This window comes from Sphingomonas sp. UYAg733 (assembly GCF_054057355.1).
Genome location: NZ_JBSRZE010000001.1, coordinates 559682 through 614726, shown reverse-complemented (window position 1 = coordinate 614726; position 55045 = coordinate 559682). Strand labels below are relative to the sequence as shown.

Here is a 55045-nt window from a genome sequence, read left to right as displayed (position 1 = left end):
GACCCCGAGGGAGACGGGGCTGACTTCCAGAAGGTCGCGGGTCCGCACGCAACGTCAACCGGCATCACGAGCTGGATGCTATGGTCCGGCCCGACCACGGGCACTCCGCTCGAAAAGCGTAAGCCGCACGATCGGCTCACCGCCCTTTTCATCACGGTTGGAGCGGAAAATCTCGTTGCGTTCGAATCCGCCGCTAGGAAACTGACCGCCACTCGCGATAGCAAAGTCCAGCTGAGTTGGTATCGCAGCGGGGATGATGCTTCGACTGGTCAGTATATGCTGCTGATTCACGGTGTTTCACCGAGTCCGAAAATCGAGCCATCAGAAACTCTGAAGCAGTTGTATGGGGCAGGCGCTGATGAACTTACCAAGGAGATCACGACGGTGCGGATGGAAGGTTGGCGCTATGCGCCAAGCCTGTCGCTGATTCCCGGCTTGCCGCTCACGCGATGACCTAAGAGCATATCTCTGATCCGCCACGTTCTGGCCGCCAGCCACGGCAAACGTCGGCTTGTCTTTCGGAAAGCCTATCTCGTGCACGAAGAATCCAAGGGTATCGGAGCCGAACCCCACGCGTAGGTCACCCGGTGGCGATGATCGGGCTGGTGCTGGCTTGTCCGCGCGTTGGCCACGGAGGCCCATGCCTCGATGGCGGTGCTCGCCAGCACCGAACCCGCCGCCAGCAACTGGGCCGCAATGCGGTTGTTCATTTGGACCAGGGCACCGACCAGGAGCGGCGCGAGTGCTGCCCCGAGCCGGGCCATTCCACCTGCCCATTCAATGCCCGTGGCTCGAGCGCGAGGGACAAGCCTCGGCCACGAACGTGATGGCGGCGCTGAACATGCCTTGCAGATGATGTGCCGCAGCATAATCCCACAGCGTCACAGGCAAGAGCGCGGTATGAAACGCGAGACCGGCCAGCGCCCCAGCAGCGAGTGCATTGCTGCCAAGGACCAGAGGCTCGCCGCACGCGTTCAGCGCGAAAGGGATTCCCTGGCGATCGGCGAACCCGGCAACGGCAACCCCGAACAGAAGGCCAAAATCGGCCCGCGCCCGACCGTCTTCGAGCCATCGGCATCGAATCCGACGCATTGAACCCAATGGCATTGGGCCTGAATGCTGAAGCGCTGCATCGGGCTTCTGAATATCGCCGGCGTCGCCTGATCCGACCGGAAGATGGACGCTGCGAAGAGCGAGCCGCACCTATTGGAGCGCGAGTAATCTGAATGGCTTTGTCGCCCGACCACTGCTCCATCAGCCAACAGAACGCCGTCAGATTTGCAGTGGCGGCCGAGCCGAGTTACTCGCAGCTCGCCGCGCAATCATTGCCTCGAGCACTTTCACCAACTGTGTTCGATCCAGCTCGGTAGTGTTGATTTCCAGCAGGCCGCGAATGCATTCGGCGTAGATCGGCCACATGCGGGCGCGCAGGTCGCGGCCGGTCGTGGTGATGACGATGAGGTGGCCCCGTCCGTCATCGGCACATTGACGACGCTCAATTGCTCCCTGGACCTTCATTCGGTCGATCAACCGCGAGATGTTCGATTGCGCGATCAGCAAACACCGCTCTAGTTCAAAAGGGCGCAGGCCCCCGTCGCCGGCGCGTTCAAGAGCCCAAAGCGCGTCATACCAGGCGTAAGGCGGCAGGCCCTGTTCGCGAAAGCCACGCTCGATAAGCGCCATCGTCGTTTGCTGAGCGCGGTTGAGTGCAATCCAAGCCTCTACGGCGCTTTTGCTGGGTTCGTCTCGCATGCCAGGTATCCTAGCATCAGATGCCTTGCATTCAATGCACTCGCATCTATATAGATGCGAACGCATGTATATTAGGAGTCATATTGTGACAGCCCAGACCTCCCGCCTTCTCTATGTCGAGGCTTCGCCGCGCTCGTCGGGGTCAGCGTCGCGGCGTTTAGGCCAGGCTTTTGTCCGGCGTCTGGAAGAACGCGATTCGGGGATCCACATCGACCGCCTAGACCTGTGGAACACGGATTTGCCGGAGTTCGATGGCGCAGTGATCGCAGCCAAATACGCAAAGCTGGCGGGCCGGGCGATGACCACAGGTGAATCGGAAGCCTGGTCGCTGATCGCGGCGATGGTCGAGCGCGTATCCAGTGCCGACCGTATCGTGATCGCCACGCCCATGTGGAATTTCGGCATCCCGTACAAGCTCAAGCATTGGATCGATCTGATCACCCAGCCAGGCTTCACCTTCACCTTCGATCCCAAGACAGGATATTCGCCGCTACTGAATCCGCGGCCGACGCTGATCCTGCTTTCGAGCGCAGGCGACTATCGCAGCGGCGCGAGCTGGAACCGGCCTGATCTCGCGACACCCTATCTGAAAGCGGCGCTGAGCTTTATCGGCCTGTCGGATCCCGCTTTCGTGCCGATTGGCCCGACGGTCGGCGACCCGGCGATGGTCGGCGAGGGCGACGCGCGCGCGCAAGGCGATCTTGCCGCGCTGTCCCTCGCATTCTGAGCGTCGATTGATGACGGCTCGCCTCGCCTGGACCTTTCTGCTGCTGTCCGGCGTCATCGACGTCGGTTGGGCAATCGCAATGAAAAAGGCGCAGGGCTTTTCCAATCCCACCTGGTCGTTCGTGTCGTTTCTGCTGCTCGGAGCGTTCGTGTATTTGTTGACGAAAGCACTGGCCGTTCTCCCGTTGGGAACGGCCTATGCGGCGTGGACCGGCATTGGCGCCCTGGGCAGCGTGATAGCGGGCGTGCTCTGGTTCAACGAGCCGGTCAGTCTCATTCGCCTAGCTTCAGTTGCATTGATTGTGACTGGTGTGGCCGGATTGAAAGTCGCATCTGCGTAGACCCACCGAGCGACCCTTCGCCACCAGCATCTTTGTCGGAGTGTCGGTATTAGTGATCACTCGAATCGTGAATCAAGCCGGTCAAACGTATCGTTGCCTAGTGGCAGCGAAGGTCAGGGCCATTGATCTGAGAGGGATGATCTGACCCAGACCCCGTGATAAGACTGGTACGAGCTGCATTGGCTGACGAAGGGGCAGCTGGCTCGGCTTGAGCCATTCGTTCCCAAGAGGCATGGCAAGCCGAGGGTTGGTGATCGTTGCGAGTTCATCCGGAGGACTGAGCCGGCCATTCGAGAGGAAGTATCGGTGAAAGTAGGCGCGCATATAGCCCAACGCGACAGATCGGGGATCCGTGGAACGAGGACCGGAATATGAAGTCGTGCGGTTGTAAGCTACGGTACGCGCACGCCCCGATCGGCAGAATGCGACACACCGCGTCAGAGACGCTTGATAGGCACTGTCACGACAGCCCTTTCGTGACCCTCGTGCTCTCCGGAGGATATGTTGAGGCCGGAGACGAAGGCCGCCGCCGCGTTGGTCCGGGCGACGTGCTTGTCCATCGTCCTTTCGAGTCTCATCTTGATCGCTTTGGTGCATCCGGGGCCGACGTCTTCATCCTGCCCCTGCCCGATGACCTGATCGATGGTGATATCGTTGGAGGCGTGACGACGAACCCGGATGCGGTTGTCCGTGTCGCCGAACGGGATATCAACGCGGCGGTTCGCCTCCTGCTTTCTGACATCCGGCCGGGAGGTGATGGGGAACGGGATTGGCCCGATGAGCTCGCGTCTAGCCTCGCCAGTCTTAAACTCTTCTCCCTGAGCGATTGGGCAGCCTGCGCCGGCCTGCGGCCCGAGACGATCAGTCGAGGATTTCGACAGGCATACGGCTCTTCGCCAAAGGCGTTTCGAGCGACTGCGCGCGCGCGCGCCGCGCTATCCGCGATCCGTGCGCGACCTGAAAAGCTGTCGTCGCTGGCAGCTGAGCTGGGTTTCGCGGATCAAGCGCATATGTCCCGCGCCGTGGTCGCCCTCACCGGGCACCCTCCTAGCGAATGGCGGCCGGTCGCAACGTGATGTCAACTGAATACAAGACGGCTCCTTCGCCGGGCTGTAGCCGTCGCATCGAACCATTTGCTCTGGATCCAATGCACACTTTCCCAAACGGTCGCATCGTCCTGCCCGCTGAGCACGCGGCCATTCGACCTCCTGACGAAGTCGGATTCGGTCCCGACGCCGGCATTGCGTCCACGCAGTCTGGAAAGCGCTGCGCGACCCTTCGGAGGGCGACTTCGTGAGCCCAGGCGCCCAAGCCCGGAGACGCTCAGCGCTTGTGTCCTTGGCGGCCGCCATACTCGCCTGGTCTTGCGCGACAACGGCTTCAGGTGCGCAGATCCTGGGCTTGGCTATCGATCCAAAGGCGCGCTTGGTCGATGGAGAAGTCGTACCTCCGCCGGCGCCCCCTGCTGACTACGTGGTCTTTCTGGATGCCGCGGACCCGATCCGCGAGCTCGGTCGCGTCGTGACGCCGACGAGCTTCATGGGTCCCCCGTCTTCGGTCGTAATCCCCAGGAGCGGCCGCTTCGCCGTCACTAGCGCCACCGCACAGGTCGATCCAAAGGACCCGGCGAAGTTCGCGTCCTTTAGCCGCGTATCGCTGATAGCGTTGAGGCCTCGGCCCCGACTTGTAACGACACTGGACCTTGGCTCGCCACCTTCGTCGTTGGCCCTCAGCGCGGACGGGATGCTTCTCGTCGCGGTGCAAGGTGACAGAGACACCGCCACCGTGCTGCGCGTAGACGACACGTCCATGCGGATAGTGCAGAAAGTGACTTTTCCTGTGGGATCCCGGCCCCTCGCTGCGGCTTTTCTCCCAGGCGGGCGCCGTCTGCTGGTCACTTTTTCAGGTTCGAACGTGATCGGTATCTTCGACGTTGAGGGCGATGTGATCAAGACGCCAGCGGTGCGGGAGATGACGGCGGGGGTCCATCCAACGGCGGTGTCGATATGCGGCACGAGCGGCTACGCCGTGGTTGCCAACTACGGCGCGGTGTCCGGTGATCGGGACACCGTCAGCCTGATAGATCTTTCCCCCTCCAATCCTCGGGTGGTGGACACGATTTCGGTCGGCGCGTCGCCGGAAGGCGTTGCTTGTTCCGCCGACGGGCGTTTTGCGGCTGCGGCGGTTCAGAATATGAGCACGGTCGCCTCTTCGAACCCCTACTATTCGACTGATAGCATAGTCGTGTTGCTGAGGCGCGACGGGGATCGACTCACGCGGATCTCCGAACGGCGCATTGGCGGTTGGGCGCAAGGCGTCGGCTTTCTGGATGACGGTCGCCTGTTCGCAGAAAGCATCATGGATGGGACGGTCCACCTCTTTCGCATCGAGGGGACTGAACTCCGTGAGACCAAGCCACTGTTCGTGGCGACCGACGGCGGGCCCACTGGCTATGGCCTCTCCGGCCGATGACCCGCTGGTCGGCCTAACCGCGCGAACTAGGTCGAACGCCACCTGCATTGCCGGATTCCCGAAGACCCTTCATCGCCTTGGCTATCCGGCGCTCCCGCGTGTCAGCCGACGCCGATTTCAGGACATGAAGAACAAGCGCGTATTGCGCGCTCTTGGACAGGTTGTCGTAGGCTTCTCGAGCCTGCCCATCCCCTTCGAGCGCAGCGGCGATGTCAGCGGGCATCGGAGCCTCTACCTGTGAGGCATAGGCGGAGGCCCAGCGACCGTCCTCCTGGGCAGCCCGGACTGCAGCCAGGCCGGCCTCGCTCATCCGGCCCGCCGCGATCAGCGCTTCGGCTCGTCTGACGTTCAGCAGCGACCAGGGCGTCTTCGGTCGCCGCGGAGAATACCGCTGGAGGAAGGAGCGTGTGTCGCGCGCCTTACGGTGACTGTCGATCCATCCGAAGCAGAGCGCGACATCGAGGGCGTCGCCAATGGTCACGCCGTCCGCCTCGAAGCCCTTGCGGGCGATGACCAGCCAGGCTTCCGAGGCATGGCGATGATTATCCGCCAGCCAGCCCTGCCATTGCCCTGCATCGGCGAAGATCAGTTCGGCGTCGTCGGATTTTGCCGTCACGTCAGGCCCGCCCGGACGTCGCGGTAGTGCTGGTTCACCATCAACCCGACGACGTTGCCGAACGGATCGACGACCGAGCCAGCGACGAAGCCATCGCCGAATGCGCGGATCGATTCATGCATCACCGCTCCCTTGCCGAGGAAGCCGGCCATTGCAGCTTCGACATCGTCGACGCACCAGTAGACGACGGCGCCCGCAGCTCCGGAGGTGTTTCCATGATCGCCGAGTTCGACCAGAAACCGGCGATCGACGATGCCCAACTCTACGCTGTCATCGCCGAAGCGAAATTCGATATAGCCGGGCCGTTTGAAGTAGGGCTCGACGCCCAGGATCTCCGCGTACCATGCGCCGGCGGCGTCCAGATCCTCCGCGCTGAGACGCACGGTGGCGACCCCTCTCAGGGCGGTCGGTATTGACGTGGGCAGAGTGTCGCTCATCGGAGTTCCTGTCTTCATGGAGAATGTTTGGGGACGCGGCGGCGTCTTAGAGCCGGTCCTGGAGCGTCAGGGTCAGGCTCCGCTCCGTGCCGCCACGCATTACCCGAAGCAAGATTCTATCCCCTTGCGGGCGCGTCCGCAGCATCGCGCGGACGTCGGACAGTGCCTCGGCGACCGCAGACCGCCCGTCGATCGCAGTGACGATGTCGCTGGGCTCGATGCCCGCGGTCTGGGCCGGTCCGCCGGGCGCTACGTAGGCAACGACGAAGCCGGTCGGCCCGGCGTTCAGCCAAAGTCCCGACCGGTCGAACGTTCCGACGTCGGCTGGGGGCGGTGTGATGGGTTTCAGGTACATGACCTGCCTCGAGTAGTCGAAGCTGGTGACGAAGCGCTTCAACAGGCCGCTGCCTATGTTTCCGCCGAAATTCGCGTCGCTGAACGAACCTGCCGCGGCGCGGGACAGTCCGAGTACCGGGCGCTCGACGACGATCGGTCCGATGCTCAGCGACGGCGAGCGGACGACCTGGGACATCGACGGGCCGCCAACGCCCCAGCCAGTCATGGCGGTGATGCTTCCCGGAAACTTCGCTGTGAGGTTGTGGGCCCGCACGAAAGGGCTCGTCACATCGACCTCGTTGCGGGAGCCGGTATCGATGTCGAACAGAATCGGAATGTCGCCGAGACGGCCTTCGACCTGCGGAAGGTGGTCATAGAAGACGAAGGGGATCGCGACACCCGCGTCCGAAGCGTCGAAGGCGCTGAACGGCGTGAAAGTCAGTGTCTTCGTCGCATAGTCGATGCGCACCGCCAGCCGGCGGAACAGTTCAAAGCCGATCATTCCGTCGACGCGTATCCCCTCCACGGCGGGATCGTATATATCCATCGTGATGGCCGTCTGTTCACGCATCCGGATGGGGCCGATCGCGATCTCACGCACGTGGGCATATCCGCTGGTTGTGGTCTTCTCGCCCGCGCCGGCGGAAGCGGCGGCTCCGGCTGGCCGCAGCCCGGCCTCAGCAACGACGCGCGACGACAGGATGGTGTGGCCACCAGTGTCCACGATGAAGGTGTAGGGTCCGCGTCCCTCGACCTTCGCCTCCACGTAGATGTGATTGTTGAGGAGCCGGAACGGCAAGACGACTTTGCTCTCATTCCCGTCAATCGTCACCCCCACGGGCGGTTCCGTGGGGCGCGAGTAGGCCGACAAGGGTCGCGCCGGTCGTCGCGAAACGGACAACAGCCGCATCGTCGCGTAGTTGGCTTCGCCGGTTCCTCCGTCCACGATCAGACGGGTCGCCCGCAGCACTCCTTCGCGGCGCTCGTAGTCTCGATATTGAGTGCGGGTATCGAAGAACATCTGACGTTCGGCGATCTGGACGAGCCGCCCGGTCTCCCTATCGAACCAGGCGTCGAACCCCGAGCCACCCCGCGGCGTCACCCTGAGCCGATGGACGCTACGACCCTCGATCGTGTCCAAGCCCAGATACGAAACCGCCGCCCCACCCCGGTCCTCTCGCCACCAGGTGTTGGCGTTCCTGTAGGCTTCGTTGATGGCGAGCCGGACGCGGTCTCCGCCGGCTTGCGAGGTATTCGCTCCGGAGATGTCACGCATCCATGGCATCGTCCCGTCGAAGCCGTTCGCCACCCTGATCGCGCCCAAATCGCTTTCCGTCACGAAGGCGCCGCTGTTGGTATCCAGCCGCGTCACGACCGTTCCCTCCAAGCCCTGGCCCGAATAGGCGTAGGTGATTGTTTCGGTCGCGGCACCGGCGCGCGGGCCTGTCGCCGCGCGGTGGGCCCTTAACACGGCGGCGACGACATCGGGGGCGGCGGAGGCGGATCCGAAACCGAAGACAGACAAGAAGATTAGTGAAAGGACAGCGATCCGCCGCATGCAACATTCCTGAAACCGAGAAAGCCCGGGTCTAGCGCAGAGGCATGGTGACTGCTTGGACCCAGTTGACGCCGACCAGGCTCGCGCAGGGAACGATCGTCCTTTTTGCCTAACGCCAACGCGCGCTGAGCATTTCTCTGCCATGGAGAGATCGCTAGAAAGGCGACCCGATGAACTGCGGGAAGGCCTTCCGGTCTTCATGTGTATGTGAGAGCTAAAGGGGAAAAGCGATGTACGGGTTGATTGGTAAGATGCTGGTGATGCCCGGCAAACGAATGATCTAGTGGCTCTATTGACCGAGACTGACGGTGGCATGCCCGGGTGTCGCAGCTACATCGTGGCGCGGGACCTCGCCGACGACGATGCAATTTGGGTCACCGAAGTCTGGGATAGCCACGAGAGGCATGGTGCGTCCCTGCAATTGCCGGAGGTTCAGGTGTTGATCGCGCGGGCGCGGCCGATAATCGCGGGGTTTGGCGAACGCTTCGAGACGGACCCGGTCGGGGGCATTGGGCTGGGCTGATACGCGGGCCCGCCGGAGCTTCTGGGTTGCCCGACTGATTGCCGTCTGATTTAAACCGTACGCCGCGGCCTTATCCCCTTGTTTCTCGGATCGTTAGCGGCCAGCCGCTGCGATTAGTCGCATGGACGCAATCGCCCCGCCGGCATATTCGCTGGCGCGATGCACCCAGCGGACACCTTTCCGCGCAAGCGCATCGCGCTGCAAAAAACATATATTAAAAGCATATATTAGAGGTGTTGTTCAGATGAAGATCGCTGTCCTGTCGGACATACACGGAAACCTCGCTGCGCTCGACGCCGTCCTTGCCGATATCGCTCGGCGTGGCATCGACGATGTCGTCAACTTGGGCGACATCCTATCTGGGGGGCTGGAGCCAATGGAGACAGCGAATCGCCTGATTCCGATGAATCTACCTACCATCCGAGGAAATCACGAGCGGCAGATGCTGACCGTGCAGTCGGGGCAAACTGGCTTATCCGACGCGCATGCGTTGGCGACTCTTCGGCCCGATCATCTGACTTGGGTGCGGGCTCTGCCAGAAACACTTCGGCTCTCCGATGATGTACTGATGGTGCACGGCACGCCGGACAGCGATCTGGAATATTTCCTGGAGACCGTGACGCCGGAAGGACTAAGGCCGGCAACCGAGGCCGAGGTCGAGGAACGAGCGGGGAGCGTGGCGGCGGCGGTTATCCTTTGCGGGCACACTCATATCGCGCGGATTTTTCGTCGCCGCGACGGCCGGCTGATTATCAACCCCGGTAGCGTCGGCCTTCCGGCCTACGATGACGACCGGCCCTATCCCCACGTGGCGGAGAGCGGCTCGCCACACGCCCGATACGCGATCGTGGAGAATGTAGGCGGGGCGTGGGCCGCGGAGTTGATCCAGGTGACCTACGACTGGGAGGCAGCCGCGCGCCGGGCCGAAGTGAATGGCCGCCTCGATTGGGCGCGCGCCCTTCGGACCGGCAAAGTCTAATTGCCAACCAGGCACTCGCCGAGCTGTTCATCGCGCGTGGACCGCCAGCGAACGTCCGGTCCGATAATGGACCTGAGTTTATCGCGACGGCGGTCCAGAAGTGGTTGGCGCAGATCGGCGTGACGACGCTGTACATCGCACCAGGATCCCCATGGGAGAACGTCTACAATGGATCCTTCAACGGGTCGCTGCGCGACGAACTGCTTAGCGGTGAGATCTTCTACAGCCTCACCGAGCCCGCGTGCTGATCGAAGCCTAGCGGCGGCACTACAACACCATCCGTCCGCATAGCTCGTTGGGATACCGCCCTCCGGCACCGGAAGCTGCTCCATCGGCGACAATGCAATAACAATCAACACGGACCACTCAGTGGGGGCCGGTCACATCTGCCAATCAAATCCTGTTGCGGTTCAGAGATATTTTAGCAGCACGCTAGCCAGACGATCGGGAGCTAACCGTGGAATGTCGTGGGCGCAATCAAACGTGAACGTCGCCCAATGCTCGTTTCGTTCCAAGTTTTTGGAAATCTCTGTGAAGGGACTGCCCTCCCATCCGGACGCGGCAATGAATGCCTTCTCTGGCACGCCGTACCAAGCTCCGCTCAACTTTATCGCCTGGAGGAAAGTGGCCATCGGATGAGGGCGGCATCGCTGGTCGAGATGGGGAGGGGGAGCACACGTCATCCCGTCGGCGGCTACACCGGCGATGAAAAGATCGCGATATCGCGGGCCTGCCAGCTGCCAGACTGATTCGCCGTCTTGGGGCACATAGGCATCGGCGTAGACAAGCGCTTTGACGAGTGAAGGCTCTCGGTCGGCTGCGCCAGTGATGATCATCCCACCATATGAGTGGCCAACAAGGACAGCAGCCGTGTCACCATCTCGGAGTGCGCAAGCGACTTCCTCGATGTGGCGTTCCAAATTGATTCCCACCGCCGGATCATCACCCAGACCTCGAAGGGTAATCGCTTGGACATCGTGCCCGAGCGAGGACAAGATGGTGCTTACCGCGGCGTACGCCCAACCCCCATGCCAGCCACCAGGCACCAAGATGTATCTTGCCATCGGTACGCTTCCATACTCTGAGGTGTATCGGCAGCCAGCCGGCTGGTTTTGACCCCGTAAGCTGCCTAGATCACATAATCGAAAAAGCCATGGGAATAGCAGTGGCAAATTCGTTGCAGACGTTAAGTGAATCTGATCGGAGATTAGTCGCTGAATGGGCCGCCGCTTGTGCGGAGCGCGTTGTGTGGTTGTTCGAAGCCGAAAGTCCCAGCGATGGCCGTCCTCGAGCCGCCATTGCTCGGACGCGGGCGTTCGCTCGTGGTGAGCTGAACGCTGCGTTGGAAATACGCCGGCGTTTCGGAGGTGGCGGCGCCGCCCGTGAAGTAAAGTCGCCAGCGGCTGTGGCCGCGGCCACAGCCGCCGGTCAAGCCTCAGCGTGGCAAATGGTGATGGGCTAGGCGGCTACGCTCAAATAGCGGACCCCATCGTGGAGAGACGAGTTCGCATTAGACCGACAACACCCTGCCGACCTTTCCCCGAGCGCGTCACGGCGGATGGCCTTAAACGTAAGCAACTTGAGACTGAGGCCGCTTAAGTCATACGCCCCCGTAATTAGCACTCGTCGTAGCATCTTGTCCTACCATATCGCGAGACGGCCTCCGATCAGAAGAGATAGCGAGATAGCGAAGTTGACCACATTCCCGTCAACTCGCCGCTGCATCCGCCTTGCCGCTCCCTCAAGATTCGATATTTCTCCGCCGAAGAAAGGCGTCGCGGCCGCGCTCATGAAGAAGCCGAGCAACGGAATCAGGCTCAGGAGCATTGCGATGCAGACGCCGAGAGGCGCCGACACGCGACTGCCCCAGAGAAAGACGAGTGCCAGAATGCCGATCGCGGACGTTGTCAGGACTTGAGCGACCACATGAAAACGCGCGTGAGCAGGCCAGTGGGGATTGCCCGCATGACTTCGGTTCAGGTCGGCGAACACCGGAATGAGCGTGAACTGGACAATGCCGACGGTCATTAGGATGTAGCCAAACATTCGGGTCCCCCGTCGCGCCTTCACTCCGAGCCTTGCCTTACTTACGCTAAATGGCAAGGCTTCGTCGAAGGGAGCGCCCGGGGGGGGCGAATTCGGCATCGCCGGGAACCAAGGATTGACTCCCGCACTGGAGCGAACGTCGAATATTTATGGTCGATGGCGGCGGGCGCGTCTCGTCATGACGATCAACCATCGCTTAGCGCGGCGGCAGGTGTCGCTTATGTGATAAAGCTGCAATCGTCTTCAGGGCGCGTATCGCGCATGAGGCCTTGGCATGGGGTGGCTCGCATCGACTACGGGCACAAACTGTTCAGGCTTCGTCACATCGTTTAGGGGTGGCGCATGCCGAATCCGGAGCTGAATGGCCAATTCGCAACCAGTTTTGTCGGTGACTCGCGCGCTGCCAATCAGATGGATAAGCGGCGAGCCCCGACACTAACCCGACGGGCCAACTGCTCATGTTCGCCTGTGTAAATTCAGTGGTTTTTTAGAAGGCTTAATGGTGTCGGAGTAGGAGTGGGCGATGAAACCAGAGTTTACAGTCGATGCAATCCAGCCCGATCTCTGGCGGATGCGCTTGTCAGGTTTTTTCGACGCGGCGGCCGCCGAGCGGCTCAGAATGCACAGTGATGCAGTTCTCGAGGAGCTGACTTGCGCGCCAAACGAACATGTCACTCTCGCGGATCTCACGGGGATGTTGATACAGCCTCAGGATTTGATTCCGACATTTTCCAGTCTCTTCAGCCGCCCGACGCAGCGCAGTCGGCGAATGGCAATCATCCTAGGAACCGCGCTTCAGAGAATTCAGGTCAAGCGACTAATAGGGGACCGCACCGACATTGCCTTTTTTGCGGATGAGACGACCGCAATGACGTGGCTGCGGTCCGACTAGTCCCGATCGTGGGTCGCGCTATAATGTGACGATGGCGGCGAGAAACACGTCCGGCGGGTTTGCTCTACTGCACGACGGCACCGCAATCCTCTCATCGTGATGGGCGGTCGCACCGTTCGGGTGTGAGATAACCGGTGGTACAAACGCTCAGCTCGGCGCACTCAAGCTAGCCGTTTATAAACGAGATACGTCAACCCCTGCGCACTAGTCTTCGACTCACTCAGCAAAAACTGGTGCTGAGTGCTACTTCTCTCAAACAGCCGTGTCCCTGGGCCAACCACCGTTGGGAATACCGTTAGCCTAATTTCATCCAACAATTCTTGTTCGATGAGCCAGCTCACCAGGCTTAAGCTTCCATGGACTCCGATGGTTTTGCCGTTCTTTTGCTTAAGTGCGTTGATCGACGCCTTCACGTCACCAGAGATTACTTCCGTGTTTTGCCAAGAAGGAGCCATGAGCGAGCTGCTTACAACATACTTCGGCGATGGGTTAATGAACTCGCGAAATACATCATGCTTCGCGGTGGGCCAGTAAGAAGCCCATTCGTCATAGGTTTTGCGTCCAAGCAGAACTGCATCCTGCTCATTAATCGTCTCACTCAAAAGGCCAATGACATCGTCGTACATTCCATCCCTGCCGAAACGAAACGGGTCGCTCACGACGCCATTGACGCTCGACAACAGGTAGGACGATAATTTTCTCACGGGGCATTTCCTTATGAATCTTGTCATGCACTCAAGAACTAGTCTTAGTTGCGGGTTCGGATTTGCTCCGATCCAAACGCTAGTTTCAGGTATCGGATAAGGTGATCCACGCTTTCAGCGGCGATCTCTGAACAACCCTTGGCCTTTGCGAGAATGAAAGCGCCCTGGAGAACGGCTTGGGTGTGTAGCGCAAGCGACTTGGCCGTCCAATCGGCTGACATGCCCCGATCCTGTATCACCGCTTCGATATCAGTTTCGACCGTCGTAGCATGACCACTGATGCTGCGGTCGCAGGCATCGCGGATGGCAGGAGCGGTCTCGTAAGTCTCCTGCACCATGGTGCCGACGAGACAGGTAAACTCGGACACGCCGCCTTGCAGCAGCGCCTTGCGAAATTCGAGATATCCAATGACACGGTCGAGCGGGTCGGCGTGTTCGCGATACGGAGCGCGAGCGAATAGCTCTGCGGTCGTCTCCGACCAGTGCTCTACCGCCGCTACGCCGATTGCGTCCTTGGTTTTGAAGTGATGAAAGAACGCACCCTTGGTAGTTCCGGCGGTCGCACAGAGCTCGTCGACCGTGGTGGCGGAATAACCTTTGGCCCGGATCACCGCTACTGCAGCGTCGAGCAGCTTCGTTCTGACGATAGGCTTCGGGGAATGGCTGGGCATCTCACCTCTTCAACAACAACATACCGACTAGTCGGTATGTTGTAAAGCGCAACAGCTTCGATAAAGAATTTTGGTAATGTCGCATTTTCGGTTCCGTCTCTACTCGAACCGCGAGACCGGCGAGCAGGTGCCGTCCTGCCTCGGCCCAGCCAAGTTTGATGAGCGGAACGAAACCGCCAATCCGGACCGCCGATCCGCCAGTCTGGTTCGCTTCGGTAGCGGTTGAAAACGGGGGCGAGCATCATTTTGCGAGCCGCTACCCGGATCCATCCAGCATGTGACGGCGAAGTTTCCAGCGCCCTGCGTGACCATCATCCCCCATCTAGCGCCGGTCCACTCTCGCAGCCCAGGCGGGTCTACACGGGGGGACCTTGGCGATTTGAGGTGCGGGGTTTGTCCCATGTTATCGCGCGTCGCTAAGACGTCACTTTGAGCATGTCGATCAGGGCGCGTAGACCGCCGGAGAGATATCGTCGGCTTGGATAATAGAGGAATAGCCCATCGTCGGGGGCGCACCAATCGTCGAGACAACGGATCAACTTTCCGCTCGCCAGATACGGCATGACTCGATTGTCCCATACGTAGGCAAGGCCGCACCCCTGCAACGCAGCCTCGATCATCAATTCCTGGTCCCCCAGCGTGATCGGGCCATTCACATCGACATCGACCGCTTCCCCCTTCCGTTCGAACTGCCAGTTGTAGATCGCGCCGCTCGGATAGCGATAACGAACGCATTTGTGGTCTTGCAGATCCGCCGGAGTAACCGGCACCGTCCGGTCGAGGAAGTAGTCCGGCGAACCAACGACGGAGAACCGCAGGACCGGCTTGATGCGGACGGCTATCATGTCCTGCGTCAGTCGCTCGCCGAAGCGGATGCCGGCGTCGAAACCATCCTCGACGATATCGACTAGCCTGTCGGTGGCCACGATGTCCAAGTGCAGGCCCGGATTTTGCTTCAGCAGCGGGCCCATGACGTTGCGCAGCACGAAGGGCGCGATGGAACTGGGGATGTTGATCCGGACAGTACCGAACGGCGAGCCGCGGAAGGAGTTAAGACTTTCCAGCGCTTTTCCGATCTGGCCGAACGCAGGGTGCAGCTCGGACTCGAACCGCTCGCCCGCTTCCGTCAGCGAGACGCTGCGCGTGGTTCGGTGAAACAGCCGCACGCCGACGCGTTCTTCCAAGCCGCGAATCGCATGGCTGATTGCTGAAGGCGCGACGCGCCGCTCGACGGCGGCTCGCTTGAAGCTCCTGTGGCGCGCGACCGTGAGAAATATCGACAGTTCGGCAAGTTCGTTTCCCTGCATCGCGAGCGGTCCAATTAGTATTTGTGGCTCACCACCATAATCACAATTCGTCTCCTAATCTTATTTTTCGAACGCGGTTAGAGGGCTGTCACGTGCTCCAGCCGGGTGGACCTTCAAATGAATCTAGTCTTGACCAAGCCACAGCTGAAGACCCTTGAGGGGAAAGCCGCCCTCGTCACGGGCGCAAGTTCGGGCATTGGGCGCTCGACCGCGCTTGAACTGGCTCGTCGCGGTGCCAAGGTGATCGCCAGTGCCCGCCGCCAATCGGAGATCGAGGCGCTCGTTGCAGAGATCGAGGCGGAAGGCCTGGAGGCGACCGCCGTCGTCGCCGACGTCAATGTCGAGCGGAGCGTGATCGACCTCGTGGCGAAAACGATCGCCACCTATGGGCGCATAGACGTGGCGTTCAACAATGCCGGCACCGAAGGCGCCTTCTCCCCTTTCGTCGACCAGACCAACCAAACCTACGACGTCGTCTTCAACGCCAATGTCCGCGGCGTGTTCTGGTCGATGAAGCATCAAGCTAGGGCGATGCTGGCCCAGGGAGGCGGCACGATCATCAACAACGCGTCGATGGGCGGCGTGATCGGCTTTGGCAATGCGGCGCTCTACGTCGCCAGCAAGCACGCGGTGCTCGGCCTGACCAAGACCGCAGCGATCGAGCTGTTCAAGCACGGGATCCGCGTAAACGCCGTCAATCCCGGCATCATCGACACGCCCCTGCAGGACCGCATCTGGCCCAGCGCGGAGGCGAAGACGGATTTCGCCGCATCGACCGTCGCCGGCCGGGCCGGCACATCGGAAGAGATTGCGGCCGTGGTCGCGTTCCTCGCCTCGGATGACGCGGCGTTCGTCTCGGGCCACGGCCTGCTGGTCGATGGCGGGTATTCGATCGCGTGACCGGGCCCGACGCTTCCAGATGCATAAGGAACGGCATCATCGCGGACCTACGTTCGGTGCGATCGAGCGGCTCTCGCGGCCCGATAAGCGCCCGGTCGGGCGCTTCAACGAACAGGACCGCGAGAACCATGTTCGGCGACCTGGTTGCCGCATCGACTCTCGCCTTGTCGCGTACGGCGACCGGCCAGGTAGCTCGCGCGCGCCGCATGATCGGTGCATCGCGCTTGTCGTCAGCTTTGAGCCCTCCCGGGCGAGAGAATCGTAGGGGGCACGTCGGATGGCCACCGGTGCGGCGGATGCCGTAGAACCGAGCCAACCAGCAAACAGAACTGGAGATGAACTGAATGACTGCTCGCTCTTCTGCCGGCGCTCCGGCACACTCTCATCCGACCCAGCTCACGCTCGTCGCGTTTTTACGCGCGAAGAAGGGCTTGGGTGACGAACTGGGTCACCGCCTCTGGCAACTCGTGGAGCCAGCGCGCGCCGAGCAGGGAAACATCAACTACGACCTTCATCGGTTGATCGAGGATCCCGACATGTGGGTGCTTTACGAGAACTGGAGGACGGCGGGCGATCTCGCAGCCCATTTCGAGCTCCCCTACATGAAGAGGTTCGCCGCCGCCCTCCACGAGGTGCTCGATGGTGACATGGACCTGCGCCGTTGTGCGATGGTTACCACGGTCGCCGCTAGGTCCTCATCGCGCGAGGCCTAGCGTTGCGGCATCGCGGCGGGGGGCCAGCCCATGGCGGGCGGGTCTGCCGGCCCCCAGACCGCCTGGAGAAGCGGTGCGGTCATCGGGCGGCCCCTTTTTGCCTATGGCGCTGCGCGCCGGGCCGGCGCCGGATCGTGTGCACGACGCGAAGGTCCGACAGGACGCTGAGGCCCCTGCGGATCGCGCGTCATGGGGGCGCCAAAATTTACCCTGCAAAGGAGGAGCTTGACCATGAAGACGCGCACACTCGGGGCCAGCGGGCTGGATGTCTCGGCCCTCGGCTTGGGCTGTATGGGTCTGAGCTGGGCCTACGGCGCCGCGAGCGACCGAACCGAGGCGATCGCGCTTATACGCGGCGCGGTGGAACTTGGCGTGACACTGTTCGACACGGCCGAAGTCTATGGTCCGGGCACCAATGAGGAATTGGTTGGCGAAGCGCTGGCTCCGCTACGCCACGATGTGGTGATCGCGACGAAGTTCGGCTTCGACCTGGACCCGGATGGCGGCCCGTGGCCGATCGGCCTCAACAGCCGCCCAGACCACATAAGGGCAGTCGCCGAGGCGTCGCTTCGACGGCTCCAGATCGACAGGATCGATCTTTTCTACCAGCACCGAGTGGATCCCTCGGTGCCGATCGAGGACGTTGCCGGGACCGTCGGCGATCTTGTCAAAGCCGGCAAGGTCAAGCATTTCGCGCTGTCGGAGGCGAGTGCCTCGACGATACGTAGGGCCCATGCGGTTCATCCGGTTGCCGTGGTGCAGAGCGAGTACTCGCTGTGGTCGCGCGACCCTGAGGCCGAGGTTTTGCCGACGCTGGAAGAACTGGGGATCGGCTTTGTCCCGTACAGTCCGCTCGGTCGCGGCTTCCTCGCCGGCGCCTTCCGCGCGGACAGCACGTTCGCTCCCGGCGATTTCCGTGTCAGCCTTCCGCGCTTTAGACCGCTAGCTATGCAGAGGAACCTGCGCCTCCTCCATTCGCTCAAAGAGATTGCTTCTGCCAAGGGTGCGACCGTTGCCCAGCTCGCGCTCGCTTGGCTTCTCGCGCAAAAACCTTGGATCGCGCCCATTCCGGGCACCCGCAATGGAGCGCGCCTGAAGGAGAATGTCGACGCGGTCGATCTCCACCTCACGCCCGCGGACCTCCAGTCCATCGAGCGAGCGCTCGACGCCAATGTCATCGACGGACAGCGCTATGGCGACAGCGAAATGAATATGCTCAACCTTTGAATGCTGCGATAGGCGTCTTCACTCGATCGCGGTCCGATAGTCCGGGCGCTATTTGGCGCCCAGACCACACGGAGTTCGTCGGCAAGGCGACGTGACTGGCGGGTCCCGGCTCCCCTCGGCTACCGCAAGAGCGAGCGGGAACGGTGAAGGCGGAAACCCGGCTTAGCCGGGATTTGCTGCGGCCCAGCGGCCGTTCTGGGTGCGGCCACCGAAGCCATACGCGTCCCCATCGGCTGCGTGGACGTAGACGTAGCATTCGTCGTGCAGCGGCCCGAGCAGTTCAGCCATCCCCTCATAGGCGGCCGTCACGAATGCAGTCGTCTCGGCCTTCGTGTTGGTCCCGGCGGTGATTTTGATATCCAGCCAAAAGGCTGACAACCCCGCGTCGCTCGGTGGCGCACCGGCGATGAACCAGCTGTCCGGATCGGCGGGCTCAACGAGCACGGCGGTGACGCTGGGATCCTTTCCCAGCTTCTTCGCTCCGAGGCGGGCAACCAGTTCGGCGATTCTGGGACGGAGCTCGGGGCGAGGTTTCGGCGTCACATAGCGCACAGCGATCATCGGCATAGCTATCTCCATTTGGCTCATATCGTATGTGACTCATGACCCGCCATTTTTTAACGCTATGACATGGACTAGCTATGATAGTGGAATCATATGATGCTTGATCTGGAATCCGTCCGTCTTTTCACGTTGGCTGCCGAATACGGAAACCTCACGCGTGCCGCGGAGGCGGCGGGCACTGTGCAGCCCGTTGTCAGCCAGCGCATCAAGTCGCTCGAGTCACTGCTCGGGAGAAGGCTCCTCGATCGCACGCCGCGCTTCGTGCGCCTGACCGATGCCGGCGCGGATTTCCTGCAACGGGCGCACGCCCTGCTTGCCGCCCATCAGGCTGCGCTGGCGCCATGCGATGGACCACCCCCGCATATCCGGATCGGCATCAGTGACCACGCTATTGGTGGGGGCTTCGACCTGCTCCTCAAGCGAGTGAGCGGTGCCTTGCCGGCCAATTCGACGATAGCGGTCAGTCTCGGTCAATCGGCTGCGATGCGCGCGCAGTATGAGGCGGGTGCAGTGGATTTTGCCATCATCCGGCGTGAGGTCGGGAACGACGGGGAGGTTCTCGGCAAGGATGCTCTGGAATGGTGCGCGCCATCCGGCTGGCGCCGGCCGGAGGGTCCGCTGCCACTGATCATGCTGCCGCCCCCGTGTGGAGTCCGGGCCGTGACGATCAGGACCTTGGAGCGGGCCGGCATCGCATGGCGGGAGGCGTTCGTGGGCGGAAGCTGCCTGACCCTTGTTGCGGCAGTGCGCGCCGGCTTTGGCGTCTCGCCGCTTGGCCGGATGGTTCGCAGGGGTCTGGATTTCAGCGCTATCACACCCGACTTGCCAGCATTGCCGTCCTCGGAGATCGCCATGCTCGCGCGCACGCCGGACACGTACCGAGCCGCCGCGGGGCGCGCGCTCGTCGCCAGCGTCCGCGACATGCTAGGCTAGCCCGCGCGGTTCAGCCGGTATGGCGGGTCCGGAAGGCATCCGGGTTGGCGGGGTCACGGTCAGCGACCTGGATTGGTGCCCACGCCCATTGCCAGACGCTGATGCCTGGCGTGCGGGTGAACTGGATCTTCGCGCGGGTGCCTTCGACGGCAACGCGCGCCCAGGATTCCGCGAGCCGGGCTTTATCCACGCGGTTAGACCGTAGCAGTTCGGCAAGGACGGCGACCGTGTCGTAGCCTTCGAAGGCAACGAAGGAAGGCGCTTCGCCCAGACGTTCGCGAAGAGCGGCCTTTACGCGCTGGCCTAGCGGGGGGAGCCGCTTGGGCAGGTAGCGCAGGAACGGGATCGCGGCGCCGTCCGCGCCCAGCATCCTCGCCCACTCGCCGAACTCCGGTTGCCCGGCGGGTGCACCGATCAACACCTCCGCGAGGCGGTCATCACTCCGCAACGACCTGACGATCGCTGTCGCCGGTTCCGGATAGCCGACCAGAAGAACCAGGGCCGTCGCGCGGTCCTGCACAAGTTTGTCGCATAGCGACTCCTTGCTTAGCGCCAGGTCGAGTTGGGTGACGGTGCCGCCGCGGGGCACAAGGTAGTCGCGCAGAATTCGGGTTCCAGATGCCCAGTAGACACCGGCTTCGGCTGCCACGGCGACACGGCTATGGCCGGCGCCGAGGAGGAACTCTGCGTAGATCTGCCAGCCGTGAGACTGCGCCGGCGCAAGGCGCGCGACCCAGTTCGTCGGCTGGTCGGTGAGCGCATCGAGCACCGCGGAGGAACAGAGAAAAGGCAGCGCGAGAGCGTCGGCCCTTGCGGCGACGGCGCGAGCGACCACGCTGTGATACTCCCCAGCCAGCGCGACGACGCCCAGACCCGCCAGTTCATCGACGGCCGCGACCGCTCTTTGTGGGTCAGCCGCGGTATCCCGAACGATCAGTTCGAGCGGCTTTCCGGCGATTCCGCCGGCGTCGTTGATTTCGCGAGCTGCCAGCTCGAGGCCGGCGAGCAGGTGCCGCCCTGCCTCGACCCAGCCCGGGCGGGTGAGCGGGACGAGAGCGCCGATCCGGACCGCCGATCCGCCGATCCGGTCCGCTTGAGGCAGCGTTGTCGTGGTAGTCATGCGTCGATTCCTCCCGCAGCGTGCTGGCGATCGTTGGTCGAACGATCAGCCAGCCTTCAATAAGGCCTCTGCCCCGACACCAGCCTGGCCAAAGCTGCGCGAACGGCGTTCAGGCAGTTGGTCACGCGTGATCACTCGGCCTGCAGCGGAACAGGGTGCCGCGGGCCGACGTCGCCTCTGGTATCATCGCCGCAATACCGGTCGCGATGAGATTTGCACAACCGCTTACAATGATCGGCAGCGTGTAACTGTGGCTAAAATCGAATAGGTACCCAGCCGCGCTAGGACCGATTAGCGTCCCCAAGGCCACGCTTGTGTAGAGAACGCCGATGATGCCACTGACATGGCGTCCGCCAAAGTAATCCATCACCACGGCCGGTAGCACGGCGACCCAGCCACCATAGAACACGCCATACGTGAATGCGAAGGCGGCGAGTGCCCAGAAGCCGCTGGCGCATACCCAAAGCACGAACGAGAGCCCCATGCCGGCGAACATCGCGGGGAGCGCGGCGCCGCGACCCATCCTATCCATTAGCCCGCCTAGAAAGAAGCGCCCGGCAGTGCTGCCGATGCCAATGACACCCAATAACAGGACGGAGTTTGATTTGGTCACGCCGTGATCGATCGCGTACGGAACAAGATGCACGAACGGCACGAACACGCCGAAGGCGGCGATCAGGCAGGCGATGTAGAGCAAGACGAAGCGCCGCGACCCGACAGCCCCCCTCACGCTCATTCCGTCAGCATCGGCTACCGCGTCTGCCGGCGGGAGTGGATCGCCGTCGGGACCCAGGCTGCGGTTCCCAGGACCGTTTTCAATCAACAGTGCGCTACCGGTCCCCACAACTGCCGCAAGACCGGCAACGATGAGATAGGCTTCGCGCCATCCCACCGTCGCGATGAGATGCGAGGCAAGAGGTGGCATCACGAGAGTGCCGACGCCGATCCCGCTCACCGCCAGGCCGGACGCGAGCCCGCGGTGCCTGGAGAACCATCGCTGAACCGCGCCGACCACCGGGACGTAGGAGAAGCCGACGCCAAGTCCCACGCCCAGGCCATAAGCGGCATACACTTCGGTGATGTTGCGCGCGACGCTTGCCATCGCCAAGCCGAGCGCGGTCAGGAGCATCCCGATCACCGCCAGACGACGCGAGCCCCAACGGTCAGCCATTGGGCCGCTCACTACGCCGAGGCTGAAATAGAGAAAGCCTGCGAGGGAGAAGACGAGAGACACCGAGCCGCGCGACGCCGCGAAATCCCGTTGCAGCGATTCCACGAAGGCGCTGAACGTATACGCGCTCCCGAAGCCCGCGAACGTGACGCCGAACGCGCCTGCGACGACGAACCAGCCGTAGAAGACGCGTGGCTTAGCCAGGGCGAGCTTACCGTTCGTCATCGACATTGGCGTTGTAGCGAAAATCGTGGGTAGGGTTAGCGCCGGGATGACGGTGGTGCCAGGGCGTGACGCTCTGGAACCCCGCGCCAGCGCGAACGAGCGTCGCCTCGCCAAGAGCGGAAGCGATGAGCTGGAACGCGATCGGTAAGCCCGCGTCGTTGAAGCCACCGGGCAAAGTGATCGTCGGGCTGCCGGTCATGTTGAATGGGCAGGTATACCGCTGCAGTTTCGCGATCAGTTCGGGTTGCGTCCCCATTTCGCCGATCATGGCCAACGTTGGCGGCGAGAATGGATGCACCGGCGTCAGCAGCAGATCGACCGTTCTGAACAACCCGGCGACCTCGCCACAGAAGTCCAGGCGCCGCAGCAGCACCTTCTGATAATCGAGGCCGGACAATGCACGCCCCGCTTCGACCACGGAAGCGAGTACGGAGCCATATTCGTCCTTGCGCGAAGGATAGGTGGGTTCGTGCGCCACCGCCGTCTCCACCGCGCAATTTGGAGCCCAGTCGGCGACGATTTGTTTGACATCGGGAACGCGCACCTCGGCGATGACAGCGCCGAGGTTCCGGAAGGTCGCGATGGCTTCCGATAGCACCGTTCGCGTCTTCTCATCAACGTCGTCGCTGTTCCACGCGGCATCGACACCGATCCGCAGGCCCCGAACACTTCTTGCGGCAAAGGCAACATAGTCGGGGACCGGCTCCAGCAACGCGGTCGGATCGAGTGGATCGCTTCCCGCGATGGCGGCCAGCATGATGCCCGCGTCGACGGCACTGCGCGCGATCGTTCCGACATGGTCCAGTGTCGCCGCCAGCTCGAACGCGCCGTGGCGGCTGACGCGCCCCCAGGTCGGCTTCAGCCCTGTCGTACCAGTCGCGGCGGCAGGCCACCGGATGGACCCTCCGGTGTCGGAGGCAAGCGCTCCGTAGCAAAGACCCGCGGCTGTCGCGACACCGGGTCCACTGGACGATATCCCCGGCCAATAAGCGGCGTCCCACGGGTTCGTTGGCGCCGTGACGGATGGATGGTAATCGGAGTAGGCGCCTTCCGTCATCTGAAGTTTGCCGAGCACGATTGCTCCGGCCTCTCGAAGGCGACGCACCGCTGTTGCGTCCTGGGCTGGGCGGAAATCCTTGTAGATCGCCATGCCGGCCGCGGTCGGAACATCCGCGGTCCAGAACAAGTCCTTCACAGCGATGGGAACGCCGTGCAGCGGCCCGCGATAGTTGCCTGCGGCGATCTCCACCTCGGCCGCCTCCGCCGCCGCCATTGCAGCATCTGCCATCACCAGCGCGTAGCTGCGCAGTTCGCCGTCCAACGTGCCGATTCGATCGAGCTGCGCTCGCGTTACCTCCACTGGCGATAGTTCCCCAGTCCGTAGCAGCGCCGCCAACTCGGTGAGCTCGAGATAATGGAGTTCCTCGGTCATCGCGGACGTCATTTGATCTGCCCTGAGAGAACCTTCGCGACGTAGCGGGCGATCGCTTCGCCGACCTCCTCCGGCGCCTCCTCCTGTAGGAAGTGTGCGCCCTTGAGCGTGATCTCCTGCTGATTCGGCCAGCTGCGGCAGAATTCGCGCTGCGCGCCGATCAGGAAGCCGCCAGGCTCCGCGTCGATGAAGAATTTCGGGATCGGATTGGTGGCCATCCACTTTGCGTAGGATTCCACGATCGCCACCACATCGGCAGGCTCACCCGCGATCGGCAATTCGCGCGACCAGGTCAGCATCGGACGGCGCGATTCCCCAGGATTGCGGTAATGCCGCCGATAAACATCGATCGCTTCATCCGGAATGCTCCGCAGCGGCAAGAGATATTCGATGAAGAGGTTCTTCTGGAGAATCATGTCTTCCCCAGCGGGGGAACGCTGTCCCTGAAAGAAGCCGCGCGTCACCTCGGGCCACTCATCCCAGGACGCGAACGGCCGAACGATACCTTCCATGTAGACTATCGCCTTCACGCGCTCGGGATAGCGCTGGGCCCAATGGAAGCCGAGCGCCGAGCCCCAGTCGTGGACTACGAGGATGATGTTTTCTCTGAGGTTCAACGCTTCGAACCAAGCGTCAAGGTAGCGCTGGTGATCAAGGAACCTGTAATTGCCGTCAGGCGCCGGCCCCGAGTTTCCCATGCCGACATAGTCCGGCGCCAGACAGCGCCCGAACGGCAGCAGATGAGGAATGATGTCGCGCCACAGATAGGATGGCGTTGGGTTACCATGAAGAAAGACGATGGGCTCGCCTTCACCGGCATCGACATACGCCATGTCGGCGTCGAGCACCTGGATGCGTTTCCGATATGACGGATCCTCAGTCGAGATCTTGGGTTTCGCCATAACCTGGCCCCTTCGCGTGAGGATCGGCGGGAGATGCCGCCATCGATCGTTCGGTGGGCGTGGCAACCTCCGTTCGACACTAGCTATTCCTATTAACTGGTGTTCGTTGCGTCAACCAGCAAAGCGCTTATACTGGTGTCTTATGAGGCTATCTGACAAATTCCTGGTTCCGGCCGAAATTGCTCTCCTCTACGATTTCGTTAACTCGCTTGATCTGCGCGACTACGTCGAGGGCGGCGCAGTTCACGTCGCGAGCGACGAGCTATCGACCATTTCAGGATTGGAAGGCTGGCTGCGCGGCCGGGGACTTTTGAACGATGACACCCGGCTCGGAGCGCCGGATCACGGCAACGCCTTGGGACTGCGGAGGGCTATTAGACTATTTCTGGCGCTTGATCCGGCCACGCGGGGCGACGATGCCGAGGCGGGGGCGATGTTCGCCGCTGCCGCCACCGGCTTTCCGATGATCTTTTCCATGTCCGGATCTGGCGAGATCGCGCTACGACCTGCGCCGGGCGCCTCAGCGCTAGGTTATGCGCTGGCGGAACTACATCTACTCTCGCAGTCGGCGCGACTGGATCGCCTGAAGATGTGCGCTTCGGACGAGTGCGGCTGGGTGTTCTTCGACCGCTCCAAGCCGGGCAATCGTCGTTGGTGCTCCTCAACTCGCTGCGGCAACCGGCACAAGACTCGCGCCTATCGCGACCGAAAGCGGCACGACGCTCCGTCACCATAGCGTTTCCCACGGTCCCGGGGCCGATCGGTCAAGGTCTCTGCCGGCTGAAGCAACATTACAAGGTCCATTCCCCGCCGTTACCAAGTGTCAACGTAACGCAACCCCGCAATGAGTCACGCAAGCGGCCCGGTTGCGTCGCCCGAGGCAAACATGAGGTGGGATTGGCTAGAACGTCGAGCGCGCACTTCAGTCGTCCGTGCGGACAACCGGCTTCAGGAAGCCAGAAACGGCGAGCCCGGGGCTGCTGCACGACGCGTGAATGGGGGCCTCACCGCGCCGCTCGCCCGGTCCAGCGACATCCCAGGCCGTCCTATTCCGCTCGCGCGCGGTCGTCGCCAAGGCTGCTATCTACGGCCGTCAACCATCTGGCAGGCAATGCCTCGCGCAACGCCGCCGCCGCGATTGCGGCGAGATGACCTGCTGTCGCGCCGACCTCCCGTCCTCGAAGTAGCGCCAGGTTCAAGGACGGCAGTTCTGGCAGACCGGACGCAGCCGCATCGAGCGCTCGCACCGATTCAGGATGTCCAACCGGTGTGCGCAACGCGATTCCCAATCCGGCACCCGTCGCTGCCCAGAGGCCGCCGAGGCTCGGACTGACGAAGGCGATCCTCCAGGGGAGCCCGGCCTGATCGAGTGCCTCGCAAGCCATGGTCCGCAGCAGACACGGCGCTTCGAGCGCGACGAGGGGAACGGGCTCGCCCGAACTTGCCTGCCACACGGTCTGGCCATGGGCGCGTGCCGCACCCAACCAGCATAGCGGCACGGCCGCGATCCGCTCCCCGCCGGTCGACCCAAGCCCATCGTCCCACACCAGCGCCAGATCGAGCTGCGCGGCCGCGATCTTGCTGGTCAGCTCGCTGTTGCGGGCGATCCGCCCTTCGATCCGAACCTTGGGGTGCGCCCGTGCGAATCGGCCGAGGACCCCGGGGAGGATCTTCTCGCCGAAATCCTCCGGCAGGCCGAAGCGTACCCAGCCTTCCAGCGCGACCTCACGCACCGCGCCGGCCGCCTCGTCGTTGAGTTCCAGCAGGCGCCGGGCGTAGGGCAGCAAAGTCTCGCCCCCATCGGTCAGCGACAGGCCGCGTCCGGACTTGCGCACCAGCACTACGCCCGCCTGACCCTCGAGCTTCCTGAGATGGGCGCTGACCGCCGAGCTCGACCGCCCCAATCGGCCCGCCGCCGCCGCGAACGACCCGGCGTCCACGCCGAGGACGAAACTGCGAAGCGCGTCCATATCGAGATTGACGAGGCGCATGAACCATCCCGATTTTCGGGACCTACTGTTCCGAATAATCTAATTTTCCGCACGATGCTGTAGATGCATTACGTTCCTGTCAACAATTACCGCGGACGCGCATGATGCCCTTTACCCGCATATCTCTGATCGCCGGGAAGCCCGTCGGTTACGTCGCTGCCATCGTGGACAGCCTCGACCGCGCCCTTGTCGAGTGCTTTGATGTTCCGCCGAACGATCGCTTCACCGCGATCCATCAGCATCAGCCGGGAGAGCTGATCTTCGACCGGGATTATGGCGGCGGTCCGAGATCGGAGGACTATGTCCTGTTCCACATCACCACCGGAAAGACCCGGAAGCCGAACACAACGGCGCGGTTCTTCCGCAGGCTCGTCGAATGCCTCGCCGAGACGCCTGGCATGCGCCCCGAGGACGTTATGATCGTCATTGCCAACTCGACCGCCGACGATTGGTCGTTCGCCAACGGCAGGGCAGCCGTATGACCGCGCAGATTGTTGCAGAGGCGGGCTACCCGGCGGTCATGACGATCCGGCGCGCCGGGAGCGGCGTGCGAGCTGGACCGGACGGGGTCGCAAATGGTCCTTTCACTGCCCAGACGTTGCTCTCCGGTTGCGCTGAAGGTGAGATGACCGCGGTGCGCGCGTCCTTCGACCCCGGTGTCGCTACGCACTGGCACAGCCATCCGCGCGGCCAACTGCTGTTCGTGCTAGGCGGCGTCGGCCTGGTCCAGTCAGACGGCGGCGATGTCGCCGAGGTGCGCGAAGGCGATTGTGTTTGGTTCGCGGCCGACGAGCGCCATTGGCACGGCGCAGGCGAACACGGCCGGTTCGACTACATCAGTCTGCAAGCTATCAAAAATGGAACCGCTGTACATTGGTATGAACCGGTGTCTGATGCGGGAGCGGTCCATCGCCATTGGGGACGGGTGTCGAGGAACGGTTGATAGCCGACAATATTCACCCTGCGGTTCAAGCCGCACTAAAACATCAACTGTCTCAAGGGAGGGTCTTCAATGCCCCAGCCGTTGCCCGCACCCAGACGCGGCTTGATCGTGATTGACGTTCAGAATGAGTATTTCGATGGCGCACTGCCCATCGGCTATCCCAGCGTCGAGGTATCACTCCCCAACATTATCGAATCGATCCGGATCGCCCGACTGGCGGACGTGCCGATCGCCATCGTACGGCACGTCAATCCGGCTGACGCGGCGGCATTTGCGCAGGGAAGCCGCGGCGCGGCGCTCCATTCTTCTATTTCTGTACAGTCGAATGACCATGTGATCGGAAAGACGAAGCCAAGTGTCTTTACCGGCACCGATTTTGCAGAATGGATCGAGGCGCACCGACTAAACGCACTGACGATCGTCGGCTACATGACGCAGAATTGCATCGTGGCGACGACGCTCGAGGCCGCGCATCGCGGATACATGGTCGAGATTTTGTCAGATGCGAGCGGCGCGTTAGGTTATGCGAACGCTGCCGGAGCGGCGACCGCCGAGGAGATGCATCGCGTTCTTACGGTGATCTTTCACGCGAATTTCGGTGCGGTGGCCTCGACAGCTGAGTGGATCGATGCCGTCTCGCGCCGTGCTGCGCTCCCGCGCGGCAGCTTGCTCGCTTCTGCCCAGCTCGAACAGGGCCGGTCAGGGGGGCGCTTGGACGGCGCGTAGCAAGTTGACGCCCGCCTTTCTCCGACAAGGACAGAGAACGCGGCCGAGGCGCTGCTCATTGGAGGGACGTCGACTCCCGGGCAGGCATGCGTTCGGCGGCCAACAGTGTCATTGATAGCGCGATGGCCAGACCGCTGGCGGCAACGCCGAGACCAAACCACCCATATCGTTCGACGACGAGGCTGCCGAGCGGTGGGCCGACCAGCGCCCCTGCCGCACCGAACTGTGTCAGCAGGCCCATGGCGGCGGCAAGGCGTGGGTCTCCCGGGCTTCGGCTGCCAGCGAGATCGGGGATGCGGGTGAAAAGGGACGTGCGCGCTACGCCGCTCAGCACAACCGCCAGGATGGCGACTGCTCCGCTAAGCCACAGCCCGCTTACCGAGCGTTTGGTGGTTATGAAGATGGCTGGCATCAGCACCGCGGCCAGTAGCAGGGCGGGGACAGCCAGCGTGCCGAGACGGTATGACGACGTCCTGCCGATGACGCGCATCGCGATCAGCGCTCCCGGCAAGGTGGCGAAGGAGACCGCGCCGGCAATGGTGCCGGCCACGACGATCGATGCGCCGAATTGCTCGGTCAGGAAGGTCGGCAACAACATCGTCACGCCGCACATGAACGTCGTGTAGAGTCCGAACCCGAATGTCAGCAACCAGGCGCCCGTCGCCGGCAGGGCGAACTGCCTGGAGCTTGCTTCAGGCAAGTTCAGGCGCCCAGCCGCTACGAGGCCAGTGGCGGACAGCGCGATCCAGATTGCCAGCGCGGAACTCGGGCCTGCCAATCCCGCGGTCACACCTGTGACGACGCTTCCTAGCCCGATGCCGACGGGCAGGAACGTGCTCCATAGCGCCATCGCCTTGGCGCGCGCCTGGGCACTCTGAGCCGTCGCCGCGATCAAGGTCGGCGCTGCGGTGACGACCATCGCATATCCTAGTCCTTCGACGGCCCGGGCCGTGAAGAGCATCGCGGCGGTGGATGCCAGCACCTCGCCGGCGCCTGCGGCAGTGAGTATCGCCAGGCCCGCAACCAGGAAGCGGCGGCCACCGACCCACCCAAGCGCCAGGCCGGTGACGAAGCCAAACAGCGCGCCACCTATCTCGAGGAGCGAAATCAGGAGGCTTGCCTCCGGAAGCGTTAGGCCGAAGGCCTGACGCAGCACCGGCGCGAGCGTGGAGAACTTTGCGAGCTGCGCGGCCGCCAGCACGCCCATGAGCCACAGCGCGACGATTCGTGCCTTCGTTTTGTCCATCGCCGGTGGTTAGTTGCGGCGTGGGGCCCTGCCCACGCAAAAGTTATGCGTGTCAGCCGATCGCGGTGGTCAGCCGGCCCACGCGGCCATCGGCGAGCGGAATGCTCTCCCAGCGCATCCGACCGGGCCGGATCACGATGACGTCGCTGCCGTTCGGGCCCGTCGTGAACGAATGGCTCTGGAAGGGGGCATCATGCCATCCGGTCTCGAGCAGTGCCGCTTCCGCATCGATGATTTCCGGGCTCGCGAACCGCCAGAGCGAGGTGCCGATGAAGGCGGCCACGTCGGTCCGCCATGCATGCGCACGAGGCGGCGACACGGCCAGAAGTTTGTGGGTCGCGTCACAGATGAGATGAACGGTCGCAGTCGACGTGAGGATCAATCGCCTCAGCGCCGCGTCGCTGCCGCTGTTTGCATGGGCTGAGATCATCGCCGCGATTCGCTCGTGATGGCAGGGCGCCGGCGTGATCGCCTCGCTTTCCCATCGCGAGACGCTGCCCTGTGACACGTTCAGGAGCTCTGCGGCATGCCCTTGCTTGATTCCGTTCAGCCGACGGAAGCGTCGGAGGGCACGGCCAATGGGGAGGGCGGTCGGCATACGGGAAGATACCATATCAGCCGCAGCTGAGGTAGCCGACCTGCAGCATGATGCGAAAGCCCGCGAATGGCCGATTGCCTCCGCTCCCCGCATCTGCGTGCGCGATCGAACGCTAAAGATTTCGACAGCCGCTCCGCCCGCTTTGGCTCATCTGCTGGCGAAGCATTTCAGGGGCCAACGACAATGAATCGTAGAAATTTCTTCGGCCTGAGCGCCGGCGCGCTCGCATGCGCGGCGCTCGCCCGGCCAGCTCTGGCTGAGCGCAGCATCGATCGTTTCCGGGTGCCGGAATGGGGACTGAACCGCCGATTCCTCCGCAACGGCTTCGGCAGGATCGCCTATGTCGATGAGGGGGGCGGCGACCCTGCCCTCTTTCTGCATGGCTTCCCGCTCAGCGGATTCCAGTGGCGCGCCTCGGTGGAGCAGCTGGGGTTGTTCTACCGCTGCATCGTTCCGGACTTCATGGGCCTCGGGGCGACAGAGGCGGCGGAGGGTCAGGACCTGGCCGCGCCTGCGCAGATGGCAATGCTTGTGGCACTGCTGGATGCCCTGAAGGTGAACCGGGTGCATGTCGTCGCCAGCGACAGCGGCGGCGCGGTCGCGCAGCTGCTCGTCGCGCATCATCCCGAGCGCGTCCGCACGCTTTTGCTCACCAATTGCGACACCGAGCGGCAGAGCCCACCGCCGGCGATGCGACCGGTTATCGATCTCGCCCGAAAGGGCCTCTACGTGAAGCAGTGGCTCGAGCCGTGGTATGAGTCTCGCGACCATGCACGCGCCCCCGACCAGTTCGGCGGCATGTGCTATGCGGACCCACGCAATCCGACCGATGAGGCTATCGAGATGTATTTCGGTCCGCTTCTGTCCAGCCCGGAGCGTGCCAGGCAGGTCGAGGAGTTGGCGATCGCCCAGAGCCGCAACGTGCTGACTGGCATCGGGCCGGCGTTGAAGCGTTCGCTCATACCGACCCGGATCGTCTGGGGCTCTGCGGACACGATCTTCGAGCCTGCCAATGCCGACTTCCTCGATCAGAGCTTCGGCAACTCGCGCGGCGTGCGGCGGCTCGAGAAGAGCAAGCTGTTCTGGCCGGAGGAGTGCCCGGACGTGATCGCAGAGGAAGCGAATGCACTGTGGCGCCAAGCCGGCGCCTGACCCGACGACAGGAGCTACCATGCTGAATCTCATCTCACGGTCTCGCCGGCGCGGCCTCGGGGCCTGCCTCTCTGTGGTCACCGCCATGAGCGCACTGTCGCCTGCCACGGCGTCGGATCATCTGGATTCGCCGTCGGTGATCGCCGACCCTCGCGCCGACATCGGTGATCTCTTTGCGTGGATGGCGCCCGATGGCCGCCATCTCAATCTGGCGATGACCATCGTGGGTCACGCGTTTTCCGACAAGATCGCCTACACGTTCCACATCGACAGTGGGCGCCGCTTTGGACGGACCGTCTCGTCCATCGAGCTCACCTGCCGCTTCGCGAACGCGACGTCTGCGGATTGCAGCCTGGGCAGCGTCGATCGCGTGCGGGGCGATGCCAGTCGTTCAGAGGGATTGGTCAGCGCCCGCGCCCGCTTTCGGCTCTTCGCCGGTCTGCGTGACGACCCGTTCTTCAACAACGTCCGGGGCACCCGCGCGATGTACGACATCGCCGGGAAGGCGCTCGCCGGTACCGCCCGCTCAGACGCCGCCGGTTGCCCCGTTTTCAGTGCCGGGCAGGCAACGGACATCGGTCAGGCGTGGCGTCACACCGACGGCGGCCCGGCGACCAACTTCCTCCGCGGGTGGACGCCGGATTCCATCGTCGCGTCGATCGACGTCGCCAGCGTCACGAAGGGGGGCGCGTTCATCGCCGTGTGGGCATCGACCACCGGCCCAAAGGGACAGATCGATCGTGCGGCCCGTCCCCTGACCGGAAATGCCCTGCTCGTCACCTTGGGTTCGGATGAGACCCGCGACGCGCTGAAGGAGCGCTACAATCACGCGCGCCCCGACACCGCGAAGCCGTTCGTCGCGGAGATCGCGAAGGGCGTCGCACTCTACGACGGGCTCGATGGGCGCTGCGGAGACAGCATGCTGATCGACCGAAAGGCGCCACCAGCACGCCGCTACTGGCCGTTGGCCAGACTGCTCGCTGACGACCGAATCTGGGTAAACAGCCGTTCGACGACCTGCACCCAGCTCTTCGCGGTCGAGCGGGCGGCGCTCAATGGCGAGCGGGACCTGGCCGGCGATTGCGGGGGCCGCACCGTCAACTACGACGCCGTAAACGTCTATCGCTCCCTGCTTGCCAACGGCACCACGAGCGGCATCGACGACGGCGTGCATGTCGACGAGAAGGTGCATTCCGCCTCGGCCTTCCCGTTTCTTGCGGCGCCGGACCCGGTGCCCGCGACGCGATGACGGAAAGGCGAGCGCACCGCGCGATAACGGCGTTCGTGCTCCTGATCGCCGCTGCTCCGGCGTCGGCCCACACGGGAACCGGCCTCGCCGGCGGATTCGCTTCCGGGTTCGCGCATCCGCTGAGCGGATGGGATCACCTTCTCGCGATGGTCGCGGTTGGACTATGGGGCGCCTTTCTCGGTCGCCCGCTCATCTACCTCCTGCCCGTGACCTTTCCATTGATGATGGTCGTCGGGGCGGTCCTGGGGATGTTCGGCCTACCCATGCCGCCGGTCGAAATCGGAATAGCCCTGTCCGTGTTCGTACTGGGCGGCTGCATTGCGGCTGCCTGGCGTGCGCCGACCTGGGGTGCGGTCGTCATCGTAGCTACGTTCGCCCTCTTTCACGGCTATGCGCACGGTCGGGAGCTACCGTCCGCCGCCGATCCTATCGGCTACAGCACTGGCTTCGTCCTCGCGACGGGACTGCTCCACGTCGCGGGTATCGGCATTGGCCTTCTGGCTGACCGTCGTGGCGGCGCGACCGTCATCAGGGCGTCCGGCGCGGCGATCGCGGCGACGGGCGTCCTGTTTCTGTCACGGGTGCTTTCGGGATGAGGGATACGCTGCTCGCGACTGCGCTGCTCGGCGCCAGCGCCGGTCTCTCTGCAGGGCTCTCGCCCGTGGGCTCGATCAGGCTTTGCCTGCTCGCGCTGGCCACGAGCGCCGCGACTGCGATTTGCCTGCACGGCGTCGCGACGGATCGCATGCTGATCCCAGGGTGGACCGCCATTGCGATCGGTGCGGGGACGACTTGGCTACCCGCGCGGATCCGCAGGCCTGCGCTCATGCCGTTGCTCGCCGGTCTGTGCGGCGCGATAGCGGGATCGCTCCCGTCAAACTCGACCACCACATCGATCATGATCTTCGCGCTTGGGCTGACCCTGGCGACGACGGCCAGCGCGATGCTTTTCGCCAGAGGCTGGCTTCTGCCGACCCGCGTCGTCGCAAGCTGGCTCGTCGCGATCGCCGCGTTGAACGTGACGTTGACGGTGCTGCCCGTCACACCCGGCTACATGCCCGACCATCTGGATTAACCATGATCGCACGAATTTTCGCTTTGGGCGTATTGTGTTTGGCGACGGCCGCGGATGCGCACGATTTCTGGCTCCAGCCGGCACGCTGGCGAGCGGGCCCAGGCGAGCCGATCGGACTGACCCTGCAGGTTGGCCATGGCGCCTATCGGCAGCGGTCCCCAGTTCCGAGCAGTCGTGTCATCCGCTTCGAGGCGATCGCCCCCGACGGTCGGCGTATCGACCTGCGAAACGGCCTGCACATCGGCGGGTCATCGGAGGACGCCGCGATCGCGTTTGGTAAGCCAGGCACCTATTCCATCGTGCTCGAGACGGACAACCGGGCAGAGAGCCACCTGCCCGCGATCCGGTTCAACGACTATCTCAGGGTCGAGGGCCTCACGCCGGCCATAGCGCTTCGCGCACGCGCCGGGAAAAGCGATGCCGACGGGGCGGAGAACTACAGCCGTCACGCCCGGACGATCGTCCAGATAGGGCCCCTCGACCCAAGGGGCCAGGGCCAGATAGTTCGTCCGGCCGGCCTGGCGTTGGAGATCGTTCCCGAAGTCAGTCCGCTGGCGGCCGCGCGTGGCGGGGCATTGCCGGTCCGGATCTATTACCGTGGAAGACCACTCGCCGGTGCGCTGGTGAAGCTCAACGACCTCGCGCACGACGCCCAGCCGATCGAGATGCACCGTAGCGACGCACAAGGTCGCACCGTATTCGCGATGCCCGGCAAGGGAAGCTGGCAGTTGAACGTCATCTGGACCCGGCCGCAGCCAAGGTCCAGCCTGACCGATTTCGACACGAGCTTTTCGAGCCTCAGCTTCGGACTCGTGAATTGAGGCGGACTTGTTCATTACCACATCCTATGGTGACACGATGACCGACGAAGCCAAAGTCGAGGCCTTTCGCGCGCTCCATGAGAGCGGCCGTCCTCTTGTCCTCTTCAACGTATGGGATGTCGGTAGCGCCCGGTCCGTCGAGAAGGCCGGTGCCTTGGCGCTTGCCACAGGCAGCTGGTCGGTCGCCGATGCCAATGGCTTCGCCGACGGCGAGATGGTTCCGATCGCGCTCGTCCTCGACAACGCGCGCCGCATCGCCGCCGCGACCGGACTGCCGGTGTCGCTCGACATCGAGAGCGGGTACGGCGCGTCGGCCGGTGACGTGGCGGACACGATCGCCCGCGTCGTCGCGACGGGTGTGGTCGGATGCAACATGGAGGACAGCTTCCCCGTCGACGGCGCGATGCGGCCGATGGCCATGCAGTTCGAGCGCCTGACGGCGGCGCGTGGTGCGGCGGATGCGGTTTGTCCCGGCTTTTTCATCAATGCGCGCACCGACGTCTTCTTCCAGGCGGGGGCGCGGACGGATCAGGAAGCGGCGGTCCGCGAGGCGATAGCGCGCGCGCATGCCTATGCCGCGGCGGGAGCCGACGGCATCTTCGTTCCGGGATTGATCGACGAGGCACTGATTGCGCGCGTGTGCGAAGCGTCGCCGCTGCCGGTCAATGTGATGATCGGCGATACCTCTCCCACGCCTGGAAAGCTCGCAGCGGCGGGGGTCGCGCGCATCAGTCATGGGCCTGGGCCCTATCTGGCGGCCATGCAGGCCTTGGAGACGGCCGCCGCCCTCGCTCTGGCAGTCGGTCCGTGAGCCGAGGCCCCGAGACCAATGAACTTTGCGTGACCCCGCTGCTCGAGACGACGACGCTCACGATCCGCGACGTGCGTTGCAGCGGCGATTGCCGCCACCGGTCGCCGAGCGAGTGTGCCACGTCGATGCACCTGGTGTTCCCGTACCGTGGCGCTTTCGTGCGACATGTCGGCGCCGCGGAGACCGTCGCCGAGGTCAATCAGCTCGTCTTCTTCAACGAGGACGAGGACTATGCGATCAGCCATCCCGTCGCCGGAGGCGACGCTTGCCTGTCCGTCGCCATCGATCCGGCGCTCCTGCGCGAACTCACGCCGCCGGATCAGCTGCAGAAGGGCGGCGCTGCCCGCTTCCACCATCCGCGCCGGGGGATCGACCCACGCGCCCAGGCGCTCGTGGCCCTGCTGCGCCATGGCTTGTCGCGTGGGGCGATGGAGACGCTGGAGGCCGAGACGCTCGCCCTGACTCTGATCCGGCGGTCGCTGGGCGAACGCACCTCGCATGCGCGCGCCACCAGCTACGGACGCGGGAAGCTGGTCAGCCGGACCAAGCTGCTGCTCGCCGCCAATCCGGGCCGGCGCTGGACATTGGCCGGGATCGCAGGCGAGATCGGCGTGTCGCCCGTCTATCTGACGCAGGTCTTCGCCCAGGCCGAAGGCGTACCGCTCTACCGCTACCAGATGCGCCTTCGCCTCGCCCGCGCTCTCGATCTTCTCGGCGATTGCCCCGACCTCACCATGCTGGCGCTCGACCTCGGCTTCTCCAGCCACAGCCACTTCACAGCCGCCTTCCGACAGCACTACGGCCGGTCGCCGGCCGACTTCCAGCGTGCTGTTCATCTGCGTTGAGCGGCCTCGGAATGGGGTTCGCCCCGCGGTGGAGGGGCGATTGGCCGCTCAGTGGTCCGCCATCGGCTTGCGTGCTTCGTCGATCAGCCAGTCCCGGAGGCGCCGGACAGCTGGCCGCTGGAGCGCCTCCCTCGTTGTCACCGCGTAGTACGCGAGGCGCGTCGGCCAGCCCAAGGTGAGGGCCCGCACCAATCTGCCGGATCGCAGGTCGTCTTCGGCATACACGTTCCGGACGAGTGCTAGCCCCTGCCCGGCGACCGCCGCCCTCACCATGAGATGGTCGTCCGAGAAGGCGGGGCCCTTGGCATTTAACGCGGGACTCACGTCGTGCGCCTCGAACCACAGCCGCCAGTCGTGGCGGTCGATGTCGTGAAGAAGGGGGTAGGAGAGGCAGTCTGCGGGCGACCGTATCGGCATCCCGGCGCGCAGGAGGGCTGGGCTCGCGACCACGATAAGCTCGGGCGACAGGAGCCACGCGACCTCAAGGCCCGGATAGTTCCCGAGACCGTGCCGGATCGCCAGATCGACGGGCTCTCGCCGGAGATCGACGAGGCGAGGGTCGGTTTCGACGGCGATTTCGATTTCCGGATCGCGAGCGGCGAACTCCCCGAGCCGCGGCACCAGCCAGCTCGCCGCGAAGGAGGCCATGACGCTGACGACGACGCGGGGCGACGAGCGGGCAGACAGCCTCCGGTCGACGCTTTCGATCAGTTCGAATGGCGCATTTAGCTCCGCGAACATTGCGGCCCCTGCGGGATTCAGCTCGACGCCCGCATGGTTCCGGACGAAGAGGCGGCGACCGACCCTTTCCTCCAGGAGGCCGATGCGCTGGCTGACCGCCCCCGGCGTGACTCCCAGACTAAGAGCCGCCGCCTTCATGCGTCCGGCCCGCGCAACCTCAACGAACGTGTGCAGAAGTGTGAACTGGGCGGACATGGAGATGGTTTAGCACAGCTAAACTAACTGCCACCATCCATCGTTTGTCCTGGCCGGTCGAATCCAAGATCTGCTTGGGCGAAGGGAGCGGTTCATGAGGCAGGCGGTATCGGACGCACAGCGATCGCGGGATTGGCCTGTGGTGGCCGTCGGTTTTCTTGCTCTGGCGATCGCGTTCTCGGCGAGGGCTACCCTGGGCCTGGTGGCGCCGGTATGGACCGCCGAACTAGGCTGGTCGCGCGGCTTCGTGTCTGGCGCGGCGGCGACCGCGCTGCTGGTCATGGCGGCGGTGGCTCCCTTCGCTGGCCGGCTGGTGGATCGCCACGGAATGCGCCTCACGATGGTCGCGGGCCTGACGCTGGTCGGCCTCGGCAGCCTGATGGTGGCGGGGACAAGCAGCAGGACCGTCTTCGTGATCGCCTTCAGCGGAATTTCCGCAGTGGGATTCGGCATCATCGCGACGCACGTGGTCTCCACGGCGGTGGCGCATCGGTTCGCCCGACGCCGCGGGCTGGCGACCGGCATTGCCACGTCGGGCGCAACCGGGGGCCAGTTCCTGATCGTTCCTCTGATTGCGACGGTGCTGGCGACGTGGAGTTGGCGTTGGAGCTTTCTGGCGCTAGGCGCCGGAGCGTTGGTGCTGGTGCCATTTCTATGGTGGACGCTCGGGCCGCCGGGCACGGCGCGGGCAGGGGATGCGAAGTCGGACTCGAACCTGTCGGCGGATATCGTGTTCGTGCTTCGCAAGCCCACCTTTCACATCCTCTTCTGGAGCTTCCTTCTCTGCGGTTTCACTACGACGGGAGTGATCGAGACACACTTCCTGCCGTACGCCTCGTTCTGCGGCTTTGGACCGGTCCCGAGTGCGACCGCCTACGGGCTACTGTCCGCGGTCAACATGGTGGGAATGATCGGCGCGGGCTGGCTTGCCGACCGCATGAACCGGGTCGTGCTGCTCGGAGGGATCTATCTGGTGAGGGGTCTGGCCTTCCTTATCCTGATGAACATGGGCGCGGATTTTGAGAGGCTGATTGTCTTCGCCGTCCTATTCGGGGCGGTCGACTATGCGACGGTGCCAGTTACCGCGAGCCTCGTCGCCAGTCATCTGGGACTGCGGGTGATGGGGCTGTCCATGGGAATGATCTCGGCGGGGCATGCTCTCGGCGCTGCCGCGGGAGCCTATATGGGCGGTTATCTCTTTGATCTGACGTTGAACTATCGCTGGCTCTGGCTAGGCTCGACCGCGCTCACGGTCTGCGCCGGCATCTTCGTCGCTTTTCTGAGAGACAAGCCCCCTTCATCGGCCGCCGAGGTGCGCATCGCTTCCGAGCCGGAGGACGTGCGGTAGCGCCGCGCCGGACATCTCGAGCGAGTCTGGGAATGTAGCCAACGGCCACGTCGCGTCAGCGGGCGCCCCTCCTGCGCGCCGGCCCTTGCCGCGTTCGCCCCCGACCCGCCGATGCTGCCACTAGGCGCAGGCCCCGCCCGCCGCTGCTGCCCTACGGTACGTTCCGCGAGCACCGATGTCGATCGCAAGCAGCGTGTCTGCGGTGACCGCCGGTGGAACGGACATGGAGTTCGCGCCCGCGCCGGCCCATAGCCGCACGGTCCGTGGAGCCGAGGCGACGGATCCTGGGAGGTCGCTAAAGATTTCGATAGCGTCCCGCAGACGTCGAGAAGATGCTCTTGGGTAGAGGAGATCGTGATGCAGGATAGCTGTGCAGCGTGTGACTCGCCGCTCGACGAGTCGCGGCGAACCGTTACCATCGGGGGCAAGACCGTCGAGGTCTGTTGCGACGAATGTGCGATAGCGCTGCGCGAGGCCAGATCGGCGATCGATCGCGAAGGCGCTTAGGATCAGGGCCCGCGATCCTCTCGTCAACGCACTCGATCGAGGCATGCGGTATGGGAGATCGCCTCATCCTCGTCGTTGAAAAGCACCGTCTCGATGCTGTTCCGCCCGAGGTGATCCCTGCAGTGCAGTGCAAGCGTGAGATGGCCAGTGTATACGGCTATCTTCTCCAGTCGAAAGTTCGGCATTCGTCGCATCGCCTCGCCCCAGTAGAGTCCCAGGTTGCTCCGACCCTTGACCACGCCGTCTTGGGCGTAGACCTTGGCGAGAGGCGAGCGCAGCTGAACATCGCTGGCATAGAGCGCAAGGAGGGCCTCGAGGTCCCGCTCGTTCCACGCCTCGATCCACCGGTCTGCCCAACGATCCGGAACCACCATCGTGCTACCCCTCAATGCATACCAGTCACCGCCGATCTGAGCTCTCAGGTAGACGTCAGTTCCGTGGGCGAGGCGCGGCAGAAAAGCCAGTCGTCGACGACGCGCAGCCCCGCCCTTTCGAACAGCTTGATCGCGTCCTCGTTGGATCGCTGCACGCGCCACTCGATCCGGGGCAGGCCATAGCTCGCCGCTTCGAGGGCCACGTGCCGCAGCAGGGCCGCTCCGATCCCCTTCCGTCGCGCGGCGTGTCGGACAAAGACGTCCTCGATGAAGGCCGTTCGCCGCGATTCGAAGGTCGAGAATCCGTGATACCAGGCACAGAATCCCAGCGGCGCCCCGTCGCGCTCGGCGAGCAGGAAGTTCGCGGTAGGTGAAGGGCGCGAAAGCTCGGTGGCCAGGAGGCCTTCGGTCGCGTGCAGCTCTCCCGACAGTCCCTCTTCGACTGCCAGTTCCTCGATAAGTTGCCGGAGAGACGCGGCGTCGCTGTGGGCGGCTGGACGCACGGTCCACCCACTCGCCTCCGAACTCAGCATGGGTGGCGCAGAACCATGCCCGACCGCGAGCCGGTCGCACGTTCCCCGGTCACCGCTAGAACGCCGTTGACGATCACGTCCTCGATCCCGACCGGCGGCGCGACGGGATGCTTCCAGTCCGAGCCCGCTGCCACCTTGGCGTAGTCGAATAGCACGAGGTCCGCGCGCAGCCCTTCGCGGAGCACGCCGCGATCCGCCAGCCCCATCCGTGCGGCGGGCCAGGACGTCATCTTGCGGACAGCCTCGGGAAGACTCAGCAGCCCACGGTCTCGGGCATAGAAGCCGAGGATGCGCGGAAAGGTGCCGTATGCCCGCGGGTGCGGAAGGCCGAGGGCGTCGACCTCGCCGAATTTCGCGGACGCGGCGGCGTCCGTGCCGATGCTGGTCCAGGGCTGCTTGAGCGCAAGGTCGATGTCGGCGTCGTCCATCATGAAGAACAGCGCCATCGCGCGCCTGGGCTGCGCTGCACCGGCGATGTCCCACGCGACGTCGGCGGGGTCTCGGCCCATCGCCTTGCCGATCGCGGCGAAGCTCTGTCCGTCGAATGCGTCGTATTTCGGGTCGAACGCGTTGGCGAGGACGACGTGGTCCCAGCCGCCCGAGGCCTCGACCAGATTCGACCAGTCGGCCTGAGAGCCTGCGGCGACCTCGCGTTTGAGCCGGGCGCGGACGGCCGGGTCCTTGAGCCGTTCCCAGCCTTTCGCCAGACCGTCGGCGAACACCCAGTTCGGAACGGTGATGTCGATCCCCGTCCCGCCAGCCGTATAGGGGTAGAGGTCCGCCGCGACGTCGACGCCGCGTTCGCGCGCTGCCGAAATCCTCGCGAGCGCCCGCGGCATCAGCTTCCCGGCCAGCGGCTTGTAGGCGGCCTTGAGATGGAAGATCTCGACCTTGACGCCGCCCTCCTCGCCGATCCGGATCGCCTCGTCGATTCCCGACAGCAGCTTCGCGCTCTCGTCCCGCATGTGCGTCGCGTAGAACCCGCCGCACTTCCCCGACACCTTCGCGAGCGCGATCAGGTCGTCCGTCGTCTGGAAGCTGTCGGGCGGATAGATCAAAGCGGTGGCGATCCCGAAGACACCTGCACGCATCGCCGTCGCGACTTCGCTCCGCATCGCGTCGAGCTGCACCGGGCTCGGATGCCCCGCGGCATCGCCCATCACCTTCACGCGTGCCTGGGCCGCACTGTAGTAGGTACCGAAATTGACGGCGATGCCCTGTCGCTCGAGCTGGGCGAAGTAGGCGGGGATCTTGGCGGCATCGACTGGCGTCCCACCTTCGCCTGCGATCAGGGTCGTAACGCCCATTCGCAGCTTGTTTTCGGCGCCGCCGCTCGTGAGCAGCACCTCGCCCGACTGGTCCATCATGTCGATGAAGCCTGGTGAGACGTACAGGCCGGTGGCGTCGATCTCCTTGGCGCCGGAACCCTTCACCTGGCCGATCTGAGCAATCCGGCCGTCCTTGATCGCGATGTCGGCCGCGACCCACGGGTTGCCGGCACCGTCCAGGACGCGACCATGGCGGATGACGATATCGAACTGCGGGGGCGCCGCCGCGCCGAGCAGCAGTAGCGCGGCGGCGGCGATCGATGCTCGTTTCATGGCTTTGGTCCGGCGGGTTGGAACAGCAGGTCCTGGTAGTCGTAGCTGAAATCGGCGAGCGGCGAGACCGCTTTCATCGTGACGCGGCTGACCTTGCCGTCCGCATCGAGGCTGAAGGTGACGTAGGCGGGTTCGAGCGACTTGTCGTCGAGCCGGGTGACGAAGGTGTCGTACTGCCAGTGCTCGAGCCGGCCCGACATGCGGGGCGTCGACTTGAAGTCGATTGTGAGCTGATCGCCGTTTCGGGCCACGGCGATATCGCCGTACCAGGGGTCGGTATAGGTCCCCGCGTAGCGCTCGAGCGGAAGTGACGGTCCGATCTTGGCCGGGGTGGCGGCGACTGCGCGCATCAGCTTCAGCGCCTCGGCGGCCCGATCGCTCTTGTAGCGGCCGAGCTTGGCGGGCCAGTCGTTCTTCGGCTGACCGAGATAGTGATCGAGCAGTTCGTACATCAGGCCGCGCACGACCTCGCCGTCCTCGCTGTTGACCTCGATCGAGAAGGCGACGTTCTTTTCCGGGATCAGCACCACCGCCGACAGGAAGCCGAACACGGCGCCCGCGTGCCAGACGATGCGCGCGCCGTGATAGTCCTGGACGTCCCAGCCCAGCGCATAGGTGTAGAACATCGGCTGCGTCGGCCGGAGATAGTCGGGCCGCGGCGCGATTGGCTGAAGCAGCACGGGCTTCCACATCTCCTCATGCGTGGCTTCGCTGAACAGTCTGCCGCCATTCGGCAGCCTTCCCCCGGCGAGCTGTAGGTTCAGCCATCTGGCCATGTCGCTGGCGCTGATGGCGAGCCCGCCAGCGGGGGCCGCGTTCCGGGCGAGATCGTCCGTTTCGCTAAGCGCCTCCTGCGTGCCTATGCCGCGCAACCCACCGTTCAGCCGGGCGTGCGGGAAGGCGCGGTTGGGAGTCGCGAAGCGGCGATCGTCATCGGTCGTCGACGTGAGCATGCCGGCGGGCTTGAGGACGTGCTCCCGCACGTAATCTTCCCAGGACTGTCCCGTTACCGCCTCGATGAGCTGTCCCGCGACCATGTAGAGGACATTGTCGTAGGCGTAGCCGCTGCGGAAGCTCGTTGCCGGCTTGATGAACCGCAGCCGGCGGACCGCCTCCGCGCGCGGGATGTTGCTGCGCGGCGCGAACAGCATGTCGCCGGCGCCGAGGCCCAGTCCGCTGCGATGCACCAGCAGGTCCCGGATGGTCATCTCGCGCGTGACCCAGGGATCATACATCTGGAAACCGGGAAGGCGGTCCGTGACCTTGTCGTCCCACGAGATCCTGCCCTCGTCGACCAACGTCGCGAGCGCCGCGACGGTGAAGGCCTTGCCGGTCGAGCCGGTCGGAAAGATCGTGTCGGCGTCCACCGGTTCGGGCGATCCGAGCCTGCGCACGCCCCAACCCTTGACGAGGGTTGGCTTGCCGTTCTCGACGATGGCGATCGCGATGCCGGGCACCCCGACGCGCTGCCGCAGCGCCTCGACGCGGGCGACGAAGCCCTTGGGCGGCGCTGCGAAGGTGGGTGACGCGAGAACGACGAGAGCAAGCAATGCTTTCTTCATGATGTCTCCAGGGGCTGGGCCGATCGCCGGAAGAGCCTGAACAGGCCGATCGTCATGAGCGGCAGGACGTAGACGGCGATCAGTGCGTAGGCGAGAAAGCGATATCCATCGGCGATGAGCGCCACGAGCCCCACCCTCTCTGCGACCAGCATGCAGGCGGCGAGGAGCGCGAGGGCGATGACGAGCCGGCGGCGACCGCCTAGCTCGATGCCGCGCGCGCGGCGCCAGCCGGCCGCGATCCGCTCGTTGATCGCGTGCACGGCGCCCGTCCCGCTCTCGAGCAGCGCGGCGAGGATCATCACCTGGAAGACGACGTGAAAAAGCGGGCTGCCGAGCCGGGCAAGGAGGAAATCGGACGGCAGGACTTCCTTGCCGATCCCGGGCGCGAAGGCGGTCATGCTCAGAAAGAACAGCAGGGCGGGCAGCATCGCGAGCGGCCCGGCGATGAGGCCCGCCACGACCGCGTCGCGGGAGCGGGTGAAGTGACGGGTTACCGGCAGGATGACGACCGCGCCGACGATGTTGTAGCCGGCATAGGTGATGCCGCCCGCGACCCATGGAAGCGCCGGGCCGGGCGTGGCGAAGGCGATCTCGATCCGGTCACCGAACCGCGTCAGCGCCAATACGAGGAAGACCGCGTAGACGGCGTAGAGGAGGAACGAGACATACTTGAAGAGACCTTCGACCGACTCGTTGCCGAAGGTCGCGACCCCCGCGATCGCCGCCATCAGCGCGAGCGTGCCCAGGATTGGCGGCGTGCCGAGCACGGCGTGGGCGATCGCTCCCGCTGCCGCGCCGAACACTGCGAGGATGAGCACCACGAACACCAGATAGGTGACCTCGAAAAGGGGCCAGGCGCGCCCGAGCAGCGCCTTGAAGAAGGATCGGTAGTCCTCCGCGCCGGTCAGGCGGGCGAACTGGAACGTCGCCACGCACACCGCGCTCCAGATGATGGTTGCGAGCACCATCGCGGCGACCCCGCCCCACGGGCCGGCGGGCAGGAAGTATTCGGCGAGCTCCCGACCGGTCGCGTAGCCGCCACCGATGACCACGGCCTTGAAGGCGAGTCCGGGAAGCAGGAAGCGCTGGAACCAGGTCGGCGCGCGCGTCATCCCGCCCACCGTTGGGAACGTGCGCCTCCGCGCGTGGTGGCCATCAGGCGAGACATCGATCGACGAGCTCCTCGAAGCGGATGCCACCGCGGATGGGATCCGCGCACGGCAGACCGAGCCGCTCGCTTTCCGACGCCATCAGCCTCGTCGCTCCTCCTTCGTCAAGATGTGCGGTGTTTAGGCTGACGCCGGCGCAGCGGATTCCGGGATTGGTGACCCGGCCGAGCTCGAGCGTCACGTCGATGATCCGTTCGATGGACGGCACGGGGAAATCGGGAAGCCCTAGCATATGCGGCCGATCCGGCTGATGGCAGACGACGACCACGTCGGGCTGGCTACCATGGAGCAGCCCCAGCGACACCGCGGCATAGGACGGATGGAGCAGCGAGCCCTGCCCTTCGATGACGTCCCAATGACCGGGCGCCGCCGCGGGGCTGAGGATCTCGGCCGCGCCCGCCTCGAAGTCGGCCGGCACCGCGTCCATTGGCATCCCGCGCCCAGCGAGCAGTATGCCGGTCTGCCCGCTGGCACGGAAATCGCTGTCGATCCCGCGCGCGGCGAATGCCCGGGAGATCGCGAGCGCGGTGTATTTCTTGCCCAGCGCGCAGTCGGTCCCGACGGTCAGCAGCCTACGGCCCGTTCGCTTGAGCCCTGTCCCGACGGGAATGTCCGCGGGAGGTCGGCGCACATCGATCAACCGACGCCCGGACGACTGCGCCGCCGCGCGAAGTTCGGGGACGTCGCCGAGCGACGCGTGGAGACCGCTGACGACGTCGAGCCCCGCCTCGAGCGCCTCGACCAGGAGCGGCAACCATGAGGGGTGGATGATCCCTCCATTGTTGGCGACGCCGATGACCAGCGACTTGGCGCCGGCGGCGTGGGCCTCGGCGGGACGCATCGGCGGCAGTCCGACGCTGACGGTGGCGTTGGCGCAGGCGAATTCGCCGACACAGTTGTCTGGTGCCCAGTCGCGCAGCCCGAAGGCCGTCTTCGCATAGGCCGGCTCGACCGTGTCCCCGAGAAACAGGAGGTAGGGTTGGGGTATTAGCTGAACCGTCATCGCGCCGGTCCTGTCGGGTGCGTTCATGTCTATGGATTCCGTTCACCACACGCGGTCGGGGGGCGAGGCAGTCGTGGCGCCGGGCGGCTCGGCCCGGCGCCACGAGGCAGAGCGCTAGTAACCGACGGTGAGGCTCAGCCCGATCGTCCGCGGTCGGATGAGCGCGGTGCTGACCGCGCCGTTGGGGATGCTGCCGAGCCCTCCTCCGATGCCGCCTTCGTCGAGGATGCCCCGGGCATCGGTCAGATTGCGTGCATAGACCTCGAGCGAGAACTTGCCGAGATCGATGCCCGCGCGCAGATCGGCCGTGGCATAGGAGGGTATCTTGCGCTGTCGGCCGTTGGCGGCGGCATAGGCTGCGTCGAAATCGGCGACCTGCTGCCCGACCAGTCGGACGGTGCCGCCGATGAAGGCCTTGGCGTCACCACCGATGCCCCATTGGTAGTCACCGCTGAAGGCAACGGAGACCCGAGGCGTGTAGGGCAGCGGATCGCCCTTGTATCCGCCGACCAGAACGAGATCCGTATCCTGCGTCAGGTGGGCATCCGTGAAGGCGGCGTTCGCCGAGAAGTCGAGCCCGACGGTGGGACGGGCGGTGACGGTCAGCTCGAACCCCTGGCTGATGGCCTTGCCGCCATTGGTGTTGACCCCGGTATTGTTGACGATCTGGAAAAGCTGGATCCGGCTCCAGTCGATACGGAAGCCCGACAGGTCGAATGTCAGTGCGTGGTCGAGCGCGTCTGCCTTGATGCCGGCCTCGTAGTTTACGGTGGAGTCGGACTTGAAGCTGAGCGGCGTGCCCGGCGTGACGGGAACGGGCACGACGTTCGGCCCCCCGGGACGGTAGCCCTTGGCGATGCGAGCATAGATCGCGACGTGCTTGCTCAGCTCGAGGCGGGGCGCGACCGAGTACGTGAACACGTTGTCCGACGAAACCAACGGTGCAAAAACGGTGGGGGCGCCAAAGGTCAGGTAATTTTGCAGGCCGGTCTGGCTGTTGTGGCTGTAACGTCCGCCGGCAGTCAGATCGAATCTGTCGGTGATGTGCCACGTGGCATTGGCGAAACCGGCATACTCCCGATATTTGGAATCGAGGCCGGTGGTCTGGAGCAGGCCGTTCGGACCGGTAGGCTGCTCGGTCGCGGGGTCGTCGACGTTGAAGTTCGTCGAGATCAGCCCGGTCTCGCGCGTGTAGTAGCCGCCCAGCAGCCAATCGACCGTCGACTTACCGGACGACGACAGGCGGACTTCCTCCGTAAACTTGCGGACGCGGTTGTCCTGGCGGTTGACGAAGTTGCACAGCGGCAGCGCGGCTGGGCAGAACGCGCCATATCCTACGGCACGCGCGATGAAGGTCTCGTCCTGCAGGAAGCGACGGTCGAGTGTCGCGTAGCTGGTGATCGAGGTCAGCTTGGCAAAGCCCAGGTCGAGACCGACTTCGCCGCTATAGACGCGGTAGTCCGTGCGATTGAGCTCGGGCGCATAGACCGACCGGGTGAGCCGCCCGTAGAGCGGCTGGAGCGTGACCGGATCGGCCTCCACACCGCTTGGCGAGCCGGCTTCGATTCTCTGCACGTTCGCGCTTAGCTGGATCGATAGATTCTGGGTCGGCCTGAAAAGCAGCGACGCACGGCCGCCATACACCTTCGCCCAGTTGACCGCGTTATCGATTCGCGATCCGGCCGTGCCGATGGAATCCACATAGCCGCCGATCCTGCGATAATAGCCGCTGGCCCGAATCGCCAGCGTATCGCCGAGCGGTACATTCACCATTGCAGCGCCGTTGTAGCTGACCTCTCCGCCGCGGGTGGTCTCGGCCCCTCCCTTGGCGCGAAGGGAGAACTTCGCGGTGTCGGGGGCGTTGGTCACGAACTTTAGCACGCCGCCGAGCGAACTTGCGCCGTAGAGCGTCCCCTGCGGACCGCGCAGCACTTCGACCCGCGCGATGTCGAACGTGTCGAAATCGCCTGCCAGCCCGCCGCCGTTGACGAGACCGCTGCTCGAACCGAACGGCACGTCGTCGACGTAGACCGCGACCGTCGAGCTGACGCTGCCGGTGTTGATGCCGCGAAGCACGATACGGGCGTTGCCGGGCGTGGGCTGCTGCAGGCTCAGCCCGGGAATGAGCGCGACATAGTCCTGGAAGCTGGACGCCTGCTGCCTTTCGAGGACTGCCTGAGGCAGGACCGAGATCGACTGAGGGACCTCGCGCAAGGTCTGATCGCGCTTCTGCGCGGTGACGATGATGTCATCGGGCCTGTCGGCGTCCGCCCCGGCGGTGGCCGGCGACGGGGGGACGGCCTGAGCATGCGCGCTGATAGGAACGCACAGCGCGAGTGCGCTGACCGACAGCAACCATGTCGGTCGACCGGCGACGAGCAACGGAATTCGCATGATCTCTCTCCCTTACGATCTGGCTGTCGATTGCCGACCCGTCACGTCCTCCCGGATTCCCGGGAGACTCAGGTGGGGCGGCTTTTGTCGCAGCTTGATTCCGTCTCTAGTTCCAGCCTTATCCGGCCTATGTCAATCCTAATCAGGACGATTTCAGTCCGTATTAGGCAATCCGGTATGTAGGCCGCCTTCATTTCCGTTCGCTTCGACGCGTCGTGCTGGCCCGTCCAGGAGGCGTAGCAGGAGCGAGGCGGCGAGGGCGAGACCGCCGAGGATGACGAAGAAGCTGGCGTGCGACACCACGCTCCACAGGGTGCCGGTCAGACCGGCCGCAAGGCCGCCGCTGAAGATGGCGAGGAACCACGCGGCGACGGTCGTTGCCTCGAGACGTGGTGGGGCCAACCTCGCGAAGAGACCGAGACCGGTCGGGAGGATGAAGAGCTCGCCGGCGGTGAACACGACGAAGAACAGGACGAGCCACGGCCACCCAACGACGTGCCCGGACGCGGAGCCGTCGAGCGCCGCCAGCATGAGGTAGGCGGCGCCGACGATCGCAGCGCCCGTCGCCATCCGTCGAACCGGCGCCTGATCGCGTCCCAGTTCGGCGCGGCGCCTCCACCAGGCGAGCAGCGGCGGCGTCATCAGCATCACGAGCAGCGGGTTGAGCGACTGGAACCACGTCATCGGGATCGACCAGCCTCCACCGACATGGCGGTCGATGCCGCTATCGGCCCAGAGCGCCACCGTGTTGCCCACCTGTTCGTAGGCCGCCCGGAACACGGTCACGGCCGCGGCGATCGCGAAGAGGAGCAGATAGAGGCGTCGCCGGTCGACGGTCTGACCGGTCTCGACGCCCAGCGGGCTGTTCGCCCGGATCGGCTCGGCGGGAAGATGCCGTCCGCCGGCGAGGTAGATCAGGAGGCCCAGAAGCATTCCGACGCCGGCCGCGTTGAACCCGTAGTGCCAACCATAGAGCTCGCCGAGGGTGCCGCAGACCAGCGGCGCGAGGAAGCCGCCGATGTTGATGCCCACGTAATAGACGTTGTAGGCCCACGCGCGCCGCGGGTCGTCGGCTCCGTAGAGGTCGTTGATCTGCGCCGGAAGCGTGGGGAGGAAGAGCCCGTTGCCCAGGGCGATCGTCGCGAGCGCGGGAAACAGCATCTGTGGGAAGGCCATCATGAAGTGCCCGGCCGACATGATGACCGAGCCGATGATGACGGCGCGTCGCTTGCCGAGCCACCTGTCCGCGACCACGCCCCCGATCATGGGGGTGAAGTAGGCGCACGCCGCGTAGGCACCGTAGATCAGCGAGGACGCGCCCTGGGTGAAGGCCAGCTGCTTGGTCATGTAGTAGACCAGCAGCGCGCGCATGCCGTAGTAGGAGAACTGCTCCCACATGTTGGTCAGGAACAGGATGGTCAGCCCGGGAGGCTGACCGAACCAGCGCCGCTCGGGTGCGGCGGTCACGCCGACGCCGGCATGCCCCGCCCCCAGACCGCGTCCGGACACCAGACCGTTCCGTCGCGGTATTCCATCCCGGGCTTACGGTCGGCGCTCAGGAAGATCGGTCCGTCCAGATCGACGAGGTCGCAGACCTGTCCGAGCAGGAACGCGGGCGCCATGGCGAGGCTGGTGCCGATCATGTTGCCGACCATGACGCCCAGGCCGAGTCGGCGCGCCTCGGCCGCCATCAGCAGCGCCTCCGTCAGGCCGCCGCACTTGTCGAGCTTGATGTTGATGACGCTGAACCGGCCAACAGCACCGGCGACGTCCTCGAGCGAAAGGACGCTCTCGTCTGCGGCGATCGGGATCGGGGAGACGTAGCCGTCGAGGTCCGCCTCCCGGCCACGGGCGAGAGGCTGCTCGATCAGGGAGACGTTGGCATCCTGCATGGCCGCGACCAGCGCGTCGAGGTCGCCGATGGAAAATCCCTGGTTGGCGTCGACGCCGAGCCAGACGTCGGGCCGGGCCTCGCGGATGGCGTTGACCCGGGCGATGTCCAGCGCCAGCTCGCCGGTCAGCTTCACCTTGATCGCCTTGGCGTGGTCGTACCGTCGCGCGCCCTCCGCCATCGCCTCGGGCGTGTCGGCACCGAGGGTGAAGGTCGTGACCAGCGGTCGTGGGGCCTCGCCCCCGGCGCTCGTCCAGGCGGGACGGCCGCTGCGCGCCGCCTCGAGGTCCCACATGGCGGCATCGATCGCGTTGCGCGCGCCGCCGGGCGGCAGCAGCCCACGAAGGTCCTCCCGGGTCATCCCGCTCTCGACAGCGGCGCGGGCGCGCTCGGCGTGCTCGAGCATCTGATCCACGCCGTCGCCGGTGTAGTAGACGCCCGACGCCTCGCCGCGCCCCGCGCCCTCGCCGTCGGAAAGGGTCGCGACGACGACGTCGGCGGAGTCGAATGTTCGGCTGGCGATACGGAATGGAGCGGACAAACGAAGACGTTCGACGCGGACGTCGAGCTTGAGTCGGGACATCAGAACTTCACCGTGAATGAGAGGAGGCCGAATTCGAGCGCCACCCATAGCGGGATGGCGGCAGCCAGGACGAGCAGCAGCGCCCAAGTCCGGGCCTGCCAGGAGGCTGGCGCGCGCAGGACCAGCCAGGCGTTCCAGAGCATGATCGCTAGGCCACCGACGAAGGCGAACAACCCGGCGGCCTGGAGGAGCCAGAGCCAGACATCCATCTTCGCCGTGAGGTTGTCGATGTCGGCGCTCATCACGGCGATCAGTGCCATCCACCCGATGAGGACGGCGAGGATCGTGCCCGCGGCGATGCGCGAAGCGCGATACGCGGCGAGGCGGCCGCCGGGCAGCGCGAGTGCCGCTCCGTAGCGACGCCTGACGATCGCGCGCACTGGCCATAGAAGGAACGTCAGGGCGAGGATGACGAGGGCGGCGTAGAGCGCGGGCAGCAACCAGACGTTGGACTGCGTCCAAGGGACGCGAACGAACACCATAAAGGGTGCCAGGCCGTCCATGCTGAACCGCACGACCTTGCCATCGACGATCTTCGCGGCGATGCGCTCGTGGCCGCCGACCTCGTTCCAGACGAATGGGGCGACCTCGACCCAATGTCGGTCGGCACCGTCGAGCCCCTTCAGAAGCGGGATCAGCAGGCCGCCCTGGCCATCGCTCGTCACCTGCAGCTGCGCCGGGAGGCCAAGCGCCGCCAGGAAGTTACCGTGCTGCTTGCGCGACAGCACCCAGTTCCCTGCCATCAGGCCGACGTGGTCGCGCGCGAGCTTGGCATCGACGCGGGTAGGCGGTGCGGCCGCAGCCGGAAAGTACCGGTCGGCGAAATCCTCGAACAGCGCCCCGCGCAGCTTCGCCGACGCCGCGTCGCGGCCCAGGCTGTTGAACGAGACGTAGAGACCGACACCCTCCTTCAGGAAGAGGTGGAGGCCCGTGTGGAAAGCCTGCGTGTCGCCGAGATGGGCGATGACCTCGCGGCCGTTGATGTTGGTCTCGAAGAACCCGAGCTCCATGCGATTGAGCGGGGGCAGCAACGTCAGCGGCGAATTATGCATCAGTTCGGCGGTCGCCGGCTGCAGGATGCGGTTGCCATCCAGCATGCCGTCCTGAAGGTGCGCGATCATGAAGCGCCCCATGTCGTCTCCGGTCGATGCCAGTGCGCCGGCCGGCGCCGGGCCTACCAGTTCGTACGGCGTCGGTGGCGCGGAGCCCGAGGGATAGGTGAGCGCCATCGCGGACTTGAAGCGGGCGGGAAGCGGCTGGCGGAAGGTCGAATTTCGCATGCCCAGCGGTCCGAAGATGTGCCGCTCGACATATGCCTCGAAACTCTCTCCGGAGACCCGTTCGACGATGTAGCCCGCAAGCGCGCAGCCGTAGTTGGAGTAGGCCGGGGTGAGCCCCGGCTCGGTTATCCGGGCAGGCAGCATCTCCTTGAGGTATGCCCCGAGGGGCTGGAGCCGTGCGGGGTCGTAGAACATGACGTTCTTGCTCGTCTCCGCGAAGCCCCCGGTGTGCGTCATGAGGTTGCGCAGGGTGACCGGTTTCCCCTCGAACGGCGGTATCCTGAAATCGATGTAGGCGTTGACGTCGCGGTCCAGGTCGAGCTTGCGCTGCTCGACCAGCTGCATGACCGCGGTCCAGGTGAATAGCTTCGATACCGATCCCGGCCGGAAGAGTGTGCGTTGGGGATCGACGGGGACGCGGCGTGCGACGTCCGCATAGCCGAAGCCCCGCTCGGTCAGCACCTTGCCGTCCTTGACGACCACCACCACCGCCCCGGCGATGTCGCCGCTGCGCAGCGCGTAGGGAAAGTAGCCGTCCAGCCACGCGTCAAGGTCGGCCTTCTCGAGTGGCGATTGCCCGGCGGTGGCCGGTGCGGCGGGAGCGGCGTTCGCGACCTGGGGCACCAGCTTGGGCGGCATCCCGTAGGACCCGGCACCGATCAGCATCGCGATCGCAACGGCAAGAAGCGCCTTTGTCTGCATCGTCACTCCCCAAAAATTCAACGACCGGCATTGCCCCGGCCTTTACAAGACGGTATCCTGCCGGAACCAACCTGATTGAGACGGTATTCGTCCTAAACAGGCCCATGTCAATAGACGTCTGGAAACCGTATGCGCTCAGATCGCCCCACGCTCGGCACGCTGCTACGTTCGATCCGGCGGCGCCAGGGATGGACTGTCAACCAGATGGCGGAAAGGAGCGGCATACCGGTTTCGACACTCTCGAAGATTGAGCATGATCGGCTGACGCTTAGCTACGACAAGCTCTTGACGCTAAGCGATCGCCTCGGGTTGCACATATCCGAGTTCTTCGCGGAGACCGGCGTTCCCGTCCCGCCCGCCCCGCCGGCCCAGGAGCGGTTCACCGCGCGGCGCAGCTTGGGCGACATTGAGCACGCGCTCCGCGTCGAGACCGTGAACTACGACTACCACTACCTGTGCACGGATCTCCGCCGGAAGCGCATGATCCCCGTCGTTACGCGTGTCCGCGCCAAGACCCAGGAGGAGTTCGGCGAGCTGATCAGGCATGCCGGCGAGGAGTTCATCTATGTGCTCGAGGGGCGCATCGAGATCCACACCGAATTCTACGACACGGTTACCTTGGGCGTGGGCCAGTGCGTCTACATCGATTCGGACATGGGCCATGCATACCTGGCTGGAGACGGCTGCGACGAAGCAGTTCTCCTGGGCGTGATGGCCGGATCGGACGAGGACGAGGTGCGGTCGTTGGCTGACTTCCGCCATGAGGCTGCCGCAGGGCCCGCTCCGCCAGCCGAGGAATTGGCCGAGTCCATGCATCTCGCGACTCCTCCGCAGCGTTTCGCCAGGCGCACGTCGAAAGGCGTTGTCGCTCGGCATGCAGAAGAATCGTCAAGCAAGACCGCCTGAGACGAGCGCTGCCGGGGAGAGGTGACAGCGTAAGTCGAGTTTGGGGGATCCCTTGAAAACCACAGAACAGAAGGTTCTTTCACGGGATAGCAGGGGCCATCTTCGGCGATTGGACATCGAGAGACGGGACGTGGCACCTGCATCCGGCAGCGTCGGCGTTCGGTCAAAGCACGCGACGACCTTAGACGCGTCGGCGATAAGAGGTGGCCGGTCGGGCCGCTTTTCGCTCTCCCCGAGGAGGCTTACGAACCGCTCGCGAACCGCGCACGTTCGCCTGACGTAGCGAGTTCTCTGAACGATCGGCCACTTTTTCCGGTCGGACCGATGACGGCCAATGCCTCAGAAGGCCCTCAGCGTCTAAAGCGCGGAGCGGGCCGCTCTTGGCGCACCGCGACCGTGCGCACGCGGACGAGTTGCCGGATCTTCTCGGCGGCGATCGCAGCGCGCTGCGGGTCGATGCCGGAAACGACCAAGGTGACGCGCAGGATGCGCCCGGTGTCGACCATCTCTACTTGGTCGATCAGGCGATCCTGCTGCGCGAAAAGCCCTATCAGCCGACACAGGATTTGGGGACAACGCTCCGCCGTCACGGCGAACGAGAACGGTCGCGGAGCTTCGCCGTCGCGCGGCCGCGCTTCGGCCGTCCGTCTCACGCGTGCCGCCCGCCGGCGATGACCGCCCGGGCCAGCGCGTCGGCGGCCTCGCTCGTCGTGCACCCGTCCGTGTCCGCGAGATCGAGTACCTCGACGAGTCGGCCGGCGACGCGTGACACGCGCGCCGCCGCCTCGGACTCGGTCCACCCCAGATATTCCGCCGCGACGTTGATTATGCCGCCCGCGTTCACGACGTAGTCGGGCGCATACATTATGCCGCGCATGGCCAGCGCCAGTCCGTCGGCTGGTGTCGCAAGCTGATTATTGGCCGCGCCGCAGACGACCTTCGCCTGGAGCTGCGCGATCGTGGCCGCGTCGAGCACCGCGCCGAGCGCACAAGGTGAGAACACGTCGACCTTCGCCTTGACGAGCGCGGCGGACGACATGATCTCCGCATTGAACAGGGTTGCCGCCTTGGCGGCGATGGCGCTGCGGGGTTCGGCGACGATGAGCCGCGCGCCAGCCTCATGGAGCAGGCGGCACAGGGCGAACCCGACGTTGCCGAGGCCCTGAACCGCTACGGTCACGTCCGAGACGGGGGCGCCGAGCCTTCGATTGACCGCAACCTCCATCGAGCGGAACACGCCGAGCGCGGTCCACGGTGCGGGATCGCCGCCCGGCGCACCCGCCGGCGCGGGAAGGCCCGCCACATGACGGGTTTCCTGAGCGACGCTCAGCATGTCCTCGACCGTCGTTCCAACGTCCTCGGCGGTGACGTAGCGCCCGTCGAGTTTCGCGACCGCTCGACCGAACGCCCTGAACAGGGCAACCCGGTCGAATTCGTTCGCGGGCAGGACCAACGCCGCCTTGCCGCCGCCGAGCGGCAGGTTGGCGAGAGCATTCTTGTAGCTCATTCCTTCCGCCAGCCGCAGCGCGTCGGTCAGGTTGTCGGCTTCGGAACTATACCGCCGCAGCCGGCAGCCGCCCGCCGCGGGCCCTAGTTGGGAGGAGTTGATGACTATCACGCCCCGAAGTCCGCTTTGGGGGTCATCCAGATACACGGTCTCCTCGGGAGGCCGCGCCTCCACTGTGACGAGTGACATAACGCCTCTTCCCTTCCATTTGTTTGCAAGGTAGATTTAGCCGACACCTGCTGCAAAATCCGCCCTATTCAATCGACAACCTCGTGGACTGAGCTAGTTTTCACCCCGGACTCAATGATTTTAGGTTAAATCGTGCGGGGCGATCTTGATGACTTCGAATTGAGGATCCTCCGGGTACTGCAGGAGGACTGTTCGCTTTCCACTGCTGCGGTCGGAGAGGCCGTGGGCCTGTCGGCGTCCCCCTGCTGGCGTCGGATTGACCGCCTCGAGCGCGACGGGTTCATAAGGCGTCGGGTCGCGATCATCGATCGCAAGAAGGTCGGCCTGAACGCGCAGATCTTTGCGCAGGTGAAGCTGAATGCGCACGGACGCGCAAATCTGGATGAGTTCGCCGCGGCCATCCGGGAGTTCCCGGAGGTGCTCGAATGTCACGTCCTCATGGGCTCGGTGGATTTCATGCTGCGGGTCATCGCTGCCGACATCGACGCGTACGAGCAGTTCTTCTTCGAGAAGCTCTCGAGGTTGCCTGGGGTGCAGGAGATCAACTCCACCGTGG

The 55045-nt window shown here is 64.4% G+C and carries 58 protein-coding genes and 1 pseudogene (2 of these 59 cut by a window edge); 29 read left to right on the top strand and 30 right to left on the bottom strand.

Annotated features, from left to right (window positions below; all coding sequences use genetic code 11):
- On the top strand, positions 1–453 hold the 3' portion of the coding sequence (locus ACVWZA_RS03160) for a hypothetical protein (protein ID WP_457309688.1). The gene continues 270 nt to the left of window position 1, outside the view; the window shows 453 of its 723 coding nt (coding positions 271–723); its start codon lies off the left edge, out of view; its stop codon occupies positions 451–453.
- Positions 454–900: 447 nt separating this feature from the next.
- Entirely contained in the window at positions 901–1095 is a 195-nt protein-coding gene (locus ACVWZA_RS03155) for a hypothetical protein (RefSeq protein WP_457309687.1), read from the top strand.
- A 177-nt stretch (positions 1096–1272) separates the two neighbouring features.
- Here the strand turns inward: ACVWZA_RS03155 and ACVWZA_RS03150 are convergent, their stop codons facing one another.
- Positions 1273–1752, bottom strand: a complete 480-nt coding sequence (locus tag ACVWZA_RS03150; RefSeq protein WP_457309686.1) for a MarR family winged helix-turn-helix transcriptional regulator — start codon at positions 1750–1752, stop codon at positions 1273–1275.
- An 85-nt stretch (positions 1753–1837) separates the two neighbouring features.
- Here ACVWZA_RS03150 and ACVWZA_RS03145 point away from each other — a divergent pair, with 85 nt between their 5' ends.
- The 4 genes from ACVWZA_RS03145 (at position 1838) to ACVWZA_RS03130 (ending at position 5291) form a co-directional block, all read left to right on the top strand.
- Positions 1838–2479: an FMN-dependent NADH-azoreductase gene (locus ACVWZA_RS03145; protein WP_457309685.1), complete on the top strand. Its 642-nt coding sequence runs from the start codon at positions 1838–1840 to the stop codon at positions 2477–2479.
- Positions 2480–2489: 10 nt separating this feature from the next.
- Positions 2490–2819, top strand: coding sequence for a DMT family transporter (locus ACVWZA_RS03140; protein ID WP_457309684.1), 330 nt, complete (start codon positions 2490–2492; stop codon positions 2817–2819).
- Between the two features lie 476 nt (positions 2820–3295).
- Entirely contained in the window at positions 3296–3895 is a 600-nt protein-coding gene (locus ACVWZA_RS03135; protein ID WP_457309683.1) for a helix-turn-helix domain-containing protein, read from the top strand.
- A 325-nt stretch (positions 3896–4220) separates the two neighbouring features.
- Positions 4221–5291 carry a YncE family protein gene (locus tag ACVWZA_RS03130; RefSeq protein ID WP_457309682.1) on the top strand — a complete coding sequence of 357 codons (1071 nt, stop codon included), beginning with the start codon at positions 4221–4223 and terminating at the stop codon, positions 5289–5291.
- A gap of 13 nt (positions 5292–5304) precedes the next feature.
- On the opposite strand, the gene ACVWZA_RS03125 is transcribed toward ACVWZA_RS03130, so the two are convergent.
- The 3 genes from ACVWZA_RS03125 to ACVWZA_RS03115 are packed head-to-tail and all read right to left on the bottom strand — an operon-like array spanning position 5305 to position 8238.
- Positions 5305–5907 carry a YdeI/OmpD-associated family protein gene (locus ACVWZA_RS03125; protein WP_457309681.1) on the bottom strand — a complete coding sequence of 201 codons (603 nt, stop codon included), beginning with the start codon at positions 5905–5907 and terminating at the stop codon, positions 5305–5307.
- Positions 5904–6344 carry a VOC family protein gene (locus ACVWZA_RS03120; protein ID WP_457309680.1) on the bottom strand — a complete coding sequence of 147 codons (441 nt, stop codon included), beginning with the start codon at positions 6342–6344 and terminating at the stop codon, positions 5904–5906. The genes ACVWZA_RS03125 and ACVWZA_RS03120 overlap by 4 nt, the downstream gene beginning before the upstream one ends.
- 46 nt (positions 6345–6390) lie before the next feature.
- Positions 6391–8238: an aspartyl protease family protein gene (locus ACVWZA_RS03115; RefSeq protein ID WP_457309679.1), complete on the bottom strand. Its 1848-nt coding sequence runs from the start codon at positions 8236–8238 to the stop codon at positions 6391–6393.
- A 313-nt stretch (positions 8239–8551) separates the two neighbouring features.
- Here ACVWZA_RS03115 and ACVWZA_RS03110 point away from each other — a divergent pair, with 313 nt between their 5' ends.
- From ACVWZA_RS03110 to ACVWZA_RS03100, 3 genes and pseudogenes are all read left to right on the top strand, one after another.
- Entirely contained in the window at positions 8552–8761 is a 210-nt protein-coding gene (locus tag ACVWZA_RS03110; protein ID WP_457310054.1) for a putative quinol monooxygenase, read from the top strand.
- Positions 8762–9005: 244 nt separating this feature from the next.
- Positions 9006–9740, top strand: coding sequence for a metallophosphoesterase family protein (locus ACVWZA_RS03105; RefSeq protein WP_457309678.1), 735 nt, complete (start codon positions 9006–9008; stop codon positions 9738–9740).
- Positions 9741–9751: 11 nt separating this feature from the next.
- Positions 9752–10089: pseudogene (locus ACVWZA_RS03100) on the top strand (integrase core domain-containing protein); the annotation flags it as partial.
- Positions 10090–10150: 61 nt separating this feature from the next.
- On the opposite strand, the gene ACVWZA_RS03095 reads toward ACVWZA_RS03100, so the two are convergent.
- Entirely contained in the window at positions 10151–10804 is a 654-nt protein-coding gene (locus tag ACVWZA_RS03095; protein ID WP_457309677.1) for an alpha/beta fold hydrolase, read from the bottom strand.
- Positions 10805–10893: 89 nt separating this feature from the next.
- Here ACVWZA_RS03095 and ACVWZA_RS03090 point away from each other — a divergent pair, with 89 nt between their 5' ends.
- The gene (locus ACVWZA_RS03090; protein ID WP_457310053.1) at positions 10894–11202 is read left to right on the top strand and encodes a putative immunity protein; all 309 of its coding nucleotides are present in this window, start codon (positions 10894–10896) and stop codon (positions 11200–11202) included.
- Between the two features lie 179 nt (positions 11203–11381).
- Here ACVWZA_RS03090 and ACVWZA_RS03085 read toward each other — a convergent pair whose 3' ends face one another.
- Complete coding sequence (locus tag ACVWZA_RS03085) at positions 11382–11786, bottom strand: hypothetical protein (RefSeq protein ID WP_457309676.1); 405 nt, start codon at positions 11784–11786, stop codon at positions 11382–11384.
- A 523-nt stretch (positions 11787–12309) separates the two neighbouring features.
- On the opposite strand from ACVWZA_RS03085, the gene ACVWZA_RS03080 reads away from it, so the two are divergent.
- The gene (locus ACVWZA_RS03080; RefSeq protein WP_457309675.1) at positions 12310–12678 is read left to right on the top strand and encodes a hypothetical protein; all 369 of its coding nucleotides are present in this window, start codon (positions 12310–12312) and stop codon (positions 12676–12678) included.
- A gap of 161 nt (positions 12679–12839) precedes the next feature.
- Here the strand turns inward: ACVWZA_RS03080 and ACVWZA_RS03075 are convergent, their stop codons facing one another.
- From ACVWZA_RS03075 to ACVWZA_RS03065, 3 genes are all read right to left on the bottom strand, one after another.
- A complete protein-coding gene (locus tag ACVWZA_RS03075; RefSeq protein ID WP_457309674.1) occupies positions 12840–13382 on the bottom strand; it encodes a dihydrofolate reductase family protein in 543 nt (180 codons plus the stop codon).
- A 44-nt stretch (positions 13383–13426) separates the two neighbouring features.
- Positions 13427–14053 (bottom strand): TetR/AcrR family transcriptional regulator, encoded by a 627-nt coding sequence (locus ACVWZA_RS03070; RefSeq protein ID WP_457309673.1) that lies wholly within the window; start codon positions 14051–14053, stop codon positions 13427–13429.
- A 416-nt stretch (positions 14054–14469) separates the two neighbouring features.
- Positions 14470–15360 (bottom strand): LysR family transcriptional regulator, encoded by an 891-nt coding sequence (locus ACVWZA_RS03065; RefSeq protein WP_457309672.1) that lies wholly within the window; start codon positions 15358–15360, stop codon positions 14470–14472.
- A 129-nt stretch (positions 15361–15489) separates the two neighbouring features.
- On the opposite strand from ACVWZA_RS03065, the gene ACVWZA_RS03060 reads away from it, so the two are divergent.
- From ACVWZA_RS03060 to ACVWZA_RS03050, 3 genes are all read left to right on the top strand, one after another.
- On the top strand, positions 15490–16260 hold the full coding sequence (locus ACVWZA_RS03060; RefSeq protein ID WP_457309671.1) for an SDR family NAD(P)-dependent oxidoreductase: 771 nt from the start codon (positions 15490–15492) through the stop codon (positions 16258–16260).
- A gap of 344 nt (positions 16261–16604) precedes the next feature.
- A complete protein-coding gene (locus ACVWZA_RS03055) occupies positions 16605–16973 on the top strand; it encodes a putative quinol monooxygenase (protein ID WP_457309670.1) in 369 nt (122 codons plus the stop codon).
- 231 nt (positions 16974–17204) lie between these two features.
- Positions 17205–18200 carry an aldo/keto reductase gene (locus tag ACVWZA_RS03050; RefSeq protein WP_457309669.1) on the top strand — a complete coding sequence of 332 codons (996 nt, stop codon included), beginning with the start codon at positions 17205–17207 and terminating at the stop codon, positions 18198–18200.
- Positions 18201–18362: 162 nt separating this feature from the next.
- On the opposite strand, the gene ACVWZA_RS03045 is transcribed toward ACVWZA_RS03050, so the two are convergent.
- The gene (locus ACVWZA_RS03045) at positions 18363–18767 is read right to left on the bottom strand and encodes a tautomerase family protein (RefSeq protein WP_457309668.1); all 405 of its coding nucleotides are present in this window, start codon (positions 18765–18767) and stop codon (positions 18363–18365) included.
- Positions 18768–18860: 93 nt separating this feature from the next.
- Here ACVWZA_RS03045 and ACVWZA_RS03040 point away from each other — a divergent pair, with 93 nt between their 5' ends.
- The gene (locus ACVWZA_RS03040) at positions 18861–19697 is read left to right on the top strand and encodes a LysR family transcriptional regulator (protein WP_457309667.1); all 837 of its coding nucleotides are present in this window, start codon (positions 18861–18863) and stop codon (positions 19695–19697) included.
- Between the two features lie 10 nt (positions 19698–19707).
- On the opposite strand, the gene ACVWZA_RS03035 is transcribed toward ACVWZA_RS03040, so the two are convergent.
- The 4 genes from ACVWZA_RS03035 to ACVWZA_RS03020 form a co-directional block, all read right to left on the bottom strand.
- Entirely contained in the window at positions 19708–20817 is a 1110-nt protein-coding gene (locus ACVWZA_RS03035; RefSeq protein WP_457309666.1) for an ABC transporter substrate-binding protein, read from the bottom strand.
- A 121-nt stretch (positions 20818–20938) separates the two neighbouring features.
- Complete coding sequence (locus ACVWZA_RS03030; protein WP_457309665.1) at positions 20939–22213, bottom strand: MFS transporter; 1275 nt, start codon at positions 22211–22213, stop codon at positions 20939–20941.
- Complete coding sequence (locus ACVWZA_RS03025) at positions 22200–23645, bottom strand: amidase (RefSeq protein ID WP_457309664.1); 1446 nt, start codon at positions 23643–23645, stop codon at positions 22200–22202. The genes ACVWZA_RS03030 and ACVWZA_RS03025 overlap by 14 nt, the downstream gene beginning before the upstream one ends.
- 8 nt (positions 23646–23653) lie before the next feature.
- Complete coding sequence (locus tag ACVWZA_RS03020) at positions 23654–24547, bottom strand: haloalkane dehalogenase (RefSeq protein WP_457309663.1); 894 nt, start codon at positions 24545–24547, stop codon at positions 23654–23656.
- 142 nt (positions 24548–24689) lie between these two features.
- On the opposite strand from ACVWZA_RS03020, the gene ACVWZA_RS03015 reads away from it, so the two are divergent.
- A complete protein-coding gene (locus ACVWZA_RS03015; protein ID WP_457309662.1) occupies positions 24690–25283 on the top strand; it encodes a CGNR zinc finger domain-containing protein in 594 nt (197 codons plus the stop codon).
- A gap of 310 nt (positions 25284–25593) precedes the next feature.
- Here ACVWZA_RS03015 and ACVWZA_RS03010 read toward each other — a convergent pair whose 3' ends face one another.
- Complete coding sequence (locus ACVWZA_RS03010; RefSeq protein ID WP_457309661.1) at positions 25594–26538, bottom strand: LysR substrate-binding domain-containing protein; 945 nt, start codon at positions 26536–26538, stop codon at positions 25594–25596.
- A 101-nt stretch (positions 26539–26639) separates the two neighbouring features.
- Here ACVWZA_RS03010 and ACVWZA_RS03005 point away from each other — a divergent pair, with 101 nt between their 5' ends.
- The 3 genes from ACVWZA_RS03005 to ACVWZA_RS02995 all read left to right on the top strand — a co-directional run bounded on the left by ACVWZA_RS03005 (position 26640) and on the right by ACVWZA_RS02995 (position 28207).
- Entirely contained in the window at positions 26640–27020 is a 381-nt protein-coding gene (locus ACVWZA_RS03005; RefSeq protein ID WP_457309660.1) for a tautomerase family protein, read from the top strand.
- Positions 27017–27481, top strand: coding sequence for a cupin domain-containing protein (locus ACVWZA_RS03000; RefSeq protein ID WP_457309659.1), 465 nt, complete (start codon positions 27017–27019; stop codon positions 27479–27481). Before ACVWZA_RS03005 ends, ACVWZA_RS03000 begins: the two co-directional genes overlap by 4 nt.
- A 69-nt stretch (positions 27482–27550) precedes the next feature.
- Positions 27551–28207 (top strand): isochorismatase family protein, encoded by a 657-nt coding sequence (locus ACVWZA_RS02995; RefSeq protein ID WP_457309658.1) that lies wholly within the window; start codon positions 27551–27553, stop codon positions 28205–28207.
- 55 nt (positions 28208–28262) lie between these two features.
- Here ACVWZA_RS02995 and ACVWZA_RS02990 read toward each other — a convergent pair whose 3' ends face one another.
- Both ACVWZA_RS02990 and ACVWZA_RS02985 read right to left on the bottom strand, forming a co-directional pair.
- On the bottom strand, positions 28263–29453 hold the full coding sequence (locus ACVWZA_RS02990) for an MFS transporter (protein WP_457309657.1): 1191 nt from the start codon (positions 29451–29453) through the stop codon (positions 28263–28265).
- 52 nt (positions 29454–29505) lie between these two features.
- Complete coding sequence (locus ACVWZA_RS02985; protein WP_457309656.1) at positions 29506–30051, bottom strand: helix-turn-helix domain-containing protein; 546 nt, start codon at positions 30049–30051, stop codon at positions 29506–29508.
- A gap of 183 nt (positions 30052–30234) precedes the next feature.
- Between ACVWZA_RS02985 and ACVWZA_RS02980 the strand changes: the two genes are divergently transcribed.
- The 7 genes from ACVWZA_RS02980 to ACVWZA_RS02950 are packed head-to-tail and all read left to right on the top strand — an operon-like array spanning position 30235 to position 36004.
- Complete coding sequence (locus ACVWZA_RS02980; RefSeq protein WP_457309655.1) at positions 30235–31203, top strand: alpha/beta fold hydrolase; 969 nt, start codon at positions 30235–30237, stop codon at positions 31201–31203.
- Positions 31204–31222: 19 nt separating this feature from the next.
- A complete protein-coding gene (locus ACVWZA_RS02975) occupies positions 31223–32452 on the top strand; it encodes a DUF4331 family protein (RefSeq protein WP_457309654.1) in 1230 nt (409 codons plus the stop codon).
- On the top strand, positions 32449–33048 hold the full coding sequence (locus tag ACVWZA_RS02970) for a HupE/UreJ family protein (RefSeq protein WP_457309653.1): 600 nt from the start codon (positions 32449–32451) through the stop codon (positions 33046–33048). The genes ACVWZA_RS02975 and ACVWZA_RS02970 overlap by 4 nt, the downstream gene beginning before the upstream one ends.
- Complete coding sequence (locus ACVWZA_RS02965) at positions 33045–33527, top strand: hypothetical protein (RefSeq protein ID WP_457309652.1); 483 nt, start codon at positions 33045–33047, stop codon at positions 33525–33527. The genes ACVWZA_RS02970 and ACVWZA_RS02965 overlap by 4 nt, the downstream gene beginning before the upstream one ends.
- Before the next feature lie 2 nt (positions 33528–33529).
- Positions 33530–34348 carry a DUF4198 domain-containing protein gene (locus ACVWZA_RS02960; RefSeq protein ID WP_457309651.1) on the top strand — a complete coding sequence of 273 codons (819 nt, stop codon included), beginning with the start codon at positions 33530–33532 and terminating at the stop codon, positions 34346–34348.
- A 37-nt stretch (positions 34349–34385) separates the two neighbouring features.
- Entirely contained in the window at positions 34386–35159 is a 774-nt protein-coding gene (locus ACVWZA_RS02955; protein ID WP_457309650.1) for an isocitrate lyase/PEP mutase family protein, read from the top strand.
- Between the two features lie 29 nt (positions 35160–35188).
- Entirely contained in the window at positions 35189–36004 is an 816-nt protein-coding gene (locus tag ACVWZA_RS02950) for a helix-turn-helix domain-containing protein (protein ID WP_457309649.1), read from the top strand.
- A 48-nt stretch (positions 36005–36052) separates the two neighbouring features.
- On the opposite strand, the gene ACVWZA_RS02945 is transcribed toward ACVWZA_RS02950, so the two are convergent.
- A complete protein-coding gene (locus ACVWZA_RS02945) occupies positions 36053–36940 on the bottom strand; it encodes a LysR substrate-binding domain-containing protein (protein ID WP_457309648.1) in 888 nt (295 codons plus the stop codon).
- Between the two features lie 94 nt (positions 36941–37034).
- On the opposite strand from ACVWZA_RS02945, the gene ACVWZA_RS02940 reads away from it, so the two are divergent.
- A complete protein-coding gene (locus ACVWZA_RS02940) occupies positions 37035–38288 on the top strand; it encodes an MFS transporter (RefSeq protein ID WP_457309647.1) in 1254 nt (417 codons plus the stop codon).
- Positions 38289–38818: 530 nt separating this feature from the next.
- Here ACVWZA_RS02940 and ACVWZA_RS02935 read toward each other — a convergent pair.
- The 10 genes from ACVWZA_RS02935 to ACVWZA_RS02890 form a co-directional block, all read right to left on the bottom strand.
- A complete protein-coding gene (locus ACVWZA_RS02935) occupies positions 38819–39169 on the bottom strand; it encodes a nuclear transport factor 2 family protein (protein WP_457309646.1) in 351 nt (116 codons plus the stop codon).
- 44 nt (positions 39170–39213) lie between these two features.
- Positions 39214–39672: an N-acetyltransferase family protein gene (locus ACVWZA_RS02930; RefSeq protein WP_457309645.1), complete on the bottom strand. Its 459-nt coding sequence runs from the start codon at positions 39670–39672 to the stop codon at positions 39214–39216.
- 23 nt (positions 39673–39695) lie between these two features.
- The gene (locus ACVWZA_RS02925; RefSeq protein ID WP_457309644.1) at positions 39696–41303 is read right to left on the bottom strand and encodes an N-acyl-D-amino-acid deacylase family protein; all 1608 of its coding nucleotides are present in this window, start codon (positions 41301–41303) and stop codon (positions 39696–39698) included.
- Positions 41300–42865 (bottom strand): serine hydrolase, encoded by a 1566-nt coding sequence (locus ACVWZA_RS02920; protein WP_457309643.1) that lies wholly within the window; start codon positions 42863–42865, stop codon positions 41300–41302. The genes ACVWZA_RS02925 and ACVWZA_RS02920 overlap by 4 nt, the downstream gene beginning before the upstream one ends.
- Positions 42862–43977 carry a YkvI family membrane protein gene (locus ACVWZA_RS02915; protein WP_457309642.1) on the bottom strand — a complete coding sequence of 372 codons (1116 nt, stop codon included), beginning with the start codon at positions 43975–43977 and terminating at the stop codon, positions 42862–42864. The genes ACVWZA_RS02920 and ACVWZA_RS02915 overlap by 4 nt, the downstream gene beginning before the upstream one ends.
- 43 nt (positions 43978–44020) lie before the next feature.
- Positions 44021–45064, bottom strand: coding sequence for a DUF1611 domain-containing protein (locus tag ACVWZA_RS02910; RefSeq protein WP_457309641.1), 1044 nt, complete (start codon positions 45062–45064; stop codon positions 44021–44023).
- An 87-nt stretch (positions 45065–45151) separates the two neighbouring features.
- Complete coding sequence (locus tag ACVWZA_RS02905) at positions 45152–47431, bottom strand: TonB-dependent receptor (protein ID WP_457309640.1); 2280 nt, start codon at positions 47429–47431, stop codon at positions 45152–45154.
- A 153-nt stretch (positions 47432–47584) separates the two neighbouring features.
- A complete protein-coding gene (locus ACVWZA_RS02900) occupies positions 47585–48898 on the bottom strand; it encodes a peptide MFS transporter (protein WP_457309639.1) in 1314 nt (437 codons plus the stop codon).
- A complete protein-coding gene (locus tag ACVWZA_RS02895; protein ID WP_457309638.1) occupies positions 48895–49905 on the bottom strand; it encodes a dipeptide epimerase in 1011 nt (336 codons plus the stop codon). Before ACVWZA_RS02895 ends, ACVWZA_RS02900 begins: the two co-directional genes overlap by 4 nt.
- Positions 49905–51887, bottom strand: a complete 1983-nt coding sequence (locus ACVWZA_RS02890; protein WP_457309637.1) for a serine hydrolase domain-containing protein — start codon at positions 51885–51887, stop codon at positions 49905–49907. The genes ACVWZA_RS02895 and ACVWZA_RS02890 overlap by 1 nt, the downstream gene beginning before the upstream one ends.
- Positions 51888–52016: 129 nt before the next feature.
- Here ACVWZA_RS02890 and ACVWZA_RS02885 point away from each other — a divergent pair, with 129 nt between their 5' ends.
- Positions 52017–52793: a helix-turn-helix domain-containing protein gene (locus tag ACVWZA_RS02885; RefSeq protein WP_457309636.1), complete on the top strand. Its 777-nt coding sequence runs from the start codon at positions 52017–52019 to the stop codon at positions 52791–52793.
- A 350-nt stretch (positions 52794–53143) separates the two neighbouring features.
- Here the strand turns inward: ACVWZA_RS02885 and ACVWZA_RS02880 are convergent, their stop codons facing one another.
- Positions 53144–53446 carry a hypothetical protein gene (locus ACVWZA_RS02880; RefSeq protein ID WP_457309635.1) on the bottom strand — a complete coding sequence of 101 codons (303 nt, stop codon included), beginning with the start codon at positions 53444–53446 and terminating at the stop codon, positions 53144–53146.
- Positions 53443–54489 (bottom strand): Glu/Leu/Phe/Val family dehydrogenase, encoded by a 1047-nt coding sequence (locus tag ACVWZA_RS02875; protein WP_457309634.1) that lies wholly within the window; start codon positions 54487–54489, stop codon positions 53443–53445. Before ACVWZA_RS02875 ends, ACVWZA_RS02880 begins: the two co-directional genes overlap by 4 nt.
- Before the next feature lie 132 nt (positions 54490–54621).
- On the opposite strand from ACVWZA_RS02875, the gene ACVWZA_RS02870 reads away from it, so the two are divergent.
- Positions 54622–55045: the 5' portion of an Lrp/AsnC family transcriptional regulator gene (locus ACVWZA_RS02870; protein ID WP_457309633.1), read on the top strand. The gene runs 41 nt beyond the window's last position; only the first 424 of its 465 coding nucleotides appear in the window; it begins with the start codon at positions 54622–54624; its stop codon lies beyond the right edge, outside the window.

Bases quoted from the DNA above. Each gene is read 5' to 3' on its own strand.
- ACVWZA_RS03155 (WP_457309687.1), top strand. From the start codon at position 901: ATGAAACGCGAGACCGGCCAGCGCCCCAGCAGCGAGTGCATTGCTGCC.
- ACVWZA_RS03150 (WP_457309686.1), bottom strand. From the start codon at position 1,752: ATGCGAGACGAACCCAGCAAAAGCGCCGTAGAGGCTTGGATTGCACTC.
- ACVWZA_RS03140 (WP_457309684.1), top strand. From the start codon at position 2,490: ATGACGGCTCGCCTCGCCTGGACCTTTCTGCTGCTGTCCGGCGTCATC.
- ACVWZA_RS03120 (WP_457309680.1), bottom strand. From the start codon at position 6,344: ATGAGCGACACTCTGCCCACGTCAATACCGACCGCCCTGAGAGGGGTC.
- ACVWZA_RS03115 (WP_457309679.1), bottom strand. From the start codon at position 8,238: ATGCGGCGGATCGCTGTCCTTTCACTAATCTTCTTGTCTGTCTTCGGT.
- ACVWZA_RS03110 (WP_457310054.1), top strand. From the start codon at position 8,552: ATGCCCGGGTGTCGCAGCTACATCGTGGCGCGGGACCTCGCCGACGAC.
- ACVWZA_RS03105 (WP_457309678.1), top strand. From the start codon at position 9,006: ATGAAGATCGCTGTCCTGTCGGACATACACGGAAACCTCGCTGCGCTC.
- ACVWZA_RS03095 (WP_457309677.1), bottom strand. From the start codon at position 10,804: ATGGCAAGATACATCTTGGTGCCTGGTGGCTGGCATGGGGGTTGGGCG.
- ACVWZA_RS03090 (WP_457310053.1), top strand. From the start codon at position 10,894: ATGGGAATAGCAGTGGCAAATTCGTTGCAGACGTTAAGTGAATCTGAT.
- ACVWZA_RS03085 (WP_457309676.1), bottom strand. From the start codon at position 11,786: ATGTTTGGCTACATCCTAATGACCGTCGGCATTGTCCAGTTCACGCTC.
- ACVWZA_RS03080 (WP_457309675.1), top strand. From the start codon at position 12,310: ATGAAACCAGAGTTTACAGTCGATGCAATCCAGCCCGATCTCTGGCGG.
- ACVWZA_RS03070 (WP_457309673.1), bottom strand. From the start codon at position 14,053: ATGCCCAGCCATTCCCCGAAGCCTATCGTCAGAACGAAGCTGCTCGAC.
- ACVWZA_RS03065 (WP_457309672.1), bottom strand. From the start codon at position 15,360: ATGCAGGGAAACGAACTTGCCGAACTGTCGATATTTCTCACGGTCGCG.
- ACVWZA_RS03055 (WP_457309670.1), top strand. From the start codon at position 16,605: ATGACTGCTCGCTCTTCTGCCGGCGCTCCGGCACACTCTCATCCGACC.
- ACVWZA_RS03050 (WP_457309669.1), top strand. From the start codon at position 17,205: ATGAAGACGCGCACACTCGGGGCCAGCGGGCTGGATGTCTCGGCCCTC.
- ACVWZA_RS03045 (WP_457309668.1), bottom strand. From the start codon at position 18,767: ATGCCGATGATCGCTGTGCGCTATGTGACGCCGAAACCTCGCCCCGAG.
- ACVWZA_RS03040 (WP_457309667.1), top strand. From the start codon at position 18,861: ATGCTTGATCTGGAATCCGTCCGTCTTTTCACGTTGGCTGCCGAATAC.
- ACVWZA_RS03035 (WP_457309666.1), bottom strand. From the start codon at position 20,817: ATGACTACCACGACAACGCTGCCTCAAGCGGACCGGATCGGCGGATCG.
- ACVWZA_RS03030 (WP_457309665.1), bottom strand. From the start codon at position 22,213: ATGACGAACGGTAAGCTCGCCCTGGCTAAGCCACGCGTCTTCTACGGC.
- ACVWZA_RS03025 (WP_457309664.1), bottom strand. From the start codon at position 23,645: ATGACCGAGGAACTCCATTATCTCGAGCTCACCGAGTTGGCGGCGCTG.
- ACVWZA_RS03020 (WP_457309663.1), bottom strand. From the start codon at position 24,547: ATGGCGAAACCCAAGATCTCGACTGAGGATCCGTCATATCGGAAACGC.
- ACVWZA_RS03015 (WP_457309662.1), top strand. From the start codon at position 24,690: ATGAGGCTATCTGACAAATTCCTGGTTCCGGCCGAAATTGCTCTCCTC.
- ACVWZA_RS03010 (WP_457309661.1), bottom strand. From the start codon at position 26,538: ATGCGCCTCGTCAATCTCGATATGGACGCGCTTCGCAGTTTCGTCCTC.
- ACVWZA_RS03005 (WP_457309660.1), top strand. From the start codon at position 26,640: ATGATGCCCTTTACCCGCATATCTCTGATCGCCGGGAAGCCCGTCGGT.
- ACVWZA_RS03000 (WP_457309659.1), top strand. From the start codon at position 27,017: ATGACCGCGCAGATTGTTGCAGAGGCGGGCTACCCGGCGGTCATGACG.
- ACVWZA_RS02995 (WP_457309658.1), top strand. From the start codon at position 27,551: ATGCCCCAGCCGTTGCCCGCACCCAGACGCGGCTTGATCGTGATTGAC.
- ACVWZA_RS02990 (WP_457309657.1), bottom strand. From the start codon at position 29,453: ATGGACAAAACGAAGGCACGAATCGTCGCGCTGTGGCTCATGGGCGTG.
- ACVWZA_RS02985 (WP_457309656.1), bottom strand. From the start codon at position 30,051: ATGCCGACCGCCCTCCCCATTGGCCGTGCCCTCCGACGCTTCCGTCGG.
- ACVWZA_RS02980 (WP_457309655.1), top strand. From the start codon at position 30,235: ATGAATCGTAGAAATTTCTTCGGCCTGAGCGCCGGCGCGCTCGCATGC.
- ACVWZA_RS02975 (WP_457309654.1), top strand. From the start codon at position 31,223: ATGCTGAATCTCATCTCACGGTCTCGCCGGCGCGGCCTCGGGGCCTGC.
- ACVWZA_RS02970 (WP_457309653.1), top strand. From the start codon at position 32,449: ATGACGGAAAGGCGAGCGCACCGCGCGATAACGGCGTTCGTGCTCCTG.
- ACVWZA_RS02965 (WP_457309652.1), top strand. From the start codon at position 33,045: ATGAGGGATACGCTGCTCGCGACTGCGCTGCTCGGCGCCAGCGCCGGT.
- ACVWZA_RS02960 (WP_457309651.1), top strand. From the start codon at position 33,530: ATGATCGCACGAATTTTCGCTTTGGGCGTATTGTGTTTGGCGACGGCC.
- ACVWZA_RS02955 (WP_457309650.1), top strand. From the start codon at position 34,386: ATGACCGACGAAGCCAAAGTCGAGGCCTTTCGCGCGCTCCATGAGAGC.
- ACVWZA_RS02945 (WP_457309648.1), bottom strand. From the start codon at position 36,940: ATGTCCGCCCAGTTCACACTTCTGCACACGTTCGTTGAGGTTGCGCGG.
- ACVWZA_RS02940 (WP_457309647.1), top strand. From the start codon at position 37,035: ATGAGGCAGGCGGTATCGGACGCACAGCGATCGCGGGATTGGCCTGTG.
- ACVWZA_RS02935 (WP_457309646.1), bottom strand. From the start codon at position 39,169: ATGGTGGTTCCGGATCGTTGGGCAGACCGGTGGATCGAGGCGTGGAAC.
- ACVWZA_RS02925 (WP_457309644.1), bottom strand. From the start codon at position 41,303: ATGAAACGAGCATCGATCGCCGCCGCCGCGCTACTGCTGCTCGGCGCG.
- ACVWZA_RS02920 (WP_457309643.1), bottom strand. From the start codon at position 42,865: ATGAAGAAAGCATTGCTTGCTCTCGTCGTTCTCGCGTCACCCACCTTC.
- ACVWZA_RS02915 (WP_457309642.1), bottom strand. From the start codon at position 43,977: ATGACGCGCGCGCCGACCTGGTTCCAGCGCTTCCTGCTTCCCGGACTC.
- ACVWZA_RS02910 (WP_457309641.1), bottom strand. From the start codon at position 45,064: ATGAACGCACCCGACAGGACCGGCGCGATGACGGTTCAGCTAATACCC.
- ACVWZA_RS02905 (WP_457309640.1), bottom strand. From the start codon at position 47,431: ATGCGAATTCCGTTGCTCGTCGCCGGTCGACCGACATGGTTGCTGTCG.
- ACVWZA_RS02895 (WP_457309638.1), bottom strand. From the start codon at position 49,905: ATGTCCCGACTCAAGCTCGACGTCCGCGTCGAACGTCTTCGTTTGTCC.
- ACVWZA_RS02890 (WP_457309637.1), bottom strand. From the start codon at position 51,887: ATGCAGACAAAGGCGCTTCTTGCCGTTGCGATCGCGATGCTGATCGGT.
- ACVWZA_RS02885 (WP_457309636.1), top strand. From the start codon at position 52,017: ATGCGCTCAGATCGCCCCACGCTCGGCACGCTGCTACGTTCGATCCGG.
- ACVWZA_RS02875 (WP_457309634.1), bottom strand. From the start codon at position 54,489: ATGTCACTCGTCACAGTGGAGGCGCGGCCTCCCGAGGAGACCGTGTAT.